The following is a 56,159-nucleotide window of genomic DNA, read 5'->3' on the forward strand; positions in this document are numbered from 1 at the left end:
TTGTTTGGGGGCGGGGGGGCGCCGCCCCCGGGCCCCCCCGGGCAAACACGCCCCCGGCGCCCCCCGCGCCCCCCCCCCCGGCCCCCGCCCCCGCGAGGACTGCCGCACCCGCGGGCCCAAGGCCGGTGCGGCAGACCCGACGGCCACCACGGCGGTGACCGTCACCCGTGCCACGACCGCCACAGCGCCGCATACGCCCCCTCGGCGGCCACCAGCTCATGGTGACTGCCCAGTTCGCTGATCCGGCCCTCCTCGACGACCGCGATCAGATCCGCGTCATGTGCGGTGTGCAGCCGGTGCGCGATGGCCACCACCGTGCGGCCGTCCAGCACCTTGCCCAGCGAACGTTCCAGATGGCGGGCCGCCCGCGGGTCCAGCAGCGACGTGGCCTCGTCCAGCACCAGCGTGTGCGGGTCGGCGAGTACCAGCCGGGCCAGCGCGATCTGCTGGGCCTGCGCGGGAGTGAGCGCATGGCCGCCGGAGCCGACCTCGGTGTCGAGGCCCTCGTCCAGTGCCCCTGCCCAGTCGTCGGCGTCCACCGCCCGCAGCGCCGCCCATAGTTCGGTATCCGCCGCCTCCGCGGGGGCCTCCTCACCCGAGAGAAGTCGGGAGTGGGGGAGGGCGAGCAGCAGATTGTCGCGGAGCGAGCCCACGAAGACGTGATGCTCCTGGTTGACCAGCGCCACATGCGCGCGGACGCGTTCGGCGGGCATCTGCGACAGCTCGGCGCCGCCCAGGGTGACGCTGCCGGTACGCGGTCCGTAGATGCCCGCCAGCAGCCGGCCCAGCGTCGATTTGCCCGCGCCGGACGGGCCGACCAGCGCCAGCCGGCTGCCGGGGCGGACCTGGAGCGAGATGTCGTGCAGCACATCGACCCCGGCGCGGTAGCCGAAGCGCACCTCGTCCGCGCGGACGTCCCGGCCGTCGGGCGTCACCCGCTCGTCCGCGGCCTCCGGCTCGATCTCCCGCACGCCCACCAGCCGCGCGATGGATACCTGCGCCACCTGCAGTTCGTCGTACCACCGCAGGATCATGCCGATCGGCTCGATCATCATCTGCGCCAGCAGCGCACCCGTGGTCAGCTGACCGGGCGTCAGCCAGCCGTGCATGACGAAGGCGCCGCCGAGCAGCAGCACCGAGCCGAGGAGCAGCACATGCGTCACATTGACGACGGGGAAGAGCACCGATCGCAGATACAGCGTGTACCGCTCCCACTGCGTCCACTCGCGGATCCGGCGCTCCGACTGGGCGATGCGGCGGGGGCCCAGCCGGTGCGCCTCGATGGTGCGTCCCGCGTCCACGGTCTCGGCGAGCGCGGCGGAGACGGCGGCGTATCCCGCGGCCTCGGAACGGTAGGCGCCCGGCGCGCGCCGGAAGTACCAGCGGCAGCCGACGATCAGCAGGGGCAGCGCGATGAGGACGGACAGCGCGAGCGGCGGCGCGGTGACGGTGAGCCCGCCGATCAGCAGCGCGATCCACACCACGCCGATGGACAGCTGAGGTACGGCCTCGCGCATCGCCTCGGCCAGCCGGTCGATGTCCGTGGTGATACGGGAGAGCAGATCGCCGGTGCCGGCCCGTTCCAGGACGCCCGGCGGCAGTGCCACGGACCGTACGAGAAAGTCCTCGCGCAGATCGGCCAGCATCTGCTCGCCGAGCATCGCCCCGCGCAGCCGTACGGTCCGTACGAACAGGGTCTGCGCGGCCAGCGCGAGGGCGAACAGCGCGAGGGTGCGGGCGAGGGGGATGTCGCGGTGGCCCGCGGAGAGGTCCTCGACCAGCCCGCCCAGCAGGTAGGGGCCGACCATCGAGGCGATGACCGCGGCGGCGTTCACACCGACCAGGAGGGCGAAGGCCCGCCGGTGACGGCGGATCAGGCCGGTGACGTAGCCGCGCACGGTCGCCGGGGAGCCGACGGGCAGGGTCGTGGTGGTCTGCGGGGCGTCCGGATCGTGCTCCGGCGGCGCCAGGCCGATCATGCGGTCTCCTCGAGCTGTGCGGGGGCTTGGTGTCCGGGTGGGGCGAGCGCCGGGCGGGCCGGTGCCTCGTCGGTCTCGCGGGTGACGACGGCGCGGTACTCGGGGTGGGTGCGCAGCAGTTCGCGGTGGGTGGCGGTGCCGGCGACCTTGCCGGCGGGGAGGAAGACCACGTCGTCGGCGCGGTCCAGCAGGAGGGGGCTGGAGGTGAGGATCACCGTCGTACGGCCGGTGCGGATCTCGCGCAGGCCGTCGGCGATCCGCGCCTCGGTATGGGAGTCGACGGCGCTGGTCGGCTCGTCCAGCACCAGGACCGTGGGGTCGGTGACGAGGGACCGGGCCAGGGCGAGGCGCTGGCGCTGGCCGCCGGACAGCGACCGGCCGCGTTCGGTGATCCGGGTGCGCATCGGGTCCCCGGAGTCGTCGACGGACGCCTGTGCCAGCGCGGTCAGTACATCGCCGCACTGCGCCGCGGCCAGCGCCTGCGCCGTGCCCACCCGTCCGGATGCCGGTACGTCGAGGAGCTCTCCGAGGGTGCCGGAGAGCAGGACGGGGTCCTTGTCCTGGACGAGGACGGCCCTACGGGCTTCGTCGCGTGGGAGATCGTCCAGCGGGGTGCCGCCGAGGAGGACGGACGACAGGGGTCCGGCATCCTCGTCCGGCTCGGGGGCGTGCCCGCCGAGGCGTTCGGCGAGGCGGCCCGCGGCGTCGGGGTCGCCGCAGACCACCGCGGTCAGCCGGCCGGCCGCGACGGTCAGGCCGCTGACGGGGTCGTGCAGATCGCCGTCGGGTGTGGTGTGGCCGGCGGCCTTGCCTTCGGCGGGCCGGGTCAGGGCGAGCACCCGTGCCGCGCGCTTCGCCGACGGTTTGGAGAAGGAGTAGGCCATCGCGATCTCTTCGAAATGGCGGAGAGGGTAGAGCAGGAAGGCGACCGCGCTGTAGATGGTGACGAGCTCGCCGATGGCGATCCGGCCGTCGAGGGCGAGCCGGACGCCGTACCAGACGACCGCGATCAGCAGCAGGCCCGGGAGCGCGACCTGGACGGCCGAGATCAGGGACCACATGCGGGCGCTGCGAACGGCGGCCTTGCGCACCTCCTGAGAGGCGCTGCGGTAGCGGCCGAGGAAGAGTTCCTCGCCGCCGATGCCGCGCAGTACGCGCAGCCCGGCGACGGTGTCGGACGCCAGCTCGGTCGCCCGGCCCGCCTTTTCGCGCTGGGCGTCGGCGCGGCGGGCGGCGGGCGGCAGCAGCGGCAGTACGGCCAGTGCCAGTACGGGCACGCCGAGGGCCACCACGACGCCGAGGGCGGGCTGATAGACCACCAGGGCGACGCAGACGCCGACGGAGGTCAGTGCCGCGGCGCCGAACCGGGAGATCGCCTCGACGAACCAGCCGATCTTCTCCAGGTCACCGGTGCTGACGGCGACGATCTCGCCGGCCGCCACCCGCCGGGTCATGGCCGAGCCGAGCTCGGTGGTCTTGCGGGCGAGCAGTTGCTGCACCCGGGCGACGGAGGTGATCCAGTTGGTGACCGCCGAGCGGTGCAGCATGGCGTCGCCGAGGGAGACCAGTACCCCCAGGAACACCATCAGGCCGCCGGACAGGGCCAGTTGGCCGCCGTCGTGGTCCACCACGGCCTGTACGGCGATGCCCACCGGCAAGGGGAACGAGGCCACCGCGCCGGTGTGCACCAGCCCCCATAACAGGGCCTTGGCCTGCCCGCCGAGCTGCTGTCTGTAGAGCCACCGGAGAAATGTGCCGCCGGTCCGGACGTCCGGGATGCCGGGGTCGGGGTGCGGAAGGTCGCGAATGTGCATGATGTCCAAGGCGTGTCGAGGGCGGTCGTTCCGGCCGACGGGGAGCGGTGCGGCGGGCGGGAACGCGTGGGGGAGTGGGAGGGGAGGGGGGAGCCGGAGCGGAAGATGGAAGGTTGGCCTGCCGGGCGTGCCGATTTCAAACGGTTTTCCGTCGCCGGCGCGGGTATCGGGCCAATCGTGTGGGACGCGTACACGACGGGCGGGTGCTGAAGGTTCGTCGGCCTTGCGGTGCGACGATGTGGCCATGCGAATTGCGGGCAGTGCGATGCGGGTGGCGGCCGTGGCCGCGGGGCTGGTGCTTCTGGCGGGCTGTGGGGGCGGCGCGAGCGGCGGGGACGGCAAGGACGACGGCGCGGGCAAGAAGGAACGGCCCGGCGGCCCGGCGCGCGGCGCGTCGGCCACCACCCACCTCAAGGACATCCCCGAGGTCGGCAGCGCCCTGCGGTCGCGGATCCCGGCCGATTCCCGGCAGGTCATCGCCGTCTACGGGCAGGACGTGGACTCCGCCGAGTCCACCGTCGTGCTCTATGAAAAGGGCGCCCAAGGCTGGGACCGCAAGGCGATGTGGGCCGCGCACAACGGCCGTCACGGCTGGACGCTGAACCACCATGAGGGTGACAAGCGCAGCCCCATCGGTGTGTTCTCGCTGACCGACGCGGGCGGCGTCCTCGCGGACCCGGGTGCCCGTCTGCCGTACACGCACTCGCAGGAGTTCACCCCGCCCTCGTACTGGGACAAGGGCACCCGGCACGACTTCGACTATGTCGTGGCCATCAACTACAACCGCGTCAAGGGCACCTCACCGCTGGACCCGACGCGCCCCCAGGGGCAGACCAAGGGTGGCGGGATCTGGATGCATCTGGACCACGGAAGCGGGACCTCCGGCTGCGTCAGCGTTCCCAAGGAGGCGATGACGGCGCTGCTGCGCGCCCTCGACCCGGCGCGGCACCCCGTTGTGGTGATGGGGGACAAGGAGCACCTCTCGGGCTGAGTGCGTCGCCCGCCCGGCGAGGGCGGAGGTGGCGGGCGGGGCAAAGTGCGCCTAGCGGGACAGTCGGGCGGCCGCGGCTTGGATCAAGCTCCAAGATTTCGCGGGAAGTTACACGGGCCTCTTTCGTGCGGAACGCCAGACGGCGATAGTGACGGACCGCGGAAGTTCATTTCCGTATGACAGAAACCGTCCACGGAGGAGTGCCCGTGCCGCACGCCAACGGAACCCTCATACGCCGCGCCGGCCGTCTGCTGCGCACCAGCCTGTTCGCGCAAGTGCTCATCGCCCTCGCACTCGGCGTCCTCGTCGGACGCCTCTGGCCGGGGGCGGGCTCGTCGCTCCAGCCGCTCGGCGACGGCTTCGTCCGGCTGATCAAGGCGATGATCGCCCCGCTGGTCTTCTGCGTCGTCGTCGCCGGCATCACCAAGGCCGGCGACCTGAAGGCCTTCGGCCGCATCGGCGTCAAGGCCCTGATCTGGTTCGAGGTCGCCACCAGCATCGCGCTGGTCGTCGGCCTGCTCGCCGGCAATGTCTTCGCGCCCGGCGCCGGAATGCATGTCGACCCCGCGTCCCTCGACGAGGGCGCGGTGGACGCCAAGACGGGCGGCGGACATCTGCCGTCCGCCGCGCAGTTCGTCCTCGAATCCCTGCCGAACAGCGCGGTCGGCGCCTTCGCCGAGAACTCGCTGCTCCAGGTCCTGGTGCTGGCCTGCCTGGTGGGCGCGGCGCTGCTGCACCTCGGGCAGAAGAAGGTCCCGGCGATCCTGCCGCTGATCGAGCAGGCCCAGGACGTCGTGTTCACCATCGTCGGCTACATCATGAAGCTCGCCCCGCTCGCGGTCTTCGGTGCCACCGCCCATCTCGTCGGCCAGTACGGGCTGGGCGCGATGTCGACCTACGGCAAGCTGATCGCGGTCTGCTACGGCGTCGCGCTGGCCTTCCTCGTCCTGCTCGGGCTCGCCCTCAAGGCGGTCACCGGGCTGAGCCTGTGGAAGTTCGTCCGCTACACCCGCGAGGAACTGCTCCTCGCGCTCGGCACCGGATCCAGCGAAACCGTGATGCCGCGGATGATGCAGAAGCTGCGGGCCGCGGGCTGCCGGGACGATGCGGTGGGCCTGGTGCTGCCGACCGGCTACTCCTTCAACCTCGACGGCGCCTCCATCTATCTCTCCATCGGCACGCTCTTCATCGCTCAGGCCATCGGCGTCGATCTCTCGCTCGGCCAGCAGATCACCGTCGTCCTGGTGCTGATGCTCACCAGCAAGGGCATGGCCGGGGTGCCGGGTTCGGCGTTCCTCGCGCTGTCCGCGACCGCCTCGGCGCTGGGTGTCATCCCGGCCGCCGCGGTCGCCCTGCTGCTCGGCGTCGACCGGATCATGGACTCGATGCGGGTGGCGACCAATCTGCTCGGCAACTGCGTCGCGGTGTTCGCGGTGTCCCGTTGGGAGGGGGCGCTGGACCGGGTGACGGCGAAGAAGGTCCTGAACGGCGAGCTTCCTGCGGAGGCGCCGGTGGATGCGCCGGCGCGGAACGCGGCGATGGACGGTGAGGCGGAGACGGACGAGAACGCGGCCGAGAACGGGGCCGAGCCGGACGGTATCGCCGTCACCGGCGCAGAGAAGTGACCCCGGGGCCCGGCGGACGGCACCGCCCGCCGGGCCCCGACCCGCTGACGCCTACTCCTCCGGTTTCTGCGAATCCATCCCCGGCCGCGCCTTCTTCCACAGCCCCCGGGTGAAGTCGGGAATCTCCTGCGGCGCGCCCTTCGCCTTGATGGAGAGGTCGCTCAGCGGTACCGGTGCCGTCCAGGTCGCCGCGTCATAGACGTCGAAGTCCGGTACCAGGCCCAGCCGCATGCACTGCATCAGCCGGAAGACGAGCATGTAGTCCATGCCGCCGTGGCCGCCGGGCGGATTGGCGTGCTCCTTCCAGAGCCAGTGGTCCCACTCCGCGTATTTCGCGAAGTCGCCCCACTCGTCGTTGCTCTGGTCGGGCTCGATGTAGATCCGCTCGGGGTAGTCCTCGAAGACGCCCTTGGTGCCGCCGAGGCTGTTGATGCGACTGTAGGGGTGCGGGGTGGAGACATCGTGCTCCAGCCGGATCACCCGGCCCTTGGCGGTCTGGACGAGGCTGATCGTCCGGTCGCTCTCGATGTACGACTCCTTCCAGCTCGGGTCGTTCGGCGGCATGTGCTCCTTGCGGTACGCCGCCAGGCCCAGCGCGGGGGTGCCGAAGCTGGAGATCCGGACGGCCCGGTCGCCGCGGTTGATGTCCATGTAGTTGGCCACCGGACCGAAGCCGTGGTTGGGGTAGAGGTCGCCGCGCAGCCGGGTGTGCCAGAGCCGGCGCCACGGGCCCTCGTAGTACTTGGGGTCGAACATCAGGCCGCGCAGATCGTGGTTGTAGGCGCCCGCGCCGTGCAGCAGCTCGCCGAACAGACCGGCATGCGCCATCCGCAGCACCCGCATCTCGTTTCTGCCGTAACAGCAGTTCTCCAGCTGCATGCAGTGCCTGCGGGTTCTTTCGGAAAGATCTACCAGTTCCCACAGCTGGTCCAGGCGCAACGAGATGGGGCATTCCACCCCGACGTGCTTGCCGTTGAGCAGGGCGGTCTTCGCCATCTCGAAGTGCCAGTCCCAGGGCGTGGCCGCGTAGACGAAGTCGATGTCGCCGCGCTTGCAGAGGTTTTCGAAATCGTGGTCGCCGTTTGCGTAGACGGCGGGCGCCGGCTGTCCGGCGTCGGTGACCTTCTTGGCGGCCTTTGCGATCTTTTCCTTCACCGGGTCGCACAGTGCGACGACGCGTACGCCGGGCACCGCGAGAAACAGGTCGATCATGCTCCCGCCGCGGTTGCCGAGGCCGATGAGGCCGACGCGTACGGTGCTGCGCCGCTCGAACGGCACCCCGATCATGGTCTTGCCCTTGGCCTCGGGTGCCGCCGCGGGGGCCGTCGCGGCGCCCGCAGCGGCCGGAGCCGCCGCCGCGGCGCTGCCCGCCGTGAGTCCGCCGATCCCCAGCCCGGCACCCGCCGCACCGGCGGTCCACAGGACCGAGCGCCGGCTCGGTCCCGCCTCGTCGTGCTCGCGGAATGGGTCGTGGTTCTGCTGTTGCGACTCGTTCACCGGTCCTCCTGAGAGCGGTGCGGATGGTGCGCGGGCATACGAACCTCGGTCAGGACCTTGGCGGTTGAGCCACCTGAGGCACAAGAGGGCAAGTTGGACTCTTGGGGCGGCACGCTTGGACTCTTTCACCGCGTTGCAGCAAGAACCGCACAGCTGCATCTTTCGCAAGACACTGAAAAGCCTTGCATTTTCTGGTGCTTGAACCTTGACGTGTCCACGAGCGAAACGGCAGGCTCCGATAGGGAATCCGACATGGATCCGCATCCCCCACGGCGGCCTGGCGCGTGGCTGCTCTCCAGGGCGCGGTGTGCCCTGCCGCGTCCGCTGATGAAGGAGCCGCAAGATGCAGCATCGTTCCCGTGTGCTGGGCGGGGCGCTGGCCGGCGTGCTGGCCGCGGCCGGTCTGGCCACCCTCGCGCCCTGGCCCTCGCAGGCCACCCCACCTGGCGAAAAGACCGTCACGGCCACCATGTTCGAGCGGAAGTTCGCGGATGTCGCGCAGGCCTGCACCGACCAGCTGGGCCCGGCCGGCTACGGCTATGTCGAGGTCTCACCCGCCTCCGAACACATCCAGGGCGGCCAGTGGTGGACCTCGTACCAGCCCGTCAGCTACAAGATCGCCGGTCGGCTCGGCGACCGGGACGCCTTCGCCGCGATGGTGAAAACCTGTCATGGCGCGGGCGTGAAAGTTATTGCGGATGCCGTCATCAACCACATGGCGGCCGGATCCGGCACGGGCACCGGCGGAACGCAGTACAGCAAGTACAACTACCCCGGCTACTACCAGGACCAGGACTTCCACGGCTGCCGTAAGAACATCTCCAACTACGGCGACCGCAACGACGTCCAGACCTGCGAACTGGTCGGGCTCGCCGACCTCGACACCGGCAGCGACTACGTCCGCACCACCATCGCCAAGTACCTCGACGACCTCAGATCGCTGGGCGTCGACGGCTTCCGTGTGGACGCCGCCAAGCACATCTCCGCCACCGACCTCGCCGCCATCAAGGGCAAGATGAGCGACCCCGGCTACTGGGCACAGGAAGTCATCTACGGCTCCGGCGAGGCGGTCCAGCCCGACGAGTACACCGGCATCGGCGACGTCGACGAATTCCGCTACGGCGCGCACCTCAAGAGCGCCTTCCAGGGCGGCAACCTCGCCCAGCTCAAGACCATCGCGGACGGCAAACTCGGCGGCGACAAGGCCCGTACCTTCGTCGACAACTGGGACACCGAACGCAACGGCTCGACGCTCACCTACAAGGACGGCGCCGCCTACACCCTCGCCAACGTCTTCATGCTCGCCTCGCCCTACGGATCCCCGAACGTCTACTCCGGCTACGAGTGGTCCGACAAGGACGCGGGCCCGCCCAGCGGCACCGACGGCTGGACCGACGAACACGCCAAGCGGGAGATCACCGGCCTGGTCGGCTTCCGTAACGCGGTGGGCTCGGCCCAACTGACCGACTGGTGGGACAACGGGGGCAACGCCCTCTCCTTCGGCCGGTCCGGCAAGGGTTTCGTCGCCCTCAACAACGGCGACGGCGAACTCCACCGGACCTTCGCCACCTCGCTGCCCGCCGGCACCTACTGCAATGTCGCCAAGGCCGCGCCGGAGCGCTGCGACGGCAACACCGTCAGCGTCGGCGACGACGGCACGGCGCAGCTGACCGTCCCGGCCCGGAGCGCCGTCGCCCTGCACGTGGGCGCCAGGAGCTGACCCGGCCGCACCCGCCGCGGGAGCGGGCCCCTCGCGCCGCCGTCAGTCCGGCCGAGTGGCCCGCTCCAGCTCCATCAGCACCGAGTGGTACCCCCGCCCGCCGGTCGCCTGATCCATCCCCACCTCACACATCCGGTTCGCCGACAGATGCGCATCGAAGTGCCGCGCCGCGACCTCGGCCGCCTCCTTCGCCGTCGCCGACTCCGTCAGCTCCCGATGCAGCATCCCGCGGTCGCCGGCGAACGCACAGCAGCCCGCCTCGTCCGGCACCACGACCTCCCGGGCACACGCCTCGGCGACCTCCCGCAGCTGTGCCTCGTCCCCCAAGTGCCGCATGGAACAGGTGGGATGGAGTACCGCGGAGCCGACGGTGCGCAGGATCTCCAGGCGTGGCAACAGCTCCTCGGCGGCCCAGACCACGGAGTCGACGATGTTCAGCCCGTCGTGCAGCGCGCGGTTGTCCGGCGTCAGATACGGCACGACCTCGTGGGCGAGGCCGAGCGTGCAGGAGGAGGCGTCCACGACCAGCGGCAGCCGCCCGCCGGCGGTCCAGCCCCAGGCCGCCTCCACGATGTGGTTGGCCATCACCCGGTTGCCCTCGTCGTACCCCTTGGAGTGCCAGATGGTGGCGCAGCACGTACCGGTGACATCCGAGGGGATCCACACCGGACGGCCCGCCCGCCGGGACACCGCCACCACCGCCTGCGGGAGCGAGGGACCGCGGTACCCGGCCGCTTCGCCGAAGATCCGGTTCACGCATGCGGGGTAGTAGACGGCGGCCGCCCCCACCTTGCGGGTGACGGGCAGCGCCCGCGCCGCGGCGCCCGGCATCCCCGGCAGCCACTCGGGCACCAGATCCGGGCGTACGGCCCTGCGGGCGGCGCCGGTCACCGACGCCGGCAGCCGGTCGCCGAGCCGGCCCGCGGTCGCCACCGCAATCCGCGCGGACCGCTCCACGGCCCCGAACCACCGGGCGCACCACGCCGCCGCTCGTTCCTCGCGCGGCGAGTGCCGCCGGTGCCGGAAGTCCCGCATCATCGCGCCGGTGTCGATGCCCACCGGGCAGGCCAGTTTGCAGGTCGAGTCGCCGGCGCAGGTGTCCACCGCGTCATATCCGTACGACGCCAGCAGCTCGTCGTTGACGGGGGAGCCGGGCGGCTGGCGCATCATCTCGCGGCGCAGCACGATCCGCTGGCGCGGGGTGGTGGTGAGGTCCTCGCTGGGGCAGGTCGGTTCGCAGAAGCCGCATTCGATGCAGGGGTCGGCGACCGCCTCGACCGTGGGGATGGTCTTGAGCCCGCGCAGATGCCCTTTCGGGTCGCGGTCCAGCAGGACGCGCGGCGCGAGAATGCCGTGTGGATCGAGGGTCTCCTTGATCCGCCACATCAACTCCGTTGCCCGCGGCCCCCATTCGAGCTCCAGGAACGGTGCGATGTTGCGGCCGGTCCCGTGCTCCGCCTTCAGCGAGCCGTCGAAACGCTGGACGGTCAGCCGGCAGAACTCGTCCATGAAGGAGGCGTAGCGCTCCACATCGCCGGGCTTCGCGGCGTCAAAGGCGAGCAGGAAGTGCAGATTGCCGTGCGCGGCGTGTCCGGCGACCGCCGCGTCGAAGCCGTGCCGGGCCTGGAGCTCCAGCAGGCAGGCGCAGGCGTCGGCGAGCCGGGACGGCGGCACCGCGAAATCCTCGGTGATCAGCGTCGTCCCGGCCGGCCGGGAGCCGCCCACCGCCGTCACAAAGGCCTTACGGGCCTTCCAGTAGCCGCCGATGGTCCCCGCGTCGCGGGTGAAGGCGTTGGTGACGGACGCCACCGGCGCGATCAGCTCCAGCCCGCTCAGCACCCGCTCCGCGGCCTCCTCGTACGCCCGCTGCGCGGCCTCGTCCGGCGCCCGGAACTCCACCAGCAGCGCCGCGCTCTCCTTCGGCAGCTCCGCCCAGTCGGCCGGTACCCCGGCCACCCGCACCGAGGCCCGCAGCGTATTGCCGTCCATCAGCTCCACGGCCCGCGCGCCCGCTGCGTTGAACCCCGGTACGGCCGCGGCCGCGGCGCGCAGCGTCGGGAAGAACAGCAGCGCGCTGGTGGTGTGCCGGTCCAGCGGCAGGGTGTCGAAGACGGTCTCGGCGATGAAGCCGAGGGTGCCCTCGGAGCCGACCATCAGCCCGCGAAGGATCTCCACCGGCGTCGCCCCGTCCAGGAAGGCGTCCAGCCGGTAGCCGTTGGTGTTCTTGATCTCGTACTTGGCGCGGATCCTGGCCACCAGCGCCGGATCCGCCTCGATGTCGGCCTTCAGCGCCAGCAGCCCTGCGCACAGCGCGGGTTCGGCGTGCGCCAGCTCCTCGTCGGCAGCCGGGTCCGCGGTGTCCACGATGGTGCCCGAGGGGAGGACGAGGGTGACGGAGGCCAGCGTCCGGTAGGAGTTGCGGGTCGTGCCGGCCGTCATCCCGGAGGAGTTGTTGGCGACCACGCCGCCCAGCGTGCAGGCGATGGCGCTGGCCGGATCGGGGCCCAGCAGCCGGCCGTACCGGGCGAGGCCGGCATTGGCCCGCGCGACCGTCGTGCCCGGCCGGATCCGGGCGCGGGCGCCGTCGTCCAGCACCTCGATCCCGGTCCAGTGGCGGCGCACGTCCACCAGGATGTCCTCGCCCTGCGCCTGCCCGTTGAGCGAGGTTCCGGCGGCGCGGAAGACGACCTTGCGGCCCTTGCCGTGCGCGTACGAGAAGACGGCGGAGACGTCGTCGACGTCCTCGGCCAGCACCACCACCTGTGGCACGAAGCGGTACGGGCTGGCGTCCGAGGCATAGCGGACCAGGTCGGAGACGGTGCCCAGCACCTTGTCCGGGCCGAGCAGCGCCGTCAGGTCGCCGCGCAGCGGTTCGGGGGTACCGGCGGCGCGCCGGTCGGCCACCCGGTCGTGCGCGGGAGCTGTGGTGGCGGTGGGCCGCAGGGCCTCGGGCGTGGGCTCCAGCAGGGGCATGGCGGGCACTCCTCCGATGACTGTGCGTCAGGTCAGTGCGGTTCACCCGGCCCGTCGACCAGAGTGGACAGCAGACCGCCGAGCACCTCGCGCTGGTCGGCGGTGAGTGGAGCCAGGATCTCCTCCGCCGCGGCCCGCCGCGCGCTGCGCAACGCGCGCAGCGTGGAGCGGCCGGTGTCGGTCAGCTCGATCCGTACCACCCGGCGATTGGCCGGATCGGGCACCCGGCGCACCGCGCCGTGCGCCTCGAGCGCGTCCACCAGCGTCGTCACCGCCCGCGGTACGACCTCCAGCCGCTCGGCGAGATCGGCCATCCGGGGCGGGGTGCCGCGGTAGTGGCCGACGGTGCGCAGCAGCCGGGACTGCGCGGGGGTGAAGGCGATGTCCAGGTGCGCCATATGGCGCTTCTGGGCGCGGTGCATCCGGCGGGTCAGCCGTACCAGCTGCTCGGGGAGGTTGGTGGCGACCGTCGGCTCAGGGATGGGCATACCCCGAGAGTAGCAGGACCTACTTCATTGTGAGCTTAGGTAACAATGAGCTAAGCTCCCTGAAGTTCCGTAGTCCCTCACCCCTCGTAGGAGCCCATGCGCAGCGACGAACCGAACTGGACCCCGCCGCCCAAGGACCCGGACGCGCCGGTCCAACTCCGTCGGATCCTCACCCTCTTCCGCCCCTACCGCGCCCGGCTGGCCCTGGTCGGCCTGCTCGTCGGCGCCTCCTCCCTGGTCTCGGTCGCCTCGCCGTTCCTGCTCCGCGAGATCCTGGACGTCGCGATCCCCGGCCCCCGCACCGGACTGCTCACGCTCCTCGCCCTCGGCATGATCGTCACGGCCATCACCACCAGCGTCTTCGGCGTCCTGCAGACCCTGGTGTCCACCACCGTCGGCCAGCGCGTCATGCACGACCTGCGCACCGCCGTCTACGCCAAGCTCCAGCGGATGCCCCTGGAGTTCTTCACGCGCACCCGCACCGGCGAGGTCCAGTCCCGGATCGCCAACGACATCGGCGGCATGCAGGCGACGGTCACCTCCACCGCGACCTCCCTGGTCTCCAACCTGACCTCCGTGGTCGCCACCATCGTCGCCATGGTCGCCCTCGACTGGCGCCTGACCGTCGTCTCGCTCCTCCTGCTTCCGCTGTTCGTCTGGATCAGCCGCCGCGTCGGCAATGAACGCAAGAAGATCACCGCCCAGCGGCAGAAGCAGATGGCGTCGATGTCCGCGATCGTCACCGAATCGCTGTCCGTCAGCGGCATCCTGCTCGGCCGCACCATGGGCCGCGCCGACTCCCTCACCCGGACCTTCGCCGACGAGTCCGAGCGCCTGGTCGACCTCGAGGTCCGCGCCAACATGGCCGGCCGCTGGCGGATGGCGACCATCGGCATCGTCATGGCCGCCATGCCCGCCCTGATCTACTGGGCGGCCGGCCTGGTCCTCCAGCTCGGCGGCCCGAGCTTCTCCCTGGGCACCCTGGTCGCCTTCGTCACGCTCCAGCAGGGCCTGCTGCGCCCCACCGTTTCCCTGCTGTCCACCGGCGTGCAGATGCAGACCTCCCTCGCCCTCTTCCAGCGCATCTTCGAATACCTCGATCTGCCGGTCGCCATCACCGAGCCCGCCGAGCCGGTACGCCTCCCGGCCCCGCGCGGCGAGATCCGCTTCGAGAACGTGACGTTCTCCTACGACGCGCACACCCCCGAGGCCGCCCCGACCCTCGACGGCATAGACCTCACCGTCCCGGCGGGCGGCAGCCTCGCCGTCGTCGGCCCCACCGGCAGCGGCAAGAGCACGCTCAGCTACCTGGTGCCACGGCTCTACGACGTGACCGAGGGCCGGGTCACCCTCGATGGCGAGGACGTCCGCGACCTCGCCTTCGACACCCTCGCGCGCTCGGTCGGCGTGGTCTCCCAGGAGACCTACCTCTTCCATGCCTCGGTCGCCGACAACCTCCGCTTCGCCAAACCGGACGCCACCGACGAGGAGATAGCACGCGCGGCCAAGGCCGCCCAGATCCACGACCACATCGCCGCCCTCCCCGACGGGTACGACACCCTCGTCGGTGAACGCGGTTACCGCTTCTCCGGCGGCGAGAAACAACGCCTCGCCATCGCCCGGACGATCCTGCGCGACCCGCCCGTACTCGTCCTCGACGAGGCCACCAGCGCCCTGGACACCCGTACCGAACACGCCGTCCAGCAGGCCATAGACGCCCTCTCCAGGGGCCGCACCACCCTCACCATCGCGCACCGCCTCTCCACCGTCCGCGACGCCGACCAGATCGTCGTCCTGGACGCCGGGCGGATCGCCGAACGCGGCACTCACGAAGAACTGCTCGCCGCCGGCGGACGCTATGCGGCGCTGGTGCGCCGCGACGCCCACCGGACACCGGCCGGTTCCCCGGCCGACGGGCGTGACGCACGCCTCACCCCCGTCGGCGATCAGGTGATGACCGCTAAGTGACCCGCGGGTAAGGTCTTGTTCGCGGCGGCCAGTTCAATGGTCGGGGCGGCCGCCGCACCCATTCCTCGGCCCGGGGACCCGTCGGCCCGCTCAGAGAGCGGCGAGGTCCACGGCGGCGGCCATCAGCCGATAGCCCTCGTCGTTCGGGTGCTTGTGGTCCCCGCTGTCGTACGCGGGCGCGAGCGCATCCCCGTCGGCCGGGTCGGCGAGCGCTGCGGCGAAGTCGGCCACCGCGTCGAACTCACCCGCGTCGCGCATCCAGGCGTTGACCTCCCGCCGCTTCGCCTCGGCGGCCGGTGAGTGGTACTCGGCCCCCTTGAACGGCATGATCGTCCCGCCGATGATCCTGACCCCCGCCGCGCGTGCCTGCCCGATCAGGTCCCGGTAACCCGCGATGAGGTCGTCGACGGAGTTGTCCGGCGCGGGCTTGTACGTCGGCAGGTCGACCTCGCTGAACCCGATGTCGTTGAGGCCGACCAGCACCACCACGGAGCGGACGCCCGGCTGGTCCAGCACATCGCGCCGGAAACGGTCGCCCGCCCGGTCCCCGAACCACGCCGAGTCGTTGAGCAGCAGGTTCCCGCCGATGCCCTGGTTGAGCACGGGCCGCGGCGCGCCCTCGGCGGCCAGTCGCTCGGCCAGCGCATCGGAGTAGCGGCGATTGGCGTCGACCGTCGAGCCGAAGCCGTCGGTGAGCGAGTCGCCGAGCAGCACCACCGTCTCCCGCCGCGCCGGGCCGCCGTCCGCCAGCTCGACGGCGGCGAGGTAGTACCAGGACACCGTCGTCTCGCCGAACACGGCCGGATCCGGGTCCGCGAGCTGCTCGCCGGCGGCACGGTAGGTGGTGGCGTACCCCTGGGCGTGGAAGGAGGCCGGCCCGGTCGGCCGGGCGAAGTACAGCGACACGGTCAGCGACGCGAACGGCGCCACGCTCACCTCCGCGGCATCGCTGTAGACCTCGCCGCCCGGCGGGATCACCACGGCCGGCGCGCCGTCGAAGGTGAGCGCCCGGACCGTCCCCGGCACGACGTCCGCACCCTTGTCCGTACGCGCGATGGTGGCCCCGGCCACCTCCAGCGGGGCGGCACCGTACCGGTTGGAGAGCCTGATCCGCGCCGAGGTGCCGGCTCCGGTGACCCGCACGATCTGCCGTACGGTCTGGTCCGCGAAGCCCTCCTCGGCCCAGTTCTTGTGGAACCCGATGCTGGGGCGCTGTACGGCGGCGGCCCAACCGGCCTGCCAGTCAAGGGAGTTGCTGGTGCTCATGGCGCTTGCTGCCTCTCTGTCCTTCTTGTTGCCCGGTGGTGCCCGGAGGCGCCCGGTGGCGATGACGGAGAGTCTTCCGAGCGGCGCGAGGGTTACCCAGACCTCTGGCCTTGGTAGGCAGCGGGTTCCTACTCATGGGAGGGTCACCCTCGCGCCCGGCTTGCTGCGGCCCGGGTCAGGGTGTCCGCATCGGCCCCATGAGGGCGGCGGCACGTGCGGCGATGTCGGCCACGATGCGGCCCGCCGGGGCGACGTCGTGGACGAGTCCGGCGCTCTGGCCCGCGTAGAGGGCGAGAGCCTCCAGGTCACCCGACATGCCGGGTACGGGGACCATGTCCTCGTAACGCGACCAGGCCCGTCCCTCGGCGTCGCGGGCCACCACGGCGCCTTCTCCGGGACGGTTCGGTGCGGCGGGACGGTCCGCGGCCTCCCAGGCGCTGAGCGTGGAGTTGCGCAGTGCGCGATGCGGGGCGTGGGGCCAGCCACCGTCGAAGCACCGCGTGTGCACCGCGTCCTGCGGCGCCGCCCCGATCACGGCTCGGCGGTAGACCTCGTGCGTGGCCGCCTCGCACGCCGTCAGGAATCTGGTGCCCAGCCATCCGGCCTGGGCCCCGAGGGCCAGTACGGCCGCGAGCCCGCGCCCGTCGGCAATGCCGCCGGCCGCAATGACGGGCACCGGGCGCACCGCGTCCACGACTGCGGGCACGAGCGCCATCGTGGTGGTCTCCCCGCGCACGTGGCCGCCTGCTTCACACCCCTGGGCGACGATCACATCGACGCCTGCGGCGACGGCACGTTCGGCCTCGGTGACGGAGCCGACCGTGTGGAGGTGAACGGCGCCGGCCGAGTGCACACGTGCGGCGACAGCCGAAGGATCGCCCCAGAACGTCGAGATGACCGGTACGCCTTCCGCCAGGCAGGCTTCGAGGAGCGCGTCGACCGGGAAGTCCAGCACCAAGTTCGCGGCGAAGGGCCTCGGCGTCAACCGCCGAACCGTCCGGATCCGGCGCACCGCCTCTTCCGCGGTGACCCACGTCAGGGCGAGGGTGCCGAGCCCGCCCGCATCCGCCACCGCGGCCACCAGGTCCGTCGTGACCGCAGACCCGATGGGCGCCTGCACCACGGGCACTTCGATCCCCAACTGCCGGCACAGAGGTGTGGTCAACGCCGTCATGCTGTCCTCCCCGCGTGGAGCGATTCTGTTTCCGAATCACCGCGTGATATTAGTGTTTCGGAAACCGAATCACCAGGGTCGTGGAGCGCAGGAGCGCAGGAGGATCGCGATGGTCACACCGACACCAGGACGGCCGGTGCGCGGCTCGACCACCGGCAGCCCTCTCATGGCCGCGCTCGATCTGTTCGGCCGGCGATGGAGCCTGCGAGTGGTGTGGGAACTCCGTGACGGCGCCCTGGGTTTCCGTGCCCTCCGTGGACGCTGCGGCAACATGTCCTCCAGCGTGCTGCGCCAGCGTCTCGTCGAGCTGATCGAGGCGCGCCTGGTGCACCAGACCACGGACGGCCACTACACCCTCACCGCGTTGGGACGACGGGCTCACGCCGCGCTCGGCCCCCTCGTCGACTGGTCGGCCAACTGGGCCGCCGAACTGGCCGAGCGGCCCGCCGATCCCGGCACCCCTACCGTCGACGCCCCGGAAACCCCCGATGCGGGGCAGGAGCAGACCTAGGCCCCGTCGTCCGCCAGCAGAATCACCTCCAGCGTCCGGGGACCGTGCACCCCTTCGACCCGGTCGAGCTCGATGTCGCTGGTCGCGGAGGGGCCGGAGATCCAGGTCAGCGGGCGGCCCGGGGAGAGCCGGGGCAACGCCTCGGGCACCGAGCCGACGACCTGGTGCGGGACGCGGACGACACAGATGTGATGGTCGGGCACCAGCGTGATGCGGCGTCTGCCCTGGTCGGGCCCCGCGTCCAGGACGATGGTGCCGGTCTCCGCGATGGCCACGGCGCAGCCCGTCAGCACGCTGTCCACGCCGTCCAGTTCGTGCGGCGTACTCGAGGCACGGTCCGGCACCAGGCGAACGCCGGAGGCGGCCGGCCACGACGCATCCAGCCCCGGCGGCACCACCAGGGACCGCGCCCCGCGCTCCGCCAGCAGCCGGCCGATCAGCGGCGCGAGCCCCCCGGCGTCGCTGCGGTGCACGATCGCCCGGTAGTCCGCGAGGTTCTCGGCGAGCAGCTCGACCGTCTGCGCGGTGGTCCGCGACCCGTGCACCCGCAGGTAATCGCGCGCGACCGGCGAATCGCCGGGCCCCTCGCCGCCCGGCACATCCGCCAGCGCCCGCCGCACCCGCGCCAACACCTCGTCCCGGCCGCTCACTTGACGTCCTCCTGCCGCTTCGGTGAGGTTTCCCCACGCGTGCGCTCCCACCAGTCGCGGAAGGACTCCGCCGGTACGGCGGGCAGCTCGCGGGTGTCCGACCAGGCCCGTCCCGGCCCCGGCAGCCGCCGTGGATGCAGCCGCCTGCTGCGGGTCATCAGGCGCATCCCGGCGCGGAGCGCGTGGGGGTGGTCCAGGACCCAGCCGGCCGCGCGCATCGCGGCCCGCTCCGCGGCATGCCCCTTGGCCGGCCTGAGGACCGTACGCGCCCCGGCCCGGGTCGCCGGGCCGCCCTCCACCACCCGCTCCCGCAGATGCACCAGCACCTCGGGGATGTCGATGGCCACCGGACACACCTCGTAACAGGCCCCGCACAGCGATGACGCATAGGGCAGCGATGCCTCCAACTTGCCCTGTACGCCCCGCAATTGGGGAGTGATGATGGCGCCGATCGGCCCCGGATAGGGCGAGCCGTACGCATGTCCGCCGGCCCGCTCGTACACCGGGCAGACGTTCAGACACGCCGAGCAGCGGATGCAGCGCAGCGCCTGCCGCCCGACGGTGTCGGCGAGGGTGTCGGTGCGCCCGTTGTCGAGGAGGACGAGGTGGAAGGTCTGGGGGCCGTCGCCGTCGGTGGTCCCCGTCCAGGTGGAGGTGTAGGGATTCATCCGCTCGGCGGTGGACGAGCGGGGTAGCAGCTGGAGGAAGATCTCCAGGTCCTGCCAGGTGGGGACCACTTTCTCGATGCCGACGACGGAGATCAGCGTCTCCGGCAGGGTCAGACACATCCGGCCGTTGCCCTCGGACTCGACGACCACCAGGGTGCCGGTCTCGGCCACCATGAAGTTGGCCCCCGAGATCCCGACCTTCGCGGACAGGAACTTCTCCCGCAGATGCAGCCGCGCCGCCTCCGCCAGCTCGGCGGGGGAGTCGGACAGTCCCTCGGGCGCCGGACGGCCCCAACTTCCCATCTCCCGAAGGAAGATGTCCCGGATCTCCGAACGGTTGCGATGGATGGCGGGGACCAGGATGTGCGACGGCAGATCGTTGCCGAGCTGCACGATCAACTCCGCCAGATCCGTCTCGTAGGCGCGGATCCCGGCCTCGGCCAGCGCCTCGTTCAGCCCGATCTCCTGCGTCGCCATCGACTTGACCTTGACGACCTCGCGCTCGCCCGTCTCCCGCACCAGACGCGTGACGATCCGGTTGGCCTCGTCGGCGTCCACCGCCCAGTGGACCTGCCCGCCGGCTTCGGTGACCGCCGCCTCCAACCGCTCCAGATAGTGGTCGAGGTGGCGCAGCGTACGGTCCTTGACGGCCGAGCCCGCGGCCCGCAGTTGCGCCCAGTCGTCCAGCTCGGCGACCGCCTTGGCCCGCTTGTCGCGGATGGTGTGGGTGGCGTGGCGGAGGTTGGCGCGCAGCTGGGTGTCGCGGGTGGAGGCGGCCGCGGCCTTGGGGAAGGCGGGCATGCCCAGGTAGGTGCCGCTCACCGGCCGCTCCCTTCCACAGCGGACTTCGTGCCGTCCTCGGCGGCGCCTTCGGCGGTGTCCTCGGTAGCGGCCAGGATCTCGGCGATGTGGACCGGGCGGACCGGGGAGCCCTGCCGGGCGAGGGTGCCGCCGATGTGCAGCAGACAGGAGTTGTCGACCGTGCAGACCGCCTCGGCGCCGGTCCCGGTGATGTGACGGACCTTGTCGGCGCCCATCGCCGCCGAGACCGCCGGGTTCTTCACCGCGAACGTGCCGCCGAAGCCGCAGCACTCCTCGGCGCCCGGCAGCTCGCGCAGCTCCAGTCCCTTGACGTGGGAGAGGAGCCGTCGGGGACGGTCGCCCAGGCCCAGCACCCGCAGCCCATGACAGGTGGGGTGATAGGTGACGGTGTGCGGGTAATAGGCCCCGACGTCCTCCACCTTCAGCACATCCACCAGGAATTCGGTCAGCTCGTACGTCTTGGGCACCGCGAGCGCCGCCGCGCCGGCGAGCTCCCGCCCGCGCCCCTCGGCGGCCGCCTTCGCGGCGATCCGCGGATAGTTCTCCCGCACCATGGCCGCGCACGAGCCGGACGGGGTGACGACGTACTCGTAGTCCTTGAACGCCCGGTCGAAGCGGCGCACCAGCGGTTCGGTGGCATGCCGGTAGCCGGTGTTGAACTGGGGCTGGCCGCAGCAGGTCTGCTCGGCGGGGAATGCGACGTCCACCCCCAGGCGTTCGAGGAGGGTGACGACCGCCTGCCCCGTCCGCGGATGGAGCATGTCATTGATACAGGTGACGAACAGTGCTACACGCACGTTGCCATCTCCTTTCGGCCGCCGCGTGCTCTGGCGGCCACCCGCCTCACCGGTACATGATCACCTGGCGGATCATCCTGCCTCAGCGGCGGGCCCAGGAGAAGGACCGGGAGCGGAGGACCATGCCGAGCACACAGGACATAGCGGAGGACCGGGCGGCCGGCGGCGGCCGCCAACCGTCGCGGCTACGGCAGCTGGCCGCGGCCTCCGTGGGCAATGCCGTCGAGTGGTACGACTGGTACGCGTACTCCTTCCTGGCGGCCTACTTCGCCGAACAGGTCTTCCCCAAGGGCAGCGGGAACTCCCTGGTGCCGCTGCTGTCCTCCTTCGCGGTCTTCGCGGTCGGCTTCTTCATGCGGCCGGTCGGCGGACTGCTGATGGGCGCGGTGGCCGACCGCCGCGGTCGGCGGACCGCGCTGACCCTCACCATCCTGCTGATGGGCGCCGGCAGCCTGCTGGTCGCGATCACGCCCACCTATGCGAGCGCCGGGATCCTGGCGCCCGTCGTCCTGGTGATCGCCCGCCTCGTCCAGGGCCTGTCGGTGGGCGGCGAGTTCGCGGCCTCCACGACCTTCCTCGTCGAATCGGCCGGGCCCGGCAGGCGCGGGCTGTTCTCCAGCTTCCAGTACGTCTCGACGAGCATCGGCCAGCTGCTGGCGTCCGGGACCGCGGCGCTGCTCGCCGGGCAGCTCACCGAGGGGCAGATGGGGCAGTGGGGCTGGCGGGTGGCGTTCCTGGTGGGCGCGCTGCTGAGCCTGCTCGGCCTGTGGGTCCGGCGGGGCGCCCAGGAAACCAGGACCGCACAGCCGGAGACCGAGCGGCCCGGTCTCTTCGAGGCACTGCGCCGCTACCCCCGGCAGTCCCTGCTGATCTGCGGCATCACCGTGGGCGGCACCATCGCCTACTACACCTGGACGACGTACCTGCCCACCTATGCGCAGGTCAACGCGGGCTTCGACAAGGGCGATTCGCTCATCGTCGGCACCGTCTCGCTGGTGTTCTTCGCCCTGCTGCAGCCGCTCGGCGGCCTGCTCTCGGACCGGATCGGCCGTAAGCCGCTGCTGCTCGGCTTCGCGCTGGGCTTCGCCGTCCTGGCGGTGCCGCTGCTCCATCTGGTCTCCGATGCGTGGATCTCGCTGCTGCTGGTGCAGTGCGCGGGCATGGTGCTGCTGACCGGATATACGTCGATCGCCGCGGCCGTGAACGCCGAGGTGTTCCCCGCCCGGGTGCGGGCGGCCGGGATCGGCTTCCCCTACTCCCTCACCGTGGCGCTCTTCGGTGGCACCGCTCCGTACGTCGGGACCTGGTTCGCGGAGTCCGGGCACGCCGGGCTGTTCCCCTGGTACGTGGCCGTGCTGTGCCTGGTGTCGTTCGTCGTCTATCTGGTGCTGCCGGAGACGGCTCGGCAGAAGCTGGAGAAGTAGCCCGCCCGCACGTCCCACACAAGCGCCGCCCCTCCCGGGACAGGGAGGGGCGGCGCTTGCGTGATGAGGTCCGTCAGACGAGCCAACCCACGAAGTGGAGGACGCCGGCAAGCAGGTTGGTGAGGATGTTCATCTGGCTTGTGCTCCTTGAAAGTCATGCGATGTGGGACCAACTCTCCGGCCCAGCAAGGGATGTCGACCGGAGGCGCCGTAACGGTCTGCAGCCCGTCGCTTGCGCCCCGTAAGCATCACCCGCCGCGTTGCACCCGTGGAAGCCCTTTCAAGATCGATCACGCTTTCCAGGGAACACTAGCGCGTGCGTTCGTTTGTTCCCATGTTTCGGATCGGTTTCGCGCGGGTGAAAAGCCCCCGGACCGCCCCCTATCGACGCCCTTTATCCGTTTCGGGGTACATGGTGGGATCACGCCGCGTCATGGGTGCGATCTCCCGTGACCTTTCTCATTGCCGATCTTCATTGCCGAATTGGCGGGCGACTGTCATTACCCCGGAATTGACGCGCAATCAGAAGTGCCGGTGCCGGGGCAATGACGGACATTTACCCGGCGCATGCTGCACGGAACTCACCGGTAGGGCAACGCTGCGTGAAAACATCCGTATTCCTTCCCGAATCGATCTCCGGAAGCGCACGACTTTCACAGGATGATCACGTGTTAGCGTCCGTCGCCGCGAACCAAAAACGCGAAAGGAAACTCCGTGGGCCACATGCACCACTTCAGCGCGGGCTGGGTATCTCCCGTCCTCGCCTATGCGATGGCGTGCGTAGGATCCGCGCTCGGTCTGCGCTGCACCGTCCGGGCGCTGGCCGCCGACGGCCGCTCGCGCCGCAACTGGCTGCTGACCGCCTCCATCGCCATCGGTTCCGGCATCTGGACCATGCACTTCATCGCGATGCTCGGATTCGGCGTCACCGGCACCCCGATCCGGTACGACGTCCCGCTCACCCTGCTCAGCCTGCTGGTCGCCATGGCCGTCGTCGGCGCCGGCGTCTTCACCGTCGGATACGGGCGCGCCCGGCTGCGCTCGCTGCTGCTGGGCGGCCTGGGCACCGGCGTCGGCGTCGCCGCCATGCACTACCTGGGTATGGCCGCGATGCGCCTGCACGGGCACGTCGGCTACGACCTGGGCCTGGTCGTGCTCTCCGACGCCATCTCCGCCGCCGCGTCAACGGCCGCTCTTTGGGCCGCACTCAATGTGCGTGGCGCGGCCGGTGCGGCCATCGCGTCCCTGGTGATGGGCGTCGCCGTCACGAGCATGCACTACACGGGAATGGCCGCCGTACGCATCGATCTGGCGCCCTCCCGCGCACCGCTGCCCGGTGCCACTCCCATGGAATTCATCTTTCCGCTGACCGTTGTCCTGGGCTCTTTTCTTTTTCTCACCGTGGCCTTTGTCGCATTGTCACCGACCGCCCGGGAACGGGCCGCAGCGGCCTCCGCGCAAACGTTCCAAGAGGCCGAACTCCCCCTTTCTTCCTGACTCGTTGAGGAATTCATGCTCGCACCACAGAACCCGGTCAATTCCGGGCCCGAGGGGGGTACGCCGCCGCCCAAGTCAGGTAATCCGCGAGGGAATTACCGCTCCCGCGGCCCCTCCCACGGGTCCCCCGGCCGCGCGCTTCTCCCCAAGCTGCCCCGCCTCATGCCCCGGTCCGTACGATCGAAGATCGTCGCGCTGCTGATGGTCCCCGTGGTCTCCCTGATCGCCCTGTGGGCCTTCGCCACGCTCACCACCGCGCGCCATGTCTCCGACATCGACCGCCGCAAGGAAATCAACACCACGCTGCTGCTGCCCGTCGGTGATTTCGTCGCCGCCGTACAGGACGAGCGCGGCGCCGCGGCGCGCGCCGTCGCCGCCCCGAACTCCGTACGGCAGCAGGCGCTGCGCGACCGGCAGCGGGCCACCGACGCCGCCGCGACCGCCCTGCGGGACGGCGTCAACGCGGGCAGCGCCGACGCGGCGGACGTCGACCCCGACCTGCCCGGCCGGATCGACCGCCTGATGCGCGACGCCGACGAACTGTCCGCGCTGCGCGCCCACCACGACACCGGCGCGAGCGCCCCGGACCGTACGGCCGGCCGCTACACCGACATCGTCGGCCACGGCTACGCCACCGTCGGCGCCCTGACCGGCCTCCAGAACCCGGCCGGCTCCTCGGAGCTGCGCATCGTCCTGGAACTCGCCCGCGCCCGCGAGGCCATCGCCCGCGAGGACGCCGCCCTCGGCGCCGCCCAGGCATCGGGACGGATGTCGTCCGCGCAGTTCGACGCCTTCACCGGCGCCGCGCACACCCAGCGCGAACTGTTCGCCGACGCGGTCGACGACCTGCGCCCCGCCGACGCCGCCGCCTACCACCGGATCCTGAACGGCACGGCCTACCGCGACCTCCGGTCCGCCGAGGACGCCGTACGGAACGCCGGGCCGGGCGCGCCCGCGGCCAAGGCCGTCCCCGACACCCGCTGGAGCGAGACCAACGGCACGGTCCTGCGCGAACTGCGCACGGCGCAGCGGTCGGCCGCCACCGGGCCCGCCCGCGACGCCGACCCGCTGTCCCCGGGCAACCTCGGCGGCTCCGGCATCGCCGTGGTCCTGGGCTTGGCCGGTGTGCTGCTCTCCCTCCTCATCTCCGTCAAGATCGGCCGCCGGCTCGTCGTCGAGCTGGAGGAACTGCGCAACGACGCCCTGCGGGTCGCGGGCCGCGATCTGCCCAGGTCGCTGCGCCGGCTGTACGCGGGCAAGCCCGTCGACATCGACGCCGTCGCCCCCCTCGACGGCGACCGCGCCACCGGCCGGGACGAAATCGGGCAGGTCGCCGAGGCGCTGGTGGCGGTGCACCGCACCGCGCTCCAGGCGGCGGCCGACCGCGCCGAGGCGCTCAGCGGCGTCTCCGGCGTGTACGTCAGCCTCGCCCGCCGCAGCCAGCTGCTGCTGCACCGCCAGCTCGCCCTGCTGGACACCATGGAGCGCCGCACCGAGGACCCGGCGGAACTCGAGGACCTCTTCCGGCTCGACCACCTCACCACCCGCATGCGGCGGCACGCGGAGAGCCTGATCATCCTCTCCGGCGCCGCGCCCGGCCGCGGCTGGCGCCGCCCCGTACCGCTGCTGGACGTGGTGCGGGCCGCGGCCGCCGAGGCCGAGGACTTCGCGCGCGTCGAGGTGACCGCCGTTGCTGACGCCCGACTGGCCGGCGGCGCCGTCGCCGACATCACCCATCTGCTGGCCGAACTGGTCGAGAACGCCGTGATGTTCTCGCCGCCGCACACCAAGGTGCGGGTGAGCGCCGAACGGGTGGGCACGGGCATCGTCCTGGAGATCCACGACCGCGGGCTCGGCATGGGCCAGGAGGCGCTCGCCGAGGCCAACCGCCGGATCGCGGACGCCGATGAGATCGACCTCCTGGACACCGAACAGCTCGGCCTCTTCGTGGTGAACCGCCTCGCCCACCGCCAGAAGGTCCAGGTGACCCTCCAGCCGTCGGTGTACGGCGGCGTCACGGCCGTGGTGCTGCTGCCCGACGTCCTGCTGGCCGACGCCGATGCGGCCGACGACGACGCCGGCTCGACGGAGCAGATGACCTCGCTGTACCACCGGCGCCGGCCCGCCGTGGCGCGGGCCCTCGGCGCCGCGAACCGCGCGCGGCAGGCGCTGCCCCCGGCGCCCGTGCGCCCCGCACCGACGGAACCCGGGCCCGAGCCGCACACACCCCCGGCCGACCCGGCGGAACCCGTCCCGGCCGACCCCGACGGCCCCCTGCCCCGCCGCGTCCGGAGCGCCAGCCTCGCCCCCCAGCTGCGCAACGACCCACCGCAGCGCCCCGACTGGGTGCCCCGAACCGAAGGCACCCCCGCACCCCGCCGCTCCCCGGACCAGGCCCGCGCCACCATGGCGTCCCTGCGCGCCGGCTGGAACCGCGGCCGCGAGGCCGCGGCCGGGCAGCAGCCCGGCGATCCGGACCCGCAGCCGCCCCGTGGCGAAGAAATCCAAGGAGACGAGCCCCGATGACCGCCGACCCGCACCACGCTCACCTTTCCGGTGAACTCAACTGGCTTCTCGATGATCTGGTCTCCCGCGTACTGGAGATCCGCTGCGCCGTGGTCCTCTCCGGCGACGGCCTGGCCGTCGGTACGTCCACCGGGCTGACCCGCGACGACAGCGAACGGTTCGCCGCCATCGCCTCCGGCTTCCACAGCCTGGCCAAGGGCGCCGGCCGGCACTTCGCGGCCGGTCAGGTCGTCCAGACCATGGTCGAGCTGGAGGGCGGTTTCCTCTTCGTCGTGGCCGCCGGGGACGGCTCCTGCCTGGGCGTGTTCGGCGACGCCGAGGCCGATATCGGCCTGGTCGCCTACGAGATGGCGCGGCTGGTCAAGCGGGTCGGCGAACACCTCGGCACGCCAGAGCGCGCCGGAGTGGAGTGACCGGGCGCCCATGACCGACTCCACCCCGCACTGGTACGACGACGAAGCGGGGCCGATGGTCCGGCTCTACGCGATGACCGCGGGGCGGGCCCGGCCCGGCAGTGAGGCCTTCGAGCTGATGGCCGTCGTAGGGACCGGGTCCCGCCCCGCCGACGACACCCCCGTGCTCTCGCCCGAGCAGCACACCATTCTCGCGCTGTGTGGCGAGCGGCCCCGCACGGTGGCCGATATCGCCTCCGACTCCGGGCTCCCGCTCGGCGTGGTCCGGGTCCTGCTGAGCGATCTGCTCGCGGCGGAGCTGATCCAGGTCAACCCGCCCGTACCGCCCGCCCAGTTGCCCGACGCGCACGTTCTCAAGGAAGTGATCGATGGACTTCGCGCGCTCTGATGCGCCGCGCCCCGGCCCCTCGGCCGCCGGCTCCTTCATGGCCCTCAAGATCCTGGTGGCGGGAGGGTTCGGCGTCGGCAAGACGACCCTGGTCGGCTCGGTCAGCGAGATCCGGCCGCTCAGTACCGAGGAGCGCCTGACCGAGGCCGGGCGCCCGGTCGACAGCCTCGACGGAGTCCAGCACAAGACCACCACGACGGTCGCGATGGACTTCGGCCGGATCACCATCCACGACGACCTGGCGCTCTATCTGTTCGGCACGCCGGGCCAGGACCGCTTCTGGTTCCTGTGGGACGAGCTGGCACAGGGCGCCCTCGGCGCCGTGGTGCTCGCCGACACCCGCCGGCTGGCCGACAGCTTCGCGGCCATCGACTACTTCGAGCACCGCGGCATCCCGTTCGTCGTCGCCGTCAACTGCTTCGAGGGCGCCCGCCCGCACCGCTCCGACGAGGTGGCACGGGCGCTGGACCTCGACCCCGGCACGCCCGTCCTGCTGTGCGACGCCCGCGACCGCGCGTCCTGCAAGGAGGTGCTGATCGGCCTCGTCGAGCACGCGGCGGCGTCGTACGAGGCGAGGCTGCGGGGCGGTGCGCCGGCCGGCTCCTGATCAGCGGGCCGCGGCCGCCGGCTCCCGCGCCAGCAGCTGCCGGATCTCCCGTGCCGCGGCCCGGCCCGCGCGGCCGGCGCCGATCGTGCTCGCCGACGGCCCGTAACCCACCAGGTGCACCCGCGCGTCGCGCAGCGCGCGGGTGCCCGCCATCCGGATGCCGCCGCCCGGCTCGCGCAGCTTCAGCGGGGCGAGATGGTCGATGGCGGCACGGAAGCCGGTCCCGTAGAGGATGACGTCGGCCTCGACCGTGCGCCCGTCCGCCCACACCACCCCGGTGGGGGTGATCCGCTCGAACAGCGGCAGTCGCTCCAGTACGCCGCTCTCGCGGGCCCGCCGGATCGCCTCCGTCATCGGCAGCCCGGTCACGCTCACCACGCTGCGCGGCGGCAGCCCCTGCCGGACCCGTTCCTCGACGAGGGCGACGGCGGCCCGGCCCTCCGCCTCGCCGAACGGCCCCTCACGAAAGACCGGCGGCCGGCGGGTCACCCAGGTGGTTTCCGCCGCCACCGGCGCGATCTCCAGCAGCTGCTGCACGGCCGAGGTGCCGCCCCCGACCACCACGACCCGCGCATCGCGGAACGCCTCCGGGCCGCCATACTGCGAGCTGTGCACCTGCCGTCCGCCGAACGTCTCCTGCCCGGGAAACCGCGGCCAGAACGGCCGGTCCCATGTCCCGGTCGCATTGATCACCGCCCGCGCCGCGTAGTCCCCCTCCGACGTCTCGACCAGCAGCCGTCCTTCCTCAATGGCTCCGGGGGGCGCCGTCCCGGCGGGATTCCCGCCGGCGTCGCGCACCGCCAGGACGCTCACCGGCCGGTGCACCCGCAGGCCGAAGGCCCGCTCATAGCTGTCGAAGTACGCGCCGATCACCTCGGCGGACGGACGGGCCGGATCGGCGCCGGTCAGCTCCATCCCCGGCAGCGCGTGCATGCCGTGCACCTTCTCGTACGTCAGCGTGGGCCACCGGAACTGCCAGGCGCCGCCGGGGCGCGGCGAGTGGTCGAGTACGACGACGTCCCGGTCCGGGACGTAGCCCAGCCGCCGCAGATGAAAAGCGGCGGCCAGGCCCGCCTGTCCCGCACCGATCACCAGGACCTCGACCTCGGTCGCGCGCCCGCCGCTGTAGTTCATGCCTCCCCCAACCCGGGGCGGGGCCCAGATCTTCCCGTCAGGCCGGTACGCCCGCCGCGGCCCCGGTGACGCGATCGCCGCCCCATCGCTTCCGCGCCGCCTCGAGGTCGAGCGGCTTGCGTTCGATCTCGGTGTCGAAGGACCACTCGCCCTCCGGCACCCGCCAGATCAGCTCCAGCTCGATGCCGTCCGGGTCCGTGGCGTAGACCGACAGATGCATCCCCTGGTCGAGGCACTGCCTGACGCTGCCCACCGCCTGCAACTTCCCCTGAATGCCCGCCAGTTCATCGAGCGTGCCGACCTCGAACGAGACATGCACGAGCCCCGGGGGAGTACCGTCGGCGGGCCGGGCGTCGGCCGAGGCGGTCGCCAGCAGCCCCAGGTCGTGGTGGTTGGTCGACTCCGCGGACGAGCGGAGGAAGACCATGAACGGCGACGGGCCGCGGCCGGGGATGGTGTCCACGACCGTCAGCCCCAGGACGTCCCGGTAGAAGCGGGTAGAGGCGTCGATGTCGGTGACGGACAGGACGACGTGGTTGACGCGGCGGATCGTCATCGGGCTCTCCTCTGGATAGGGTGAGGCAACGTAGAAGTACCTCATAGTGAGGTACCTCTGTATCTCCCTTCCAGGAGTACCGGACCAAGAGCTGCCCCTGCAATGCGTGAAGGAGACCGGGAGAGATGCACGGCAAAGATCCGGCCACCCCGCCGCCGTCCGAGGTCGCCGAGCGGTTCTTCGCCGTCACCAAACTGCTCCGCAAGCGCGCGAACGAGGGCCTGCGCGCACAGGGCCTGACCATGGCCCGCGGCAAGCTGATGGCGGTGCTCCACCACACCGGACCGGTCCGTATCAGCGTGATCGCCGCGAAGCTGGGCATCGCCGCCCGCAGCGTGACCGAGGCGGTGGACGCCCTGGAGCGCGACGGCCTGGTCACCCGCCAGCCCGACCCGACCGACCGCCGGGCGGTGCTGGTCGCCCTCACGGAGCGAGGCACCACGGTCATCCGCGAGGCCGAAGGCCCCCGCCGCGCCGTGGTGAATGGCCTGTTCTCGGCCCTGGACGCCGACGACCGGGCCGAACTGCTCCGACTCCTCGACATCCTGGGCCGCGCGGCGGACGAGGGGGTCTAGCCGTCTGGCCGCCTGGCCGGCTAGCCGCCTTGCCGCCCGGCCCGCGCGGCCGCCGCGTACCACCAGCGGGGCCGCGCCGGCCCGACGATCTTCGAGGCCGGCTGGTCGGGATGCAGCCCCAGCGGGCGCAGCGCCTCCGCACGGACCCGTACCATGATCCCGCCGCGCCACCGTCCGGTCGCGTCAGGACCGCAGGCCAGGCTCATCGCGATGTCCTCGTCGCGCAGCGGCATCCAGTCGATCCCGCGCTGTCGCAGTCAACCGTGCAGCGCTTCCATGGGGTGCGGGGCGCCCGGCACGTTCTCGTACGCGGCGATGACGATGGTCTCGGAGTCGGGCAGGGGAGCGGGGGCGGACCGCCGCCCCCGATGGCGTGGGCTCATCTCGCTGACTACTCCCCTTCCAGGTCTTGCAGGTCTACCAGGTCTGCCAGGTGTTCGCGGACGAGGTCGGCGGCGCCCGGCGCGCCCTCCTCGGGCCATTGCGCGACCAGCCGCACGAGCAGATCGCGAGGGACGGCCGACCGGTGCTCCTCGGTGAGGTTGTGTGCCGCCGCCACCTGCACCTCGAGCGCGTCACAGGCGGTGGCGCGCACCAGCTCTTGGGTCGCCGCGTCGCCGGGGACATCACGCAGCGCGTACAGGGCGGCGACGCGGTCCGCCGGCGAACGGCTCTCGTCGCGGGCGAGCGCACCGAGCGTCCGGACCAGGAGCGGATCCGCCGACCGGCCCTCCTCCAGCGCCAACTCCACCGCATGGAGGGCCACTTCGCCCACCCCTTCGCTCATGGGGCGCTCCAGTGCGGCGGCGAGCGCGGCCGCGTCCTCGGGCCCCGGGCACCGCGCGACCCGCAGCACATGCAACGCGCTGAGGTGGCCCGCATCGGCGCCGTACTGCGGGCTCGATGCGGACGGCGACGGCGGTGATCGCAGCGCCTCGCGGGCGGCGGCGAGCGCCTCCGCCGCCACCGCCGTGCGGGCGTCCGCACCGCCCAGCCGCTCGATGCCCCCGGGGCACCACCAATGATCCAGCGCGATCCCCACGGCGGCCGGCTGCCCACTGCGCAGCAGCGTCCGCAACGCACGGTGAGCGGCCTCCGCGTCGCCGGCCGCGCGGAGTTCCCGGTGTGCGCGGTACAGCCCGGGGTCGCTCAGCCGGCTGCCCTTCCAGTGCGCGCTGTGCATGCCCCCGAACACCGCCTGGCCGACCCAGTCGGGGTTGCCGCGCGAGACCTTCATGCCCGGCGGCCAGCTCTCCACCAGGTCTTCGAGCAGCGCACGGTGCCGTTCGATGCGCTCCGGCCGCGACAACTCCCAGGCCGCGTCCACCTGGAGGTCCCGGTCCTCGCTGCGCACGGCCCGGATCAGCAGCGGGTCCGCCTCCGCGCCCAAGGACTGACTCAGCACGTGCAACGCCGACTTGCGGTGTGCGCGCAGCCCGGACTCGTACACAAAGCGGCCGATGACGTCGACGAGGCGCGGGTCCGGCCGGTCCATAGCCCGGAGCACGTGCCCGGCGGTCGACAGCGCGACGGAACGGACCCTGCGCACCGTGGCCCGCTCCAGCACCTCGACGATCAGATCCGCGTCCGACGGCCGCACCCCGGCATGCTGGATCGCCGCCAGCGCGCTCAGATGGTTGGCGGCCGCCCCGGTGCGCGGACTCAGACCGGCCGGCGACGGCGGATGACGCAGCACCGCCCGGGCGATCTCGCCCGCGTCCCGGGACCCGCGCAGCCGCTCGGTGCGCACGAAGTGGTCGAGCGCGATACCGACTGCCACCGTCCGTCCGCTGTGCAGCAGCGTCCGAAAGGCCCGGCGAGTGGCGCGCTTCCCGACCGGGAGCCGCAGCTGCGCATGGGCGCGGTGCAGCTCGGGATCGGACAGCTCGGCGCCGATCCAGTGGGTGCTGTGGAACCAGCCCCGGTCATCGAGCATCATCCGTGCCTTGTGGCCGACGTCGTCGGGCCAGCCGGTCACGAGCCGCTCGACGCGCTCGCGGTGGGCGGCGAAGCGGTCCGGCCGCATGAGGCCGGCCGCCCCCTCGGCCTGGATCTCGACCTCGTCGGAGTCGGTGGCACGGACCAGCAGCGCCGTGGCCTGTGCGCCCTTCGCCTCGTCCAGCGCGGACAGCGCCTCCGCCCGCTCCTGGACGTCGAGACCCTCGTCGAACGCCAGGGCGCCGAGCACCCCGACCAGGCGCGGGCTCGGCCCCGCACACCTGGCCAGCGCCTGGCCGGCCGCGGTGCAGCCGGTCGAGCGCACATTCCCCTCCGTCGCGCTCTCCAAGGCATCCGCGATCAGACCCACGTCCGACTCCTCGGCGAGGTTCATCATCGCGTTCAGCGCGCTGGCGTGGTGGGCACCTGCGAAGTCACCGTCGTCCACGAGGGCCGGTGGCTGCCGCAACAACTCCCGTGCCACCGCGAGAACTTGGTCCTCGAAGCGCGCGACCGCGCTCTCCCCGCCGAAGCGGGTCAGCGCACCGGAGTACTGGAAGTGGTCGAGCGCGATGCCCGCGGCGGCGGGGTGGCCGCTGTGCAGCAGGGTCCGGAAGGCGCGCAGATAGGCGCCCTCGCCGGTCGGATCCGCCAACTCGTCATGGGCGGCGGCGAGTTCGGGTTCCCCCAGCTCGCAGTGACGCCAGTGGAAGCTATGGAAACCGGCGACCATCAGCCGCCCAACTGCCCGTGAATGGTGAACTCCTGTCGTGCCGGCAACCGACTGCCGAGACCCTTGTGCGAACGAAGACAGTGCGGCACGTCAGCATGCCAGGAGTTCACCTCACGACCAATGGGCTTTCCGGCGGGCGGAGGCCGTCAGCGTCCCCCCGCCACCAGCAACGGCGCCCCGCCGGGCGCCGACGCCGGACGGCCGTTCGCCGCCGGTACGCCGGCCAGTGGGGGCGGCGCCGCAGCCAGCAGCCCCCGCGCGGCAAGCTCCGGCCGTACGCCCTCGCCGAACCAGTACGCCTCCTCCAGATGCGGGTAACCGGACAGCACGAAGTGCTCGATGCCCAGGGCGTGGTACTCCTCGATCCGGTCGGCGACCTCGCCATGGCTGCCGACCAGTGCGGTGCCCGCCCCGCCCCGTACCAGACCCACCCCCGCCCACAGGTTCGGTGAGATCTCCAGCTTGTCGCGCGAGCCGCCGTGCAGCGCGAGCATCCGGTGCTGGCCCACCGACTCGCTCTTGCCCAGGGCCTGCTGCGCAGCGGCGACGGTGTCCGCGTCGAGATCGCCCAGCAGCCGGCCGGCGGTCGCCCAGGCCTCCTTCGACGAGTCCCGCGAGATGGTGTGCAGCCGGATGCCGAACCGGACGCTGCGCCCCTCCTTCTCCGCCAGCCCGCGAATCCAGTCGATCTTCTGCCTGACCTGCTCGGGCGGTTCGCCCCAGGTCAGATACACATCCACGTTCCGGGCCGCGACCGGCCCCGCGGCCGCCGACGAACCGCCGAAGAAGATCTGTGGCAGCGGGTCCGGTGGCAGCGCCGTCAACCCGCCCTCGACCTGGTAGTGCTCGCCCCGGAAGTCGAACGGCTTCCCGCCCCACACACCCCGTACGACCCGCAGGAACTCATCCGTACGGGCATACCGCCGGTCGTGGTCGAGATGATCGCCGAACCGCTTCTGCTCGGTCGAGTCGCCGCCGGTGACCACGTTCAGCAGCAGCCGCCCGCGCGAGATCCGCTGATACGTCGCGGCCATCTGAGCGGCCAGCACCGGCGAGATCACCCCCGGCCGGAACGCGACCAGGAACTTCAGCCGCTCCGTGACCTGAGTGAGCGCCACCGTCGTCAGCCATGCGTCCTCGCACCAGGTACCCGTCGGCGTGAGCACCGCATCAAACCCCAACTGCTCCGCAGCCTTAGCTATTTGCGCCAGATACTCGATGTCCGGGGCCCGGACCCCGCTCACCGGAGTGATGCGGTCGCGCCGAATCCCGCCGTCCGTATAGGCGTGCCGGTCGACGAGGGTCCGCCCGTCGCCGCCGGTCGGCAGAAACCAGTGCAGGTGCACGGACATCTCATGCGGCCTTTCCGTAGGTGCGCGGCGCCGTACCCGAAGGCGGCAGCTCGCCGTTGAAACGGGTGTCGACGAACGACCCGAAGTCGAATGTGCGGGGGATCAGCTTCAGTTGGGCGAACGAGTCCACGATCCCCTGCTCCGAGGCGATGGCGGCCTTGTCCACGGCGACCGATACCCCCGTGCCCCGGGTTCGTTTGACCGCGGCCAGCGCCACCTTCTCCGGCAGCCCGGTCTCCTTCGCCCATGCCTTCGCCCAGGCGCCGGGGTGCTTGAAGACCCAGTTCTGCGCCCGCCGCAGCCGGTCCACGTAATCCTTGAGCACCGCGGCCTTCTTCTTGTCGGCCAGCGCGGCGGGCGCGGCCACCTGGAAGCTCAGTCCGTTGACCACACCCTGCCCGGTGGTCAGCACCCGGGCATCGGCCTGATCGAGCGCCTGCGAGGTGTACGGGTCCCACACCGCCCAGGCATCCACCTTGCCCCGGCTGAACGCGGCGAGCGCATCGGCCGGCTGGAGGTAGCTCAGCCTGACGTCCTTCGGCGACAGCCCGGCCCGCTTCAGCGAGGCGACCAGCTGATAGTTCGCCGAGCTGCCCTGCGCCACCGCGATGGATCGGCCCTTCAGATCGGCCGGCCGCTTGAGCGGCGAGCCCTTCTTCACCAGGATGGCCTCGCCGTCGGAGCTGCTGTGCGTCCCCGCGATCACCTTGATCTTCGAATGCGCGGCGGCGGCGAACACCGGCGGCGTGTTACCGACCGCGCCGACGTCGACGGCCCCGGCATTGACCGCCTCCAGCAGCGGCGGCCCCGAGGTGAACGTCGACCACTTGATCTTGTACGGCAGGTCGTCCAGCTCACCGGCCGCCCGCAGCAGCGCCTCCGAACCCCCCTTCTGATCACCGACGTTGAGCGTCTGCGACCCCTTGCCGTCGGTCCCGCTGCCGCTGCCGCCCGAAGCGCCGTCAGCCCGCGACGCACCACCGCACCCGGCGAGCACCAGGGCGAGCGGGAGCAGCAGGGCGGGGGAGAGGTGCCGTGGTCTCATGGCGTGTCCGTTCTGTGCAGGGGTGGTTCGGGGTCAAGCGGAGGGGATGGCGGGTGCGGCCCCGCCCGGAGGGACGGATGCAGTACCGGTACGGGGCCGCGGAAGGGCTTCGGCGCCCGTACGAGGTGGGTCGGCGTCCGTACGGGGCCCGGCCCCGCCGCCCGCCACCGCCCCCTCGACGCCCAGCCGGTCGAGCAGGCGGGCGCGCAGCGCGGCGAACCGGGGATCGGAGACCTCGCGCGGCCGAGGCAGCTCCACCTCGGTCTCGTACGCGATCCGGCCGCCCTCCATCACCAGCGCGCGGTCGGCGAGCAGCAACGCCTCGTCCACGTCATGGGTGACCAGCAGCACCGCGCAGCCGCGTTCCTGCCACAGCTCGGCCACCAACCGCTGCGCCTTGATCCGGGTCAGCGCATCGAGCGCGCCGAACGGCTCGTCGAGCAACAGCAGATCGGGCTCCCGCACCAGCGCACGGGCGAGCGACGCGCGCTGAGCCTCCCCTCCGGAGAGCGTCCTGGGCCAGGCATCCGCCCGATGGTCGAGCCCTACCTCCGCCAACGCCCTTACTGCCGCGTCTCGTCCGGGGCGCCCCGGGAGCCCCAGCAGCACGTTGCGCCAGACCCGCTTCCAGGGCATCAGCCGCGGCGCCTGGAACGCCACCGCCTTGCGGCGCGGCACCAGAACCTCGCCCTCGATCTCCCGGTCGAGCCCCGCCAGCACCCGCAACAGCGTCGACTTGCCGCAGCCGCTGCGTCCGAGCAGCGCCACGAACTCGCCCGGCCGGATGGTCAGATGGAGTCCGTCGACCACGGCCTTCCCGTCAAAGGCCCGCATCAGCCCGGCAACCTCGACGGCGGCGCCGGCGCCCGCCGCGCTCACTGTCCCGTAAACGTCGGTCGCCATTGCAGCAACAGCCTTTCCAGCGTGCGGACGACGAAGTCGGCGATGAGCCCGAGGGCCGCGTAGACGACCAGGCACACCACGATCACGTCGGTACGGAAGAACTCCCGGGCCTGATTCATCAGAAAGCCCAGACCGTCATCGGCGTTCACCTGCTCACCGAAGACCAGGGCCAGCCACGCGGTGGCCAGCGAATAGCGCAGCCCGGTCATGGCCCCCGGCAGCGCACCGGGCAGCACCACATGCCGGACCAGCCCCCACCGGCCCAGCCCGAGCGAGGTCCCCGCCTCCACCAGCTGGGCATCCACGCCCCGGATCCCGGCGTACACATTCAGATACAGATGGAACGCCACCCCGAGCGCGATGAGCGCGATCTTCGGCGCCTCGCCGATCCCCAGCCAGATGATGAACAGCGGAATCACGCCCACCCAGGGGATGGACCGCAGCATCTGCACGGTCGCATCGACCAGGTCCTCGCCGAGCCGCGAAAGCCCCGAGACCAGCGCCAGCACGATCCCTGCCGACCCGCCCAACAGCAGCCCCACGGCGACCCGTTGAACGGACACCAGCATCGCCGAAGGCAGCGTCCCGTCCGAGACGAGATCACCGGCGGTGGCGGCGATGGCCCCGGGCGACGCCAGCATGTCGGCGGGCAGCGCCCCGCTCGCGCTGAGCACCTGCCACACCACCAGCAGTCCCACGGGCCCGGCCGCGCGGCGCAGCCAGCGGGGCACCGACCGGCGACGACCGGCGACGGGGCGGACACGCACCAGCTCGGGCGAGCCGACCACACCCGACGGCGCGACTGCGCCATCACCTTGACAATTCCCTACTTTCCCCAAAATATCGGGCGAGGCATGGCCGGGCACGGCCTGATCGAGCGTCATACGAGCTCCACGAAGGGGGGGGAGGGGCGCACGCCCGGGCGGTCGACAGGCGACGGCGCACACAGGCGGCGAAAAATCGAGAGGAAGCAGTCCGGCGGGGACCGGCAAGCGCAGACAACCATCCGCGGGCCAACTCACGCCCCACAGACGTCAGCGCATCAGCACCTCAGTGCATCAGCGCGCAACGGAAAGGGCGTCAGCCTAGGTGTAGGCGTAGGCGTAGGCGTAGGCGTCAGCGACCGCGGCGACACGCGGCGGAGGCCACCCGCAGCAGGTCGATATGACCGCGCGTGGTGAGCAGGGCTGACAAGGGCATGTCGCTGAAAGTAGCGGTGCGCTCCGAGAGGGGTCAAACGTCATCTCGGCAGGTGGACCTTTGTTGCACGGGCATTGCGACGGGCGCGGACAGGGCCGCCGACCCGGCCGGCGGCCCGTAAGAAGATGGAGCCATGAGCACCGCATTCACCACTCGCACCCTCAACATCACCACCGGCCCGACGGAAACCGTCACCGACCTCACCGCCGACTGCGCCGCCTTCCTCGACGAAGCCGCGGCGGGACGCGACGGCCTGCTGAACGTCTTCGTCCCGCACGCCACCGCCGGCATCGCCATCCTGGAAACCGGCGCCGGCAGCGACGACGACCTCCTGGCCGCCCTCCACGACCTCCTCCCCTCCGACAACCGCTGGCGCCACCGCCACGGCAGCCCCGGCCACGGCCGCGACCACGTACTGCCCGCCCTCGTCCCACCACACGCGACCCTCCCCGTCGTCGCGGGGCGGCTGGAGCTGGGCACCTGGCAGTCGGTCTGTCTGGTGGACACCAATATCGACAATGTCAACCGTCAGGTTCGACTGAGCTTCCTGGGCTGAGCACGATTGTCCGGGGGGCGGCCGCTCCGTACCCCGCGTGCTCGAAACGGGCCTCGCGCGGAGGCGTTTAGTGATCATTTTCCAGGAAAATGTCGATCAATTACGATCACGATGTGACACAGATCACGCCGCTGAGCAGGTCTTTTCTCGCAGGGGGTGGTCCTCCCCTCCTGCGGGCGACCTAACATCAACACGCGCTGCACGGGGGATACGGTCAACTCACTTACAACATCAACATGTTGGCTTTCCGCGCTGCCGCACCCTTAGGACTTCCAACTGCAGTTCAGGTGTCGCTTTGATGTCATTACCCCTGCTCCGACCAAGCAAGGGGCTCGGCGGAGGTGCCCGCACCGCCAGGATCTCGCATCGCCTGATCCTGCTGGTGGCAGTGCCGCTCGCCGTAGCTGTCGCCTTCGCCGGGCGGGCCCTGGCCCCGTCGACCGGGCAGGCCATCCAGGCCGTCCGACTCGAGGCGGCGATCGAAGTAGCGCAAACGGCGAGTGATCTGACGTACCGATTACAGCGCGAACGCGCGGAAGCTTCGATACAGGTCACCTCTGCGCAGAGGTCCGGAGAGCGGTTCGGGAGGCTCGCCCGGGCCACCGACGAGAGCGTCACGCGCTACCGGGAGAAGCGCGCGGGGCTCTCTTCCATGCCGTCCGCCACGAACGCGACGTTGCAAAGGATCGACAAGTCTCTGGACAGGATCGCGTCCCTGCGCGCCCAGGTGCGCTCCGGTGCCGGCTCCTTGTCCTCCGTGGCGTTCGGTTACCGCATCGTCATCGCCGACCTCGTTTCCTTCCGTGACAGCATCGCGCAGGCCGACGGGGTGAACGCGGAGGTGGCCGACCATATCCGAGCCGCCGCCGCGCTGTCGGAGGCGGCCGAGCACGCCGCACAGCAGGAGGTCGCCGTCCTGCGGGCGCTCTCCGACGGCGGTTTCACGCCCGCCTCGCTCCAGACGTTCGAGGCGACCCGGCTTGGTTACACGGACGCGTACGAGACCGTCACCGCAGTCGGGCCTGGAGAGTGGCGTACCTGGATGGAACGCACGCTGTCCGGGCCGAGAGCGACGGCGGCCGAGAAACTCGCCGCCGAAGCGGCTCGCAGCGCCGCGGGGGAGCGGCTGGCCATCAGCCGCACTGCCTGGACCGACGCCATGGCCGACCGGCAGGAGCTGTTGCAGTCGGTGGTGCTTCGGGCGGATGCCGACCTGCTCGACACCGTCACCGAGGAGCGCACCCGCCTCATCTGGTGGGCGGTGTCCGAACTGGCCGTGACCGTCCTTATGTTGGTGGCCGTCCTGCTCATCGCCGTACGACTCGGCCGCGACCTGATCCGCAGGCTCCGGGACCTGCGTGACGCCGCGCACGAAGTGGCGCACAAGCGCCTGCCCGAGGAGGTGCGCAAGCTCGCCCAGCTCGGCTCCGCGGGCCGGGCGACGCCCGACGAGATCGCCCGGCGGGCAGGCACGCCCTTGGTGGACCTCGCCGACGACGAGATGGGCGAGGTGGGACAGGCGTTCAACTCCGTGCACTACGCGGCAGTCCGGCTCGCGGGCGAGCAGGCCGGGTCCCGCGACCGGTTCGCGGCGACCCTGGTGACCGTGGCCCGCCGCGGCGCACGCCTCAACTCGGCTCTGACCGCGCAGCTGAACAGGGTGCAGCGCGACGAGTTGGACCCCAAGCGGATGGAGACCCTGTTCGCGCTCGACCACCTGGCCATCCGCATGGAGCACAACGCCAACAACCTTCTCGTACTCGGCGGTGTTGGAGGCGGCAGAGTCCGCCCCGCCAATGCGCCCTGCACCTCCGTGATCTACGCTGCGGCCCAGCAGATCGAGCATTACGGCAGGGTGAGCCTCGGTCACGTCGAGCCCTCGATCACCATTGCCGCACGTGTCGTCGACGACATCGCGCACATGCTCGCCGAACTCCTCGACAACGCCACACGGTTCTCGCCGCCCGACACCCAAGTCGGCGTGGGTGCCTGGAGCCTGTGCGACCGGGCCGTGCTCCAGATAGTCGACGAGGGCATCGGCATGCCGGACGCGCGCCGCACGGCACTCAACGCCGAGCTCGCCTCCCCGCAGGCCGACATCGGCGCCGTACACACCATGGGCCTGCAAGTCGTGGGACGTCTCGCGGCCCGGCACGGCATCGTGGTCGAACTGCGTGAGTCCTCCGGGCCCGGAACCATCGTCGAGGTGGTACTCCCCAAGGAACTGCTCGCCGAACCCGGCACGGACACCCTGGTGCCCGTGCCGCCGCCGCACGGCGCCGTGGGTCCGGCAGTCGCGCGGGACCACACCGGCCCGAACGAGGGCGGAGCGGGCCAGGAACCCGAGACTGCCCGCTCGCACGACGAGGGGAGCGGTGCCCCGGAACCCGCCGGAAGGCCGCGGCCCGCGATCCCGGTGCGGCCGCAGGGCAGCGCTGGCCACCTGACCACGGCTCTCCGCCCCCGCCCTGCGGAGCACGCGGAGTACGCCGAGGACTCAGCACCTGCGGATCGCGCGGCGTCCGCGGAACAGGGCGCAACGGCGCCGTCTCGGCCCGGTGTCCGGACGACCGGCCGTGCACCGGGCAGTGCCGTCCCCGTGGAGAGCAGGATCGCCGGGGTGAGCGCCTCCGGTCTGCCGATCCGCAAGCGGGCCGCACCCGGCGGTCCGACGCCGCCCACACCAGTGCGCCAGGCGGCGGGAGAGCGCGACGCGGCGACACGTGCCCGCAAGGCGCCGCGCCGCCGTGACTCCCGTCAGGTCTCCGACGTCCTCTCGGCCTACGCCCAAGGCATCAGCCGCAGCACACGTCGCAGTTCCCCCGAGCGCAATGCCGACGCCGGCGGTACCACAGGCACGCAAACCACAGGCACGCAAACCACAGGCACGCAAACCACCGGCTCGCCCGACGACAACACACAAGGGAGCACGCGATGACCCAACCCGAACCAGCCGGTTCCCTTGACTGGCTGCTCACCGACTTCGCCCGCCGAGTCCCCGAAGTCACGCACGCTCTCGCGGTCTCCGTCGACGGACTCGCCCTGGCCTTCACAGGCCTCGACCAGGACGACGCCGACCGTCTCGCCGCCATCTCCGCGGGACTGGTCAACCTGATGTCCGGCGCGGCGCAGTTGCTGCGGACCGACCCGGTGGAGCACAGCCTCACCGCGATGGACGGCGGCTACCTCTTCGCGATGGCGGTCTCGAGCGGCGCTTCCCTCGTCGTCGTCACCACTCGCGAGGCCGACATCGGCGAAGTCAGCTATTCCATGGCGGAGTTGATCGACCAGGTCGGTGGCGCCCTGTCCCCGCAGATCCGCGATGCAGGCAGTCCGGAGCACGCCCACTGATCCGCCGGAATCCAAGCCCGCCCGTCCACGACCCTGTCCAGGACGCCCTCCATACCGCTCGTACCACCCCTTGGAGTCCCTGTCATGAACAACGTCCTCACAGCCCGTCGCTCCGGCCGGCCCAGAAAGCGCGCGGGCGGTGCGGCACTGCTGGCCCTCGCGATGACCACGGTCGCGGGCTGCAGCGGCAGCGCGGCCTCCGGCGGTGACGACGACACCCTCAAGGTGGGCGTGCTGGTGCCGTTGTCGGGAACGTACGAGGCGATCGGCAAGGACATGCGCGACGGCTTCCAGCTCTACCTGGACACGCACGGCAAAAAGCTCGGCGGGCGCAAGGTGGAACTGACTCAGGCCGACGAGGGCGACGGGGCGCCGACAGCGGTGCCCGCCGCTAACAAGCTCATCAAGAAGGACCAGGTCGACGTGATAGCCGGCGTCGGCGGCGGTGGCTCCTTCGCCGCCGTCCAGCCCCTTGTCACCAAGAACGAGGTGCCCCTGCTCGCCACCGGCGGCCGTCCCACCAAGACCGACGTGAAGTGGATCTGGACCACGAGCTTCCTCTCCGAGGAGCCGGGCGAGGCGATCGCCCGGCACATCAAGGACGAGGTGGACGGCCCCGTCTACGCGATAGGCCCCGACTACCAGGGCGGTTACGACGAGATGCGCGGCTTCACCGAGGCCTTCGCCAAGGCTGGCGGCAAGCTCGCCAACCCGGACGGCAAGACCAAGTGGACGCCATTCCCCAAGACCACCAACTTCACACCGTACTTCAACGACATCGCCAAGACCGACGCCAAGGCGGTCTACTGCTTCTACGCCGGCAAGGCCGCGATCGACTTCGTGAAGCAGTACAAGCAGTCCGACGTGGCCGACCTGCCGCTGTACTCGCCCGGCTTCCTCACCGAGGGCGGCACTCTGCCCGCCCAGGGCGCGGCGGCCAAGGACATCTACTCCGTACTCAACTACGCGGCCGACCTCGACAACGAGGCCAACCGCTCGTTCGCCGCCGACTGGACCGCCAGGCACGACCTGCCGCCCACCACCTACGCGATGTCCGCGTACGACGCCGCCGCGGTGCTCGACAAGGCCGTCGCGGACCTTGCCGAGGACGGCAAGGAGATCACGTCCCAGAGCATCAACGAGGCCATCGGCGACCTCGGGCGGATCGACAGCCCGCGCGGCTCCTGGGAGTTCAGCAGAACCACCCACTCGCCCGTGCAGAAGTGGTACCTGCGCCAAGTGAAGCGCGACGGCGAACAGTTGGCGAACGTCGTCGTCCAGGACCTGGCGACGCTCGGCAGCTGATGGAGGTCCTCGACGCTCAGCTGATCCCCGCGGTCGACGGCGTCGCCTACGGTCTGCTGCTGTTCGTGGTGTCCGCCGGGCTGAGCCTGGCGTTCGGCACCGCGGGTGTGCTGAACCTCGCGCACGGCACGCTGTACGCGATCGGCGCCGCCACGGGCGCCGAACTGAGCGACGGCACCTGGGGCGGGCTGCTGCTCGGCCTGCTCGCGGGAACGGCGGCGGCGGGCGGAGCGGGGGCGCTCCTCGCCGTCGCCGCCGAACCTCTCGCCAGGCGCGGCCATCTCGCCCAGGCGCTGCTGACCTTCGGGCTCGCCCTGATCGGCGGCAACCTGCTCACCGCGGTCTTCGGCTCCGACGAACTGCCGGTACGGGTACCGGAAGCCCTCGACACCTCGGTGCCCCTGCTCGGACACAGGTACCCGGCGTACCGCCTGGTGTTCATCGTGATGGCCGTGCTGCTCGCGGCCTTCGGCACCTGGGTGCTCACCCGCACCCGCGCGGGCGCGGCGGTGCGCGCCGCCGCCGACGACCCGCAGATGCTCGCGGCGACCGGCATCAGCCCCCGCCTCGTGCACACCGGTGTGCTCATGGCGGCCGGCGCCCTTGCCGGTGCGGCCGGCGTGCTCGGGGCGCCGATCATCGGCCCGGGCCCCAGTACCGCGGAGAACGTGCTGATGCTCTCTCTGGTGGTCGTCGTCCTCGGCGGCCTTCGCTCACTGTGGGGCACCTTTCTCGCGGCGGTCGCGGTCGGCGAGGTGCAGACACTGGGCGTCTCGCTCGCCCCCGACCTGGCGCCCTACCTCCTCATGGCCGTGATGGCGGGCGCGCTGATCCTGCGTCCGCAGCGCGCAGCCGCGGCACCGGAGCCGACGCACCCCGAGCAGACGCCCGCACGCCGGACACCCTCAGCGGCGACCAAGGCGACCAAGGCGACCAAGGACCGGTCCGCGGCCGCCCTGTCACGGATCCTGGACCGCACGCCCACACCCGTGCGCCGGCTCACGCCCCTGGCGCTGCTGCTCGCCCTGCTCGCGGCCGCGCCCTGGACAGTGGACGCTTACACCCTCTCGTTGGCCGGCTACGCCCTCGCCCTCGGCCTGGTCGCCGTCAGCTCCACCGTCCTGACGGGCTACGCGGGCCTTCCGGTGCTCGGCCAGACGGCGCCCTTCGCAGTCGGCGCGTACGTCACCGCGATCGCCGCCGACGAGGGCTTCGCGACCGTGGGCCCGGTACAACACGCCTTGGCCGGCGCCGCCGCGGCCCTGTTCGCGCTGATCACGGGTCCCGCGGTGATCCGGGCCAGGGGCGTCACCGTCCTGATGATCACCCTCGCGGTCGGCGAGCTGACGCGCACCGCCGTCGCTCAGATGACGTCCGTCACCGGCGGCACCGACGGCTTCTTCGGCTTCCCCGCGACCCGTCCGCTGTGGGGTGCCGAGGCGCTGAGCGACGAAGTCGGCACGTATCACTACGTGCTCACCGCAGCCGCCGCCGTCCTCGTCACCACTGTGCTCGTACTCCGAAGCCGGGCAGGGCAGTTGCTCACCGGCACCCGCAGCGCCGAGGCGCGGATGCGCGCGAGCGGCCACCCGGTCTCCCGCTATCTGCTGCTCGCCTACATCGGCGGCGGCGCCCTCGCGGGCATCGGCGGTTCCTTGCTCGTGGTCGCGCAGCAGTACGTGTCGCCCGCGGACGTCGGCTTCGAGACAGCAGCCCTGGCGATGCTCGCCGCCGTGATCGGCGGCACCACCTCCGTCGCGGGCACCCTGCTCGGCGTCGCGCTGATCGTCGGCACCCGCGACTGGCTTGCCGGCGCCTGGCCCGGGCACGGTCCGCTGCTCCTCGGCGTGCTCTTCGTCCTGTCCGTCTACGTGCTGCCGCGCGGCCTTGCCGGCATCCGGACGGGCGTGACTGCTCGGACCGTCCCGCCCGCTGCACCGTCCCCGTCCCGGGAGACCGTCTCATGACCGACCGCGACCCCTTGCCCCCGGTTCTCGTCCTGGACGGGCTGACCCGGCGGTACGGCAGGGTGACGGCACTGGACGGTGTCGGCCTGCGGCTGCCCGCCAGGGCCCGGCACGCCGTCATCGGACCCAACGGCGCGGGCAAGACCACCCTGCTCCACCTGATCGCGGGCACGGAACGCCCCGACCGCGGCACGATCGTGCTCGGCGGGCGCGACCTCACCCGTACCGCGCCTGCGCGCCGGGCACGGTGCGGAATCGCACGCAGTTTCCAACAGCCCGTGGTCATTGGAGAGTTGACGGTGCTCGACAACATCGTCCTGGCCGCCTGGAGCCACCACCCCCGGCGCGATCGTGTCCCGGCCGCGCGCGAGCAGCTCGCGGCCGTGGGTCTGGGCGACATGGCGCACCGCCTGGCCTCCGAGCTGTCGCACGGCCGGCGCGGACTGCTCGATCTCGCGGCGGCCCTGGTCTGCCGCCCGCGCCTACTGCTCCTCGACGAGCCGAGTGCCGGACTCACCGACCGTGACATCGGGCGGCTGCTCGACGTACTCGGGCAGCTCCCCGGGGATGTCGCCATGCTCCTCGTCGAACACCACACCGGGGTGGTCACGCACCTGGCCGACACCGTCACCGTGCTCAAGGACGGGAAGGCCCTGCTCACGGCCCCCACCGACGTGGCCCTCAACCACCCGGACGTGCGCGAGGCCTACCTGGGAACGGGAACCGACCACTCGGGGCGGGAAGTTGACCACCGGGGAGGGGGGAGTGGCCCATGCTCCGCATCAGCGAGCTGACCGCGGGTTACCACGGCGGCACCGTGCTGCACGGCGTCGACCTTGAGGTGCCGCCCGGGACCGTGCATGCCGTCGTCGGGCACAACGGAGCGGGCAAGAGCACGCTCGTCCACACCGTCGCAGGGCTGCTGCGCCCCGCCTCGGGGGCGGTCCGCCTGGACGACGTCGACCTGACGGGTCGGCGGGCACACCAAGTGGCCCGGGCGGGTGTCGGGTTGGTCCCGCAGGGCCGCCGGGTCTTCGCCGGGCTGACCGTCGCCGAGCACCTGCGACTTGCCCACCGGCCGCGCGCGAAGGCAGGGCGCCAGGGCACTGCCTGGACGCCGGAGCAGGTCCTCGGACTGCTGCCCCGCCTCGCCGAGCGCCGGACCAACCGGGGCTCGCAACTCTCCGGCGGTGAGCAGCAGATGCTGGCCCTGGCCAGGGCGCTGCTCGGCAGCCCGCGCGTCCTGCTGCTCGACGAGCCGACGGAGGGCCTCGCGCCAGTGATCGTCGAGCAGATCCAGGAGTTGATCCGTGCGCTCGCCGACGAGGGAGTCGCCTCGCTGCTCATGTCGCCGAGCGCGGCGCTCGCCCGCGCCTGCGCGGACACGGTCACGGTCCTCACCTCGGGTGCGGTCGCTGCCCGGTTCGACGGCGACGAGGTCCGCGCCGATCCGGCCGCCCTCCACCGGACTCTCGCCCTGGCGCCCACGGAGTGACCGGGCCGCGCCACCGGCTGTGGCGAGCCCGGCACCGGGTGGCGCGCCCTCGTCCTCACATGCGCTCAGCCGCGACGCACGGTCAACTGTCCTTCTTCAGGCTGTCCTTCTGGAGTGCGTGGCCGCCGAAGCCGCTGCTGCGCTCCGGGCCGCCGATCTGCTCCTTCCACCAGGCATCGAAGTCGGAGGTGCGCATGGTCTCCCAGTCCGGGGTGTCGACGACCTGGGCCTGTCCGAACCTGCGGCCCAGGTCGACCATCGAGGCGCCGGGCGCGGTCCGCCCGGCGTCGTACGCCGCGGCGGCCGCCGCCCAGTCGTCGTGTGCCCGCCAGGCCTGCTCCAGGATCAGGGCATCCTGCAGTGCCTTGACCGCCCCGCCGCCGGTGTGCGGCCGGGCGACGGTGGCGGCGTCCCCAACGAGGGCGAGTCGGCCGTGGGCGTAGTGCGGCATCTCGAGGTCGTAGATGGGCTGGATGAAGGACTCCTCGCGCGGGGTGCGCAGCACGCACTCGGCCCAGTAGGGCGGGAAGTACTTGCGCACCACATCCCGTGCGAACGCGTCGAGTTCGGTGCTGAGCTTCCCCGGCGGCAGCGAGGTGGGGGTCTGCAGTTTCAGCGGGAGCGCCAGGTGCTCGGGCGGGGTGGTGTAAAGCACCCAGTTGACCCGCATGCCGCCCGCGCCGTCCGGTATTCGGTAGATCACGCAGTGACCGCCGGGGAAGACCACCGTACGCAGATCCGTCCAGACGAGGTCCGAGGAACCACACTCGGGCGCACCCTGCGAGGCGCCGCGCCAGCCGAGGTATCCCGCGTACGTGGGCCGGAGGCCGGGGAACATGGTGTCCCTGACGACGGAGCGGTAACCGTCGGCGCCGATGACGACGTCGAAGCGCTCCCGCCCGCCGGCGGTGAAGTCGAGCGTCACGCCCTCGGCGTCCTCCTCCACAGCCGCGATGCCCACGCCGGAACGGTACTCGACCTCGGCGGGCACTCGCCTGCGCAGCTCACTCCACAGCGAACCCCAGGAGTACGCGCGGAACGGGGCGTCCTGCACTCCGACAGCCCGGCCGAGTTCCGAGTCGCCGTCCCGCATCGTCCAGATGCGCTGGTCGATCGGGCTCCACGGCATGTCGGCGTCCACATACCCGGCGGCTTCCAACTCGGCGTAACGGTCCCGGTGCAGGCTCACACCCACCCCCCGTTCCTGGAGCCGGTCGGCGGCCCGTTCCAGGATGGTGACCTTCTCGGCGCCGCCCCGTAACGCTGCCAGGGCCGTCGCGCAGCCCGCGATGCTGCCACCGACGACCGCGATGTTGCCACCAAACATGCCGTGCTCTCCTCAGGTACCTCTCCGGCACTTCCTGTCAGCGGTCCCGGCTGATCACGGGCGCCCCGGAGTGCCCGTCCATCCCATCATGATCAGGCAATGCCGAGAGGGAAAAGGTGAGGGTTCGAGGTGAGGTTCCGCCAGGAATACGCAGGTGATGACGGTAAGTCAGTAGTGCCTGGCTGTACGGGCGGTTGGGCATACTCGCCCATCCCATCCCATCCCATCCCATCCCATCCGATCCCGCGTCCTGCGGAGGGTATTTCCCGCTTCCCGGCGCCTCGACGGCAGTGCGTTGCGGCTGGCGTCCAGGCGCCGTCCCGGCGGGAGTCCAGGACGGCGTGGCCCGGCACCTCGCGGTTCATGTCCGCTGGTCGTCAGTACGCAACCGGGAGCGGCGTTCTCCGGCCTCGGCCATGGCCGGCTCGGCCACTGAAGACGTCCGGGCCGCCGGACCGTGGTCCCCGGCCGGGAATTCCGGTCCGGCGGCGGGCTCCGTTCAGTCCTCAGGCCGCTCGGACGCCAGCAGTTCCCGGAGTTCGTCCATCGCCTCCCGGAGCCGGTCGGCGAACGTCCGCATCTGCGCAGCGACCGCCATCGGCGTGCTCAGGTAGAGGTTGAACCGCTCGGGAAGCAGCACATAGGCGACACCGATGCACTGGCTGCTGGTCGACCCGAAGCCGAAGTGCTGGATATTGACGGACGGCGCGGAGCTCGTGCTCAGGTAGTCGTCCCGCATGGTCAACCAGCCCGGTGTCCGGTACAGCGCGGGCTGCTCGGTCACCCCGAGTTCGGCTCCGCGCCTGCGCTGGATCAGCTCCAGCTCCCACAGGTGCTGCTCCGGCACCTGCCCGGCCTGGCACGCCTTCGCGCGCGCCACATGGGCCTCGGTGGCCGCCCGGAACGCGGCGCGCCGGGCATCCGCGTCCGCTGCCGGGTCCTCCATCGCCGACACGAAGTCCACCATCTCGGTGGTGACGACGCGCATCGCCTCGGTCCGCCCGTGCCGGTACTGCCGGGTGGCGATCGACTCGTACGTGGCGCCCAGGTGCCCCTTGGCGCGCTGGTGGGCGAGCTGGTAAGCGGCCTGGACGAACGCGTCCGGCGAGACCCCCAACCCCTTGGCCGCGCTGCTGCCGAAGTCCGCGAACGACAACGTGATGGTCGCGGTGTTCTCCCCGTACGCCGCGAACGCGTCGGCGGCGGAGCGCACCTGGGCCCGCAGCGAGTCGTCCATTTCGAAAACGATCGGCTCCAGCGCCGGCAGCCCCTGGGAACGGGCTCCGGACTGCCGGGACTGCTTTTCGGCCGGGGTATTGAGCAGGGCGTCGGTGAAGGTGAGGATCGTGGTTCCGTCCAACTCGCAGTGCTCGACGTTGATGCCCGCCCGTCCGTCGGCGAAGACGACGAATGACACGGCCTTGTCGAACCAGCGGTTGCCGCGGTCGCCGTACAGCAGCTGGTCACAGGCATCCTGGACGTCCGCGGGGGCGAAGTCCTCCAGAACGACGCAGAACAGTGCGCTCTCGACATCGTCAAGGGCGTCGGCGTTGCGGGGGTGGCAGGCGAGAAGGGACTCCCGGGCGGCCGCCCACTCCGCGCGGGCCATGGTGGTGAGGTGGCCCACCGAGGTGTCCGGGCCGGCCGGGTCGGCACCGGCCTTCATCACGGCGCGCAGCCCCGCCTCGATGTCATCCAGGCTGTGCGGGACACCGTCCGGACCCAGTACGTCCAGCCGGAACATGCCGCCCCGGAAGAACACCACGATGTGCCGGGCCTCGGACGGGCCCGGCCGCTCCTCGGTGTAAGGGGTGCGGACGGTGTCCTGCTGCGCGCCGGGGATACGCGTGGTGGAGAACAGAAACTTGTTCTGCACCATCGACTGGGGCGCTCCGCGCTGCACCACCGGTGGAATCAGCCCCTGATCGAGCTGCCGCTTGTAGTTGAGGGCCCCGGCGACGAGTCCGGCCGCCCGCTCCACCTGCGCCTGGTCGGAGTCCTGGAACAGGAAGAAGAAGTTGGCGTTGAGCGCGATCCGGTCCCGGCGGCCCAGGTATCGGTACGGCCAGAAGGTGTCGAGCCAGCTGTGCACGCCGTCCGTGGCGTCGTATTCCTCCAGCGCGGCATGCAGCACCCGGCCGGGGCCACCGGGTCGGAGAAAGGCGGCCACCTCCGCCTCGGTCGACGACCGCTCGTCGGCGGTCAGCAGCGGCGTACACCAGGCGAGAAACCTCTCGCAGCTCGCCTCCAGCGTAGGCAGCGGCACGCGCGGGAGGCTGTCCTCCTGGGCGAAGGTCGCGTTGCCTGACACATCCTGACTGATCTTCAACTCTGTTCTCGATTCGAGTCGTTGGTGTCGTTGATACCTGTGATGTCGTACGGCCGGGAAAGGTGGAGCTGTGCGTACAGCCAGCCTTCTGCCTCCAGGCCCCGTGGATCCACCCCTGCGGCCGACATACTGTCGAGTACGAGCGCCTGCTCCTGCGCGGAGGCGAACCGCCGTTGTCTGAACACCTCGTCGACGCGGACGGTCCGGTAGCCCAGACTCGCCAACGTGCGCTCGACGGAGTCGAACGGGAACATCCGCAGCACGAAGTGCGCCATCCAGGGCCGGCGGCTGCCCTGCGCCCGGACGACTCGCGTGAGTGTCCGCTCGGTGACGTAGCCGACGCAGCCCGTCGAGATCACCAGGTCCGTACTTGAGAGCTGGGCGCGCTGTCGCGGTGTGGGTTCGTGCTCCTCCAGGTCGGCGTGCACCACGTCGTCGAGGAACCCGGCCTCAAGAGCGTAGGACAGCGCGCTGCCGGAGGTGTCGAGGCCGACGAAGCGGATCGCTTGCGGGGGTTGGCGCGACCGGGCCAGCTCCCGGTCGCGGGCCGGCAAAGCCTCGCGGCTCCCACCCGCACGCCCCTCGTCGCCGTAGCGCGCGTACAGCTCGTCCATGGTCGCGTCGTACTTCAGCAGGGCGGCGTTGATTCCGTACGAGCAGCCGATGTCCAGCACCTTCGGTACCGCGACGTGCCGGGACTCCCGGTACTCCGTGATGATCTTGGCGAAGTAGGGCTTGGCCTGCTGCGGAACGCCGTAGTCGAGCGGGCGCAGCGCCCTGAAACAGTCGCGCGGATCGGGCTGGTCGTAGATGCGGGCGAGTGAGACTTTTCCGGTCACGTCGAAACGCACAGGGCTTACTCCTCCGTGGGATCGCGCAGGGGGAAACGGCCTACGGCTACTACGCGTTCTCGCCGCCCGCTAGTCCAGGAGCCGGTCGCCACGGACCGCCCGGCCCTCGGCCGCCAGGTGCTCGGGCAGCACCCGGCCGAAGAGCTGACGGGTCCGTTCCACGCTCCCGATGACGCCGGGGCGCTCGCTGTAGGCGAATATCGCGGAGTGGCGCGCGACCTCGCCGCGCACCCGGTTCACTCGATGCAGCGAGTAGCGCCCTTTGAACAACTGCAGGTCCCCCGGTTGCAGGGGGAGGCGCTGGGTCAACCGCTCGCCTCGGCCGCCCACCACGTCCCGGACGTCGTCGAAATTCTCGTCCTGCGCGGTCCGAATGTTCGGGCAGTACTCGAAGACGCCGCCGGCCTGCGCCTGCTGGGTGAGCACGCTCACGGTGAACTCGTTGGTGTCGAAGTGCCAGGGGTGCTCCATGCCCGGCGCGATGACGTTGAGAACCAGCCCGGAGAGCGGGTCCGCCAGTTCGTGCAGCTCCGGCAGTTCGAAGCAGCGGGCGATGAAGTGCCGGAACACCGTGTTGGAGTAGAGCCGGCTGATGAGGGAGTCCGCGGGGATGCGGTCCCGCGCGACGAACGCGTTACCCCGCTCGAAGGTTTTCCGGCCCGGATGGTCCTCCGGCAGTGCCGAGTCCACTGCGATGTTGTAGACGTTCACCGTCTCGACGTCGTGGTACGCCCCGGCGGCGATGGCCGAGCACTCCTGTCGCAGCACATCGCGCAGCGACGGGCGGATGAAGTCCGGCAGTACGGTGCAGCCGAGAGTCAACAGGTCGCGCCGGGCACGGGAAACCACGTCCTGTCCCCGGGAGCTCGCGAGTTCCGACAGGGGATAGCGGGCCGTGTCGACTACCTGATCGAGCGTCAGGGCTTCCAAAGAGCGCATTCGATCCTCTCCACATGCGGGCCGCCCCTCTCGCCGGCCCGCGGTTCCGCCTCCTACGCACACACGGGACGAGCGACGCGATCCGTGCGGTCGGCCGGACCTCACCCTCGACTTTTCAGTAACTCCGCTGGCAAGAAGGGCACTTGAAGTTCCCACAGTGGCGCCGTGTTGTCTGTGACGCGTCACACTGCCCAACTGTGCGTTCCAGCAGGCCTTCGCCGGTTCGGCACGGGCCGACCGTCGCGCAGGAGCCGTCGCCCGCGCCGCCCAGGCGGGACAGGCCGACGGACAGCATGGGCGCTCGAGTCGAACGCGACGGTGCCCGGCGCGTCGAACACGCCGGCCAGATCGCCATGCCCGAGGCGGCCGGACAGCTCGCCGAGCGCGGCATCGAGCCGCTGTCGCTGCACGACCATCCGGGCGTCGAGGACGTGCACCGTGCCCTGAAGGGCAGGGAGCCGGCCTCCGGCACCCTGGTCGGGACCTGTCAGCGCTGAGCGCGTCACCGCTGATCGTAGCCATGGGCGCCGTACAGCCGGACGAACCGGGCAGCGGTGACCGTCCTGCGGCGCACCAGGTCGTGGGCCCGCCGCTCGTACAGCTCGACGCGCTCCTGCCCGCCCTGCCCGATCGGCTGGACGAGCCGGCCACCGGTGCGGAGCTGCTCCACGAGCGGCTCAGGCACTCGCGGGAAGGCCGCGCAGACGATGACGGCGTCGTACGGGGCACGGGTCGGCATCCCGAGGGTCCCGTCGCCGACTACGACCGCGGCATTGCCGACGCCCTGCCCGGCCAGCCGCAGGCGGGCCTCGTCTACCAGGTCGGGCCAGCGCTCGACGCTGACGACGTACGCGGCCAAGCGGGCCGGCAGCGCGGTCTGCCAGCCGTATCCGGTCCCGACCTCCAGGACCTGTTCGTCTCCGGTGAGGCCGAGAGCGGAGACCATCATGGCGATCAGCGAGGGCTGGGTCGTCACCTGCCCATGGGGGAGCGGAACGGGCGTGTCCCGGTACGCGGATGCCACCTCGTCCGCGGGGACGAATTCCGCCCGGGGGACCCTCCGTACGGCCTCCAGGAGACGGGCGTCGGTCACGCCCACGGCGTGGGCCGCGCGGACCAGGTCCTCGGGGGTCCGTTCACGGGCCATGGGGCCGCGGGGCCAGGGAGTACCGCAGCGGGGTGGCCGCCGCCGGCACGCCTACCGACCAGGTCCTGGGCGGCGTGATCGATACGTCCGTCTCCGCCGCGCCGCTCCTGCTCCTGTCCATGTGCCCCATCCGCCGCTCATACGCCGCGCTGCCGCGCCGGCCCAGTGTCGGCATGGTCCGCGCGCGGCGCTGTCCGGGGCGGCCGGGCGCAAGGGCGACCCGTGATTTTTTGGGGGGCGCAGCGCGTCGGCGTCAGGGCGTGGTCCCCGGGTCGGTGTACCGCAGCAGGGCGCCCACGCCCTCGTACAGCCTCAGCTCGCTCTCCGGTACGACGACCAGCTCGGCACCGGTGCCGACGAGGGCCCGGACGAGGGCCTCGTCGGCGCGTTCCTCGCGCGGGGCCCGCACGCCGAAGGACATCAGCTCCGCCTCGGTCACGGCGAGCTGGGTGGGCTGGGAGCCCACCCAGAGCCGCAGGGAAGACCCTGGCGGCCGGTTCAGCAGCAGTGCCGAGACCTGGCCGCGCTGGAGGGCGGCGACGGTGGCGGCCAGGCCCTCCGTCATGGGTCCGTCCAGGGCACGCCGGCCGATGAAGATGTCCACGAGTTCCCGGTCGTGCGCGGCCATGCGGCCGCGGAAGACGCCGTCGAGCTGCGGCTCCAACAGGGCGCGTCCGGTGTCGGTGGGGGTCCGGCCGCCCACGCGTACGACCTTGTCCCGCAGGGTGTGCGGCAGGCGGCGGATCAGTACGTTGCATGCCCACTCGTCCCCGCCCACCACGACGGCGTCGGCATGAGCACGCCGTGCCCGTTCGTCCAGTCGGTGGCCGAGCCGGACGGAGGTGCGGTGCCAGGTCGCCACCGCGACCCTGCGGTGCAGCCGCTCACCCGGGGTGACGGCGGATGTGGGCCAGGCGCCGGTCTCCGCCTCCAGAGTCACCCAGCCGTGGGTCTCGGCGGTCGGAAGGCCACCGTAGTGGACGACTACGGCCATGTAGGGGATCTCCGGAAGGTGCTGGGCGACCAGGGGCATCGCGTCCGGCAGGGTGCTGTAACGCGCGGAGTCGTGCGCCGGCGGCCTGGGCAGCTCCCCCTCCAGGACGAGCGTGCCGTGCGCGGCGAAGATGGCCTGACCATGCACCCCCGGCACCCCTGTGTCGGTGCCGACCACCTCCTCCAGTACGTTCAGCAGCGCCCGGTCCGAGCCCTGACGGGACAAACTCTCGCGCAGCCGCCCCCAGCGCAGCGCGATCGCCCGCTCCGGATACTCGACGTTTCGCGAGGTGTCCAGGTACACGGAGACGAACGGGCCCGGCTCCGCATAGAGGGGTTCAAGGAACGACAACCTCATCGCCACTCCTCGTCGACGGTCCCCTCCTTTGATGATGCGCGCCCCGGGGGCGATGGAGCTCGACGAGCGCAAGCGGTGCGGAACGCGGGGCGGTCAGGAGCCGGCCGGCAGCAGCCGGCCCATCGTGAGCATGCTGGCGGCGACCAGGCCGTCCGGCACCGCCAAGCCGCGGGCCGGACGGCAGGCCGCTGAGCCCGGATGAAGGAGCAGTCCGCGCGGGAGCACCAGATCGTGGCGGGGGCCGTGGATTTGCAGGCTAAGCACGGTCGGCCCGTAAGGGCTCCGGCCGCGCATGAACGGCTTGAGGTCATCTGCGCGGGTGTCGGTGCTTGTGCGTTGCTGTGCGACGCCACGCGCAACTGCTCACTTGGCTGCCAGGCCGGGTTGCCTGCCAATCCGTGAGCAAGACCTCGGCGTGGTCCCGCAGCTCAAGCGAACACTGGTTGCCACGCTCGATCCTGGCCGCGTTCCTCTCGGCGGTGCGCATGAAGATGTCAGGAGAAGGGGTTGCCGGGCTGCCAGCCGTCGCAGCCGGCGGGGCGATTTGCTGCGTGACTCACAGGCTCTCTGGCCGCTGTGGTCATCCCAGGAGAGGGCGACCACCGGCACTGTCGCTGGGTGCGGTGCGATCCAGTCAGCCTGGGGGTCGCCCCACGGAGCTTCGCGGACACGAACGTCGACAATCCCCACCGGCAGGTGCGGTTGAGTTTCCTCGGCTAGAGAGCTCGCGCGGTCGCGCGCCCGCGCCGCTGCGACAACGACCGGGTGCCCGCCGTTTCTCCTGCGCGTGCGTGCGGGTGAACCACGAAGCCACGCCCTCGTGCCGACCGAAGCTGGACGATTGCGCCCGTTATTGTCGGTTCTTGTGCCGTTGAGCTGTGCGTTTGTGAACCTCAAGCCCGGCGTCGGAAAGACGACGAGTGCTGTGTGGCTGGCCCATGCGCTTCATGAGTCGGGACTGTCGCCCCTGTTGGTCGACGGTGACCCAGCCGCGTCCGCGCTGCGCTGGAGCGAGCTGGCCGGTGGCTTTCCGTTTCCGGTGATCGCCCTGCCGGTGGGAGACGTCCACCGTCGCGTGAACGACTTCCTCGGAAACCGGCAGGCCGTCGTGCTCGATGCGCCCCAGCTGGAGGACCATCCCCGCATTGCCCGCAGCATCATGAGGTACGCCGGTGAGTGGATCGTGCCCGTGACCCCGGCGCCCATCGAACTGGACCGGATGGCGCCCATCCGCGGCGAGATGGCCGATGTGCAGTCCCTGCGTGCCGAGCCGGCCCGCACGGCGGTCCTGCTCAATCGCACCAACCGTCCCGATGCCACGCGCACCGGGCCCGATGCCGACGCTCGGGAGGCACTCACCGAGCGGGGTTTCGAGGTGCTGGGCACCCAGATCGCGCGGCTCGACCTGTACGCCCAGTCCTTCGGGAACTCGGTCCTGGCCAAGGGTTCGGCGTATATGGAGTTCGCGGAGGAACTGATCGAGCGTCAGGAAGAGGCATGAGCCAGCGCAGGGATAACTACCGCGCCGCACTGGGGCGCGAGCAGGACGACGTCTCCGGACCCCGGTCCACCAAGGTCACCACGCTGCAGAGCAGATACATCCGGGTGACCGTCGAGGTGGATCCCGACCTGCAAGGCGATCTGACGCGATGGGTGGGCCGGCCGGTCACCTCGGCAGTGCTCGTCGGCACGACCGTCCTGCGTACCCTGTTCGCCACCGTCGGCAGGGTGTCCCGGCTCGGAGACTAGGCTGCGCCCCGCCCCGAGCCAACCGGCCTGCGCAGCCCCCGCACCCCGACATCAATGACGCACCAACTCGTCAGTCGGTGACGGTGGCCCGCCGGTCGCGGCGGTCTTTGAGATGGCCCGCGCCTGCCAGCGCCGCCACCACGACGGCCGTGCCGGCGAGCTGCTGACGGCCGTCCGCGTTGGCGGCCATGACGGCGAAGACACCGAGAATGGCGGCGAGCGCCAGCCAGGTCAGATAGGGGAAGCCCCACATCCGCACCGAGAGCAGCTCGGGTGCCTCACGCTCCAGACGGCGGCGCATCTTCAGCTGGGTGAGGCAGACGATGGCCCACACGACCAGCACCGAGCAGCCGGCGATGTTCAGCAGCCAGGCGAACACGGTCGTCGGCCAGACGATCCCGGCGATCACGGCCGCGAAGCCGAACACACAGGACGCCACCACCGCTGCCGCCGGCACGCCCCGGGTGACCCTGGCCAGGAAACGCGGGCCCTGGCCCCGACTGACGAGGGAGTACGCCATGCGCGACGAGCCGTAGATGTTGGCGTTCATCGCGGAGA

The 56,159-nt window shown here is 71.3% G+C and carries 50 protein-coding genes (1 of these 50 cut by a window edge); 22 read left to right on the forward strand and 28 right to left on the reverse strand.

Translation table 11 applies throughout. The annotated features are described in order from the left end of the window. Positions 1 to 161: 161 nt before the first annotated feature. Positions 162 to 1,979, reverse strand: coding sequence for an ABC transporter ATP-binding protein (locus ACIRPT_RS02010; RefSeq protein WP_403820765.1), 1,818 nt, complete (start codon positions 1,977 to 1,979; stop codon positions 162 to 164). Beyond that, positions 1,976 to 3,793: an ABC transporter transmembrane domain-containing protein gene (locus tag ACIRPT_RS02015; protein ID WP_403820768.1), complete on the reverse strand. Its 1,818-nt coding sequence runs from the start codon at positions 3,791 to 3,793 to the stop codon at positions 1,976 to 1,978. Before ACIRPT_RS02015 ends, ACIRPT_RS02010 begins: the two co-directional genes overlap by 4 nt. 244 nt (positions 3,794 to 4,037) lie before the next feature. On the opposite strand from ACIRPT_RS02015, the gene ACIRPT_RS02020 reads away from it, so the two are divergent. Together ACIRPT_RS02020 and ACIRPT_RS02025 are read left to right on the forward strand one after the other, a co-directional pair. Beyond that, positions 4,038 to 4,784, forward strand: coding sequence for a L,D-transpeptidase family protein (locus ACIRPT_RS02020; protein ID WP_403498198.1), 747 nt, complete (start codon positions 4,038 to 4,040; stop codon positions 4,782 to 4,784). Positions 4,785 to 4,990: 206 nt separating this feature from the next. After that, positions 4,991 to 6,409 carry a cation:dicarboxylate symporter family transporter gene (locus tag ACIRPT_RS02025; protein ID WP_403820772.1) on the forward strand — a complete coding sequence of 473 codons (1,419 nt, stop codon included), beginning with the start codon at positions 4,991 to 4,993 and terminating at the stop codon, positions 6,407 to 6,409. Between the two features lie 51 nt (positions 6,410 to 6,460). Here ACIRPT_RS02025 and ACIRPT_RS02030 read toward each other — a convergent pair whose 3' ends face one another. Further along, complete coding sequence (locus ACIRPT_RS02030; protein ID WP_403820775.1) at positions 6,461 to 7,906, reverse strand: Gfo/Idh/MocA family protein; 1,446 nt, start codon at positions 7,904 to 7,906, stop codon at positions 6,461 to 6,463. Between the two features lie 343 nt (positions 7,907 to 8,249). Between ACIRPT_RS02030 and ACIRPT_RS02035 the strand changes: the two genes are divergently transcribed. Next, on the forward strand, positions 8,250 to 9,626 hold the full coding sequence (locus ACIRPT_RS02035; protein WP_403820777.1) for an alpha-amylase family protein: 1,377 nt from the start codon (positions 8,250 to 8,252) through the stop codon (positions 9,624 to 9,626). 42 nt (positions 9,627 to 9,668) lie between these two features. Here the strand turns inward: ACIRPT_RS02035 and ACIRPT_RS02040 are convergent, their stop codons facing one another. Further along, the gene (locus tag ACIRPT_RS02040) at positions 9,669 to 12,599 is read right to left on the reverse strand and encodes an FAD-binding and (Fe-S)-binding domain-containing protein (RefSeq protein ID WP_403820780.1); all 2,931 of its coding nucleotides are present in this window, start codon (positions 12,597 to 12,599) and stop codon (positions 9,669 to 9,671) included. Between the two features lie 32 nt (positions 12,600 to 12,631). Beyond that, complete coding sequence (locus ACIRPT_RS02045) at positions 12,632 to 13,087, reverse strand: MarR family winged helix-turn-helix transcriptional regulator (protein ID WP_403498207.1); 456 nt, start codon at positions 13,085 to 13,087, stop codon at positions 12,632 to 12,634. A 96-nt stretch (positions 13,088 to 13,183) separates the two neighbouring features. Here ACIRPT_RS02045 and ACIRPT_RS02050 point away from each other — a divergent pair, with 96 nt between their 5' ends. Beyond that, entirely contained in the window at positions 13,184 to 15,055 is a 1,872-nt protein-coding gene (locus ACIRPT_RS02050; RefSeq protein ID WP_403820783.1) for an ABC transporter ATP-binding protein, read from the forward strand. Positions 15,056 to 15,145: 90 nt separating this feature from the next. On the opposite strand, the gene ACIRPT_RS02055 is transcribed toward ACIRPT_RS02050, so the two are convergent. Then, the gene (locus tag ACIRPT_RS02055) at positions 15,146 to 16,321 is read right to left on the reverse strand and encodes an SGNH/GDSL hydrolase family protein (RefSeq protein WP_403820786.1); all 1,176 of its coding nucleotides are present in this window, start codon (positions 16,319 to 16,321) and stop codon (positions 15,146 to 15,148) included. A 175-nt stretch (positions 16,322 to 16,496) separates the two neighbouring features. Next, a complete protein-coding gene (locus ACIRPT_RS02060; RefSeq protein WP_403820789.1) occupies positions 16,497 to 17,495 on the reverse strand; it encodes an NAD(P)H-dependent flavin oxidoreductase in 999 nt (332 codons plus the stop codon). A gap of 109 nt (positions 17,496 to 17,604) precedes the next feature. Between ACIRPT_RS02060 and ACIRPT_RS02065 the strand changes: the two genes are divergently transcribed. Beyond that, complete coding sequence (locus ACIRPT_RS02065; protein WP_403820791.1) at positions 17,605 to 18,006, forward strand: winged helix-turn-helix transcriptional regulator; 402 nt, start codon at positions 17,605 to 17,607, stop codon at positions 18,004 to 18,006. Here the strand turns inward: ACIRPT_RS02065 and ACIRPT_RS02070 are convergent. The 3 genes from ACIRPT_RS02070 to ACIRPT_RS02080 are packed head-to-tail and all read right to left on the reverse strand — an operon-like array spanning position 18,003 to position 20,943. Then, positions 18,003 to 18,656: a lactate utilization protein C gene (locus ACIRPT_RS02070; RefSeq protein WP_403820794.1), complete on the reverse strand. Its 654-nt coding sequence runs from the start codon at positions 18,654 to 18,656 to the stop codon at positions 18,003 to 18,005. The genes ACIRPT_RS02065 and ACIRPT_RS02070 overlap by 4 nt on opposite strands. Continuing rightward, on the reverse strand, positions 18,653 to 20,146 hold the full coding sequence (locus ACIRPT_RS02075; protein WP_403820797.1) for a lactate utilization protein B: 1,494 nt from the start codon (positions 20,144 to 20,146) through the stop codon (positions 18,653 to 18,655). Before ACIRPT_RS02075 ends, ACIRPT_RS02070 begins: the two co-directional genes overlap by 4 nt. Beyond that, positions 20,143 to 20,943, reverse strand: a complete 801-nt coding sequence (locus ACIRPT_RS02080; RefSeq protein WP_403498217.1) for a (Fe-S)-binding protein — start codon at positions 20,941 to 20,943, stop codon at positions 20,143 to 20,145. Before ACIRPT_RS02080 ends, ACIRPT_RS02075 begins: the two co-directional genes overlap by 4 nt. A 122-nt stretch (positions 20,944 to 21,065) precedes the next feature. Here ACIRPT_RS02080 and ACIRPT_RS02085 point away from each other — a divergent pair, with 122 nt between their 5' ends. The 6 genes from ACIRPT_RS02085 to ACIRPT_RS02110 all read left to right on the forward strand — a co-directional run bounded on the left by ACIRPT_RS02085 (position 21,066) and on the right by ACIRPT_RS02110 (position 27,798). Further along, positions 21,066 to 22,367 carry an MFS transporter gene (locus ACIRPT_RS02085; protein ID WP_403498219.1) on the forward strand — a complete coding sequence of 434 codons (1,302 nt, stop codon included), beginning with the start codon at positions 21,066 to 21,068 and terminating at the stop codon, positions 22,365 to 22,367. 714 nt (positions 22,368 to 23,081) lie between these two features. After that, positions 23,082 to 23,864, forward strand: a complete 783-nt coding sequence (locus ACIRPT_RS02090) for an MHYT domain-containing protein (RefSeq protein WP_403820801.1) — start codon at positions 23,082 to 23,084, stop codon at positions 23,862 to 23,864. A gap of 162 nt (positions 23,865 to 24,026) precedes the next feature. Beyond that, complete coding sequence (locus ACIRPT_RS02095) at positions 24,027 to 26,390, forward strand: nitrate- and nitrite sensing domain-containing protein (protein WP_403820804.1); 2,364 nt, start codon at positions 24,027 to 24,029, stop codon at positions 26,388 to 26,390. Continuing rightward, on the forward strand, positions 26,387 to 26,803 hold the full coding sequence (locus ACIRPT_RS02100; protein ID WP_403498223.1) for a roadblock/LC7 domain-containing protein: 417 nt from the start codon (positions 26,387 to 26,389) through the stop codon (positions 26,801 to 26,803). The genes ACIRPT_RS02095 and ACIRPT_RS02100 overlap by 4 nt, the downstream gene beginning before the upstream one ends. 10 nt (positions 26,804 to 26,813) lie before the next feature. Further along, a complete protein-coding gene (locus ACIRPT_RS02105; RefSeq protein WP_403820807.1) occupies positions 26,814 to 27,191 on the forward strand; it encodes a DUF742 domain-containing protein in 378 nt (125 codons plus the stop codon). Then, positions 27,172 to 27,798 carry a GTP-binding protein gene (locus tag ACIRPT_RS02110; RefSeq protein WP_403820810.1) on the forward strand — a complete coding sequence of 209 codons (627 nt, stop codon included), beginning with the start codon at positions 27,172 to 27,174 and terminating at the stop codon, positions 27,796 to 27,798. The genes ACIRPT_RS02105 and ACIRPT_RS02110 overlap by 20 nt, the downstream gene beginning before the upstream one ends. On the opposite strand, the gene ACIRPT_RS02115 is transcribed toward ACIRPT_RS02110, so the two are convergent. Further along, positions 27,799 to 28,932, reverse strand: a complete 1,134-nt coding sequence (locus ACIRPT_RS02115; RefSeq protein ID WP_403820813.1) for an NAD(P)-binding domain-containing protein — start codon at positions 28,930 to 28,932, stop codon at positions 27,799 to 27,801. Between the two features lie 37 nt (positions 28,933 to 28,969). Then, positions 28,970 to 29,488, reverse strand: a complete 519-nt coding sequence (locus ACIRPT_RS02120; protein WP_403820816.1) for a VOC family protein — start codon at positions 29,486 to 29,488, stop codon at positions 28,970 to 28,972. Between the two features lie 125 nt (positions 29,489 to 29,613). On the opposite strand from ACIRPT_RS02120, the gene ACIRPT_RS02125 reads away from it, so the two are divergent. Further along, positions 29,614 to 30,063, forward strand: a complete 450-nt coding sequence (locus ACIRPT_RS02125) for a MarR family winged helix-turn-helix transcriptional regulator (RefSeq protein ID WP_403820818.1) — start codon at positions 29,614 to 29,616, stop codon at positions 30,061 to 30,063. A 20-nt stretch (positions 30,064 to 30,083) separates the two neighbouring features. Here the strand turns inward: ACIRPT_RS02125 and ACIRPT_RS02130 are convergent, their stop codons facing one another. The 8 genes from ACIRPT_RS02130 to ACIRPT_RS02165 all read right to left on the reverse strand — a co-directional run bounded on the left by ACIRPT_RS02130 (position 30,084) and on the right by ACIRPT_RS02165 (position 37,234). After that, on the reverse strand, positions 30,084 to 30,296 hold the full coding sequence (locus ACIRPT_RS02130; protein ID WP_403820821.1) for a hypothetical protein: 213 nt from the start codon (positions 30,294 to 30,296) through the stop codon (positions 30,084 to 30,086). Positions 30,297 to 30,320: 24 nt separating this feature from the next. Continuing rightward, positions 30,321 to 30,446 carry a hypothetical protein gene (locus ACIRPT_RS02135; protein WP_403820823.1) on the reverse strand — a complete coding sequence of 42 codons (126 nt, stop codon included), beginning with the start codon at positions 30,444 to 30,446 and terminating at the stop codon, positions 30,321 to 30,323. An 8-nt stretch (positions 30,447 to 30,454) separates the two neighbouring features. Beyond that, on the reverse strand, positions 30,455 to 32,734 hold the full coding sequence (locus ACIRPT_RS02140) for a hypothetical protein (protein WP_403820826.1): 2,280 nt from the start codon (positions 32,732 to 32,734) through the stop codon (positions 30,455 to 30,457). Between the two features lie 146 nt (positions 32,735 to 32,880). After that, complete coding sequence (locus ACIRPT_RS02145; protein WP_403820828.1) at positions 32,881 to 34,086, reverse strand: LLM class flavin-dependent oxidoreductase; 1,206 nt, start codon at positions 34,084 to 34,086, stop codon at positions 32,881 to 32,883. 1 nt (position 34,087) lies between these two features. Continuing rightward, the gene (locus ACIRPT_RS02150; RefSeq protein ID WP_403820831.1) at positions 34,088 to 35,131 is read right to left on the reverse strand and encodes an ABC transporter substrate-binding protein; all 1,044 of its coding nucleotides are present in this window, start codon (positions 35,129 to 35,131) and stop codon (positions 34,088 to 34,090) included. 33 nt (positions 35,132 to 35,164) lie between these two features. Next, positions 35,165 to 36,034 carry an ABC transporter ATP-binding protein gene (locus ACIRPT_RS02155; RefSeq protein ID WP_403820834.1) on the reverse strand — a complete coding sequence of 290 codons (870 nt, stop codon included), beginning with the start codon at positions 36,032 to 36,034 and terminating at the stop codon, positions 35,165 to 35,167. After that, positions 36,007 to 36,918 (reverse strand): ABC transporter permease, encoded by a 912-nt coding sequence (locus ACIRPT_RS02160; RefSeq protein WP_403820837.1) that lies wholly within the window; start codon positions 36,916 to 36,918, stop codon positions 36,007 to 36,009. Before ACIRPT_RS02160 ends, ACIRPT_RS02155 begins: the two co-directional genes overlap by 28 nt. A 232-nt stretch (positions 36,919 to 37,150) precedes the next feature. Beyond that, complete coding sequence (locus tag ACIRPT_RS02165; protein WP_403498687.1) at positions 37,151 to 37,234, reverse strand: putative leader peptide; 84 nt, start codon at positions 37,232 to 37,234, stop codon at positions 37,151 to 37,153. Positions 37,235 to 37,367: 133 nt separating this feature from the next. Here ACIRPT_RS02165 and ACIRPT_RS02170 point away from each other — a divergent pair, with 133 nt between their 5' ends. The 7 genes from ACIRPT_RS02170 to ACIRPT_RS02200 all read left to right on the forward strand — a co-directional run bounded on the left by ACIRPT_RS02170 (position 37,368) and on the right by ACIRPT_RS02200 (position 45,908). After that, positions 37,368 to 37,790, forward strand: a complete 423-nt coding sequence (locus tag ACIRPT_RS02170) for a secondary thiamine-phosphate synthase enzyme YjbQ (protein ID WP_403820840.1) — start codon at positions 37,368 to 37,370, stop codon at positions 37,788 to 37,790. A 298-nt stretch (positions 37,791 to 38,088) separates the two neighbouring features. After that, positions 38,089 to 40,728, forward strand: coding sequence for a nitrate- and nitrite sensing domain-containing protein (locus ACIRPT_RS02175; RefSeq protein WP_403820843.1), 2,640 nt, complete (start codon positions 38,089 to 38,091; stop codon positions 40,726 to 40,728). Beyond that, positions 40,725 to 41,141 (forward strand): roadblock/LC7 domain-containing protein, encoded by a 417-nt coding sequence (locus tag ACIRPT_RS02180; RefSeq protein ID WP_403820846.1) that lies wholly within the window; start codon positions 40,725 to 40,727, stop codon positions 41,139 to 41,141. Before ACIRPT_RS02175 ends, ACIRPT_RS02180 begins: the two co-directional genes overlap by 4 nt. A gap of 84 nt (positions 41,142 to 41,225) precedes the next feature. Beyond that, complete coding sequence (locus ACIRPT_RS02185) at positions 41,226 to 42,446, forward strand: ABC transporter substrate-binding protein (protein WP_403820849.1); 1,221 nt, start codon at positions 41,226 to 41,228, stop codon at positions 42,444 to 42,446. After that, positions 42,446 to 44,413, forward strand: coding sequence for an ABC transporter permease (locus ACIRPT_RS02190; protein ID WP_403820852.1), 1,968 nt, complete (start codon positions 42,446 to 42,448; stop codon positions 44,411 to 44,413). The genes ACIRPT_RS02185 and ACIRPT_RS02190 overlap by 1 nt, the downstream gene beginning before the upstream one ends. Continuing rightward, positions 44,410 to 45,207 carry an ABC transporter ATP-binding protein gene (locus ACIRPT_RS02195; RefSeq protein WP_403820855.1) on the forward strand — a complete coding sequence of 266 codons (798 nt, stop codon included), beginning with the start codon at positions 44,410 to 44,412 and terminating at the stop codon, positions 45,205 to 45,207. The genes ACIRPT_RS02190 and ACIRPT_RS02195 overlap by 4 nt, the downstream gene beginning before the upstream one ends. Beyond that, positions 45,186 to 45,908, forward strand: a complete 723-nt coding sequence (locus tag ACIRPT_RS02200) for an ABC transporter ATP-binding protein (protein WP_403820858.1) — start codon at positions 45,186 to 45,188, stop codon at positions 45,906 to 45,908. The genes ACIRPT_RS02195 and ACIRPT_RS02200 overlap by 22 nt, the downstream gene beginning before the upstream one ends. A gap of 82 nt (positions 45,909 to 45,990) precedes the next feature. Here the strand turns inward: ACIRPT_RS02200 and ACIRPT_RS02205 are convergent, their stop codons facing one another. The 4 genes from ACIRPT_RS02205 to ACIRPT_RS02220 all read right to left on the reverse strand — a co-directional run bounded on the left by ACIRPT_RS02205 (position 45,991) and on the right by ACIRPT_RS02220 (position 51,354). After that, positions 45,991 to 47,235, reverse strand: coding sequence for a monooxygenase (locus ACIRPT_RS02205; RefSeq protein ID WP_403820861.1), 1,245 nt, complete (start codon positions 47,233 to 47,235; stop codon positions 45,991 to 45,993). 499 nt (positions 47,236 to 47,734) lie between these two features. After that, positions 47,735 to 49,546, reverse strand: coding sequence for a choline/carnitine O-acyltransferase (locus ACIRPT_RS02210; RefSeq protein WP_403820864.1), 1,812 nt, complete (start codon positions 49,544 to 49,546; stop codon positions 47,735 to 47,737). Between the two features lie 14 nt (positions 49,547 to 49,560). Then, positions 49,561 to 50,415, reverse strand: a complete 855-nt coding sequence (locus ACIRPT_RS02215) for a class I SAM-dependent methyltransferase (RefSeq protein WP_403820867.1) — start codon at positions 50,413 to 50,415, stop codon at positions 49,561 to 49,563. Positions 50,416 to 50,484: 69 nt separating this feature from the next. After that, complete coding sequence (locus ACIRPT_RS02220) at positions 50,485 to 51,354, reverse strand: arpA protein (RefSeq protein ID WP_403820870.1); 870 nt, start codon at positions 51,352 to 51,354, stop codon at positions 50,485 to 50,487. A 293-nt stretch (positions 51,355 to 51,647) separates the two neighbouring features. Here ACIRPT_RS02220 and ACIRPT_RS02225 point away from each other — a divergent pair, with 293 nt between their 5' ends. Further along, positions 51,648 to 51,851 carry a hypothetical protein gene (locus ACIRPT_RS02225; protein WP_403820873.1) on the forward strand — a complete coding sequence of 68 codons (204 nt, stop codon included), beginning with the start codon at positions 51,648 to 51,650 and terminating at the stop codon, positions 51,849 to 51,851. Positions 51,852 to 51,856: 5 nt separating this feature from the next. Here the strand turns inward: ACIRPT_RS02225 and ACIRPT_RS02230 are convergent, their stop codons facing one another. From ACIRPT_RS02230 to ACIRPT_RS02240, 3 genes are all read right to left on the reverse strand, one after another. Further along, positions 51,857 to 52,501, reverse strand: a complete 645-nt coding sequence (locus ACIRPT_RS02230; protein ID WP_403820876.1) for a protein-L-isoaspartate(D-aspartate) O-methyltransferase — start codon at positions 52,499 to 52,501, stop codon at positions 51,857 to 51,859. A 253-nt stretch (positions 52,502 to 52,754) separates the two neighbouring features. Next, the gene (locus tag ACIRPT_RS02235; RefSeq protein WP_403820879.1) at positions 52,755 to 53,852 is read right to left on the reverse strand and encodes a hypothetical protein; all 1,098 of its coding nucleotides are present in this window, start codon (positions 53,850 to 53,852) and stop codon (positions 52,755 to 52,757) included. Between the two features lie 93 nt (positions 53,853 to 53,945). After that, on the reverse strand, positions 53,946 to 54,116 hold the full coding sequence (locus tag ACIRPT_RS02240) for a hypothetical protein (RefSeq protein WP_403820882.1): 171 nt from the start codon (positions 54,114 to 54,116) through the stop codon (positions 53,946 to 53,948). 556 nt (positions 54,117 to 54,672) lie between these two features. On the opposite strand from ACIRPT_RS02240, the gene ACIRPT_RS02245 reads away from it, so the two are divergent. Next, complete coding sequence (locus ACIRPT_RS02245; protein WP_403820885.1) at positions 54,673 to 55,353, forward strand: AAA family ATPase; 681 nt, start codon at positions 54,673 to 54,675, stop codon at positions 55,351 to 55,353. After that, on the forward strand, positions 55,350 to 55,601 hold the full coding sequence (locus ACIRPT_RS02250; protein WP_403820887.1) for a hypothetical protein: 252 nt from the start codon (positions 55,350 to 55,352) through the stop codon (positions 55,599 to 55,601). The genes ACIRPT_RS02245 and ACIRPT_RS02250 overlap by 4 nt, the downstream gene beginning before the upstream one ends. 70 nt (positions 55,602 to 55,671) lie before the next feature. On the opposite strand, the gene ACIRPT_RS02255 is transcribed toward ACIRPT_RS02250, so the two are convergent. Then, a protein-coding gene (locus ACIRPT_RS02255; protein ID WP_403820890.1) for an amino acid permease crosses the window boundary here: on the reverse strand, positions 55,672 to 56,159 show its 3' end. 925 nt of this gene lie beyond the right edge of the window; 488 of the gene's 1,413 nt are visible here — the last part of the coding sequence; the start codon falls outside the window, past its right edge; it ends in the stop codon at positions 55,672 to 55,674.

This window comes from Streptomyces sp. NPDC101227, assembly GCF_044767545.1.
Classification (GTDB): Bacteria; Actinomycetota; Actinomycetes; order Streptomycetales; family Streptomycetaceae; genus Streptomyces.

Bases quoted from the DNA above. Each gene is read 5' to 3' on its own strand.
- ACIRPT_RS02110 (WP_403820810.1), top strand. From the start codon at position 27,172: ATGGACTTCGCGCGCTCTGATGCGCCGCGCCCCGGCCCCTCGGCCGCC.
- ACIRPT_RS02165 (WP_403498687.1), bottom strand. From the start codon at position 37,234: ATGCCCTTGTCAGCCCTGCTCACCACGCGCGGTCATATCGACCTGCTG.
- ACIRPT_RS02130 (WP_403820821.1), bottom strand. From the start codon at position 30,296: ATGCCGCTGCGCGACGAGGACATCGCGATGAGCCTGGCCTGCGGTCCT.
- ACIRPT_RS02100 (WP_403498223.1), top strand. From the start codon at position 26,387: ATGACCGCCGACCCGCACCACGCTCACCTTTCCGGTGAACTCAACTGG.
- ACIRPT_RS02115 (WP_403820813.1), bottom strand. From the start codon at position 28,932: ATGAACTACAGCGGCGGGCGCGCGACCGAGGTCGAGGTCCTGGTGATC.
- ACIRPT_RS02015 (WP_403820768.1), bottom strand. From the start codon at position 3,793: ATGCACATTCGCGACCTTCCGCACCCCGACCCCGGCATCCCGGACGTC.
- ACIRPT_RS02055 (WP_403820786.1), bottom strand. From the start codon at position 16,321: ATGAGCACCAGCAACTCCCTTGACTGGCAGGCCGGTTGGGCCGCCGCC.
- ACIRPT_RS02225 (WP_403820873.1), top strand. From the start codon at position 51,648: ATGGGCGCTCGAGTCGAACGCGACGGTGCCCGGCGCGTCGAACACGCC.
- ACIRPT_RS02060 (WP_403820789.1), bottom strand. From the start codon at position 17,495: ATGACGGCGTTGACCACACCTCTGTGCCGGCAGTTGGGGATCGAAGTG.
- ACIRPT_RS02040 (WP_403820780.1), bottom strand. From the start codon at position 12,599: ATGCCCCTGCTGGAGCCCACGCCCGAGGCCCTGCGGCCCACCGCCACC.
- ACIRPT_RS02185 (WP_403820849.1), top strand. From the start codon at position 41,226: ATGAACAACGTCCTCACAGCCCGTCGCTCCGGCCGGCCCAGAAAGCGC.
- ACIRPT_RS02120 (WP_403820816.1), bottom strand. From the start codon at position 29,488: ATGACGATCCGCCGCGTCAACCACGTCGTCCTGTCCGTCACCGACATC.
- ACIRPT_RS02105 (WP_403820807.1), top strand. From the start codon at position 26,814: ATGACCGACTCCACCCCGCACTGGTACGACGACGAAGCGGGGCCGATG.
- ACIRPT_RS02145 (WP_403820828.1), bottom strand. From the start codon at position 34,086: ATGTCCGTGCACCTGCACTGGTTTCTGCCGACCGGCGGCGACGGGCGG.
- ACIRPT_RS02050 (WP_403820783.1), top strand. From the start codon at position 13,184: ATGCGCAGCGACGAACCGAACTGGACCCCGCCGCCCAAGGACCCGGAC.
- ACIRPT_RS02065 (WP_403820791.1), top strand. From the start codon at position 17,605: ATGGTCACACCGACACCAGGACGGCCGGTGCGCGGCTCGACCACCGGC.
- ACIRPT_RS02135 (WP_403820823.1), bottom strand. From the start codon at position 30,446: ATGAGCCCACGCCATCGGGGGCGGCGGTCCGCCCCCGCTCCCCTGCCC.
- ACIRPT_RS02175 (WP_403820843.1), top strand. From the start codon at position 38,089: ATGTCATTACCCCTGCTCCGACCAAGCAAGGGGCTCGGCGGAGGTGCC.
- ACIRPT_RS02045 (WP_403498207.1), bottom strand. From the start codon at position 13,087: ATGCCCATCCCTGAGCCGACGGTCGCCACCAACCTCCCCGAGCAGCTG.
- ACIRPT_RS02020 (WP_403498198.1), top strand. From the start codon at position 4,038: ATGCGAATTGCGGGCAGTGCGATGCGGGTGGCGGCCGTGGCCGCGGGG.
- ACIRPT_RS02195 (WP_403820855.1), top strand. From the start codon at position 44,410: ATGACCGACCGCGACCCCTTGCCCCCGGTTCTCGTCCTGGACGGGCTG.
- ACIRPT_RS02125 (WP_403820818.1), top strand. From the start codon at position 29,614: ATGCACGGCAAAGATCCGGCCACCCCGCCGCCGTCCGAGGTCGCCGAG.
- ACIRPT_RS02010 (WP_403820765.1), bottom strand. From the start codon at position 1,979: ATGATCGGCCTGGCGCCGCCGGAGCACGATCCGGACGCCCCGCAGACC.
- ACIRPT_RS02155 (WP_403820834.1), bottom strand. From the start codon at position 36,034: ATGGCGACCGACGTTTACGGGACAGTGAGCGCGGCGGGCGCCGGCGCC.
- ACIRPT_RS02230 (WP_403820876.1), bottom strand. From the start codon at position 52,501: ATGGCCCGTGAACGGACCCCCGAGGACCTGGTCCGCGCGGCCCACGCC.
- ACIRPT_RS02160 (WP_403820837.1), bottom strand. From the start codon at position 36,918: ATGACGCTCGATCAGGCCGTGCCCGGCCATGCCTCGCCCGATATTTTG.
- ACIRPT_RS02250 (WP_403820887.1), top strand. From the start codon at position 55,350: ATGAGCCAGCGCAGGGATAACTACCGCGCCGCACTGGGGCGCGAGCAG.
- ACIRPT_RS02095 (WP_403820804.1), top strand. From the start codon at position 24,027: ATGCCCCGGTCCGTACGATCGAAGATCGTCGCGCTGCTGATGGTCCCC.
- ACIRPT_RS02220 (WP_403820870.1), bottom strand. From the start codon at position 51,354: ATGCGCTCTTTGGAAGCCCTGACGCTCGATCAGGTAGTCGACACGGCC.
- ACIRPT_RS02170 (WP_403820840.1), top strand. From the start codon at position 37,368: ATGAGCACCGCATTCACCACTCGCACCCTCAACATCACCACCGGCCCG.
- ACIRPT_RS02205 (WP_403820861.1), bottom strand. From the start codon at position 47,235: ATGTTTGGTGGCAACATCGCGGTCGTCGGTGGCAGCATCGCGGGCTGC.
- ACIRPT_RS02180 (WP_403820846.1), top strand. From the start codon at position 40,725: ATGACCCAACCCGAACCAGCCGGTTCCCTTGACTGGCTGCTCACCGAC.
- ACIRPT_RS02085 (WP_403498219.1), top strand. From the start codon at position 21,066: ATGCCGAGCACACAGGACATAGCGGAGGACCGGGCGGCCGGCGGCGGC.
- ACIRPT_RS02200 (WP_403820858.1), top strand. From the start codon at position 45,186: ATGCTCCGCATCAGCGAGCTGACCGCGGGTTACCACGGCGGCACCGTG.
- ACIRPT_RS02150 (WP_403820831.1), bottom strand. From the start codon at position 35,131: ATGAGACCACGGCACCTCTCCCCCGCCCTGCTGCTCCCGCTCGCCCTG.
- ACIRPT_RS02190 (WP_403820852.1), top strand. From the start codon at position 42,446: ATGGAGGTCCTCGACGCTCAGCTGATCCCCGCGGTCGACGGCGTCGCC.
- ACIRPT_RS02035 (WP_403820777.1), top strand. From the start codon at position 8,250: ATGCAGCATCGTTCCCGTGTGCTGGGCGGGGCGCTGGCCGGCGTGCTG.
- ACIRPT_RS02140 (WP_403820826.1), bottom strand. From the start codon at position 32,734: ATGGTCGCCGGTTTCCATAGCTTCCACTGGCGTCACTGCGAGCTGGGG.
- ACIRPT_RS02235 (WP_403820879.1), bottom strand. From the start codon at position 53,852: ATGAGGTTGTCGTTCCTTGAACCCCTCTATGCGGAGCCGGGCCCGTTC.